46 protein-coding genes and 1 pseudogene (2 of these 47 running past the window's edge) are annotated in these 57671 nt (G+C 39.2%); 25 read left to right on the top strand and 22 right to left on the bottom strand.

Going from position 1 to position 57671, the window contains the following annotated elements:
- Both MTP24_RS18940 and MTP24_RS18935 read left to right on the top strand, forming a co-directional pair.
- Positions 1 to 297, top strand: partial view of an IS91 family transposase gene (locus MTP24_RS18940; RefSeq protein ID WP_243533907.1) — the 3' portion only. 792 nt of this gene lie to the left of the window's left edge; 297 of the gene's 1089 nt are visible here — the last part of the coding sequence; its start codon lies beyond the left edge, outside the window; it ends in the stop codon at positions 295 to 297.
- Positions 298 to 633: 336 nt separating this feature from the next.
- Complete coding sequence (locus MTP24_RS18935) at positions 634 to 1149, top strand: hypothetical protein (protein WP_243534139.1); 516 nt, start codon at positions 634 to 636, stop codon at positions 1147 to 1149.
- 32 nt (positions 1150 to 1181) lie between these two features.
- Here MTP24_RS18935 and MTP24_RS18930 read toward each other — a convergent pair whose 3' ends face one another.
- On the bottom strand, positions 1182 to 2444 hold the full coding sequence (locus MTP24_RS18930; protein ID WP_243531257.1) for an IS110 family transposase: 1263 nt from the start codon (positions 2442 to 2444) through the stop codon (positions 1182 to 1184).
- 641 nt (positions 2445 to 3085) lie between these two features.
- Complete coding sequence (locus MTP24_RS18925; RefSeq protein WP_138740772.1) at positions 3086 to 4240, bottom strand: IS110 family transposase; 1155 nt, start codon at positions 4238 to 4240, stop codon at positions 3086 to 3088.
- A 132-nt stretch (positions 4241 to 4372) separates the two neighbouring features.
- On the opposite strand from MTP24_RS18925, the gene MTP24_RS18920 reads away from it, so the two are divergent.
- Complete coding sequence (locus MTP24_RS18920; protein ID WP_243534137.1) at positions 4373 to 4711, top strand: hypothetical protein; 339 nt, start codon at positions 4373 to 4375, stop codon at positions 4709 to 4711.
- Positions 4712 to 5116: 405 nt separating this feature from the next.
- Here the strand turns inward: MTP24_RS18920 and MTP24_RS18915 are convergent, their stop codons facing one another.
- The gene (locus MTP24_RS18915; protein ID WP_138740772.1) at positions 5117 to 6271 is read right to left on the bottom strand and encodes an IS110 family transposase; all 1155 of its coding nucleotides are present in this window, start codon (positions 6269 to 6271) and stop codon (positions 5117 to 5119) included.
- Between the two features lie 664 nt (positions 6272 to 6935).
- On the opposite strand from MTP24_RS18915, the gene MTP24_RS18910 reads away from it, so the two are divergent.
- The 4 genes and pseudogenes from MTP24_RS18910 to MTP24_RS18895 form a co-directional block, all read left to right on the top strand.
- Positions 6936 to 7349 (top strand): helix-turn-helix transcriptional regulator, encoded by a 414-nt coding sequence (locus MTP24_RS18910; protein WP_243534135.1) that lies wholly within the window; start codon positions 6936 to 6938, stop codon positions 7347 to 7349.
- Between the two features lie 138 nt (positions 7350 to 7487).
- The gene (locus MTP24_RS18905; protein WP_243534133.1) at positions 7488 to 7907 is read left to right on the top strand and encodes a hypothetical protein; all 420 of its coding nucleotides are present in this window, start codon (positions 7488 to 7490) and stop codon (positions 7905 to 7907) included.
- The gene (locus MTP24_RS18900) at positions 7843 to 8376 is read left to right on the top strand and encodes a hypothetical protein (RefSeq protein WP_243534131.1); all 534 of its coding nucleotides are present in this window, start codon (positions 7843 to 7845) and stop codon (positions 8374 to 8376) included. Before MTP24_RS18905 ends, MTP24_RS18900 begins: the two co-directional genes overlap by 65 nt.
- Positions 8377 to 8926: 550 nt before the next feature.
- A pseudogene (locus tag MTP24_RS18895) lies at positions 8927 to 9070 on the top strand (transposase); the annotation flags it as partial.
- A gap of 89 nt (positions 9071 to 9159) precedes the next feature.
- On the opposite strand, the gene MTP24_RS18890 reads toward MTP24_RS18895, so the two are convergent.
- Together MTP24_RS18890 and MTP24_RS18885 are read right to left on the bottom strand one after the other, a co-directional pair.
- Positions 9160 to 9465, bottom strand: a complete 306-nt coding sequence (locus MTP24_RS18890; RefSeq protein WP_243534129.1) for an MGMT family protein — start codon at positions 9463 to 9465, stop codon at positions 9160 to 9162.
- Entirely contained in the window at positions 9455 to 10357 is a 903-nt protein-coding gene (locus MTP24_RS18885) for a LysR family transcriptional regulator (protein WP_008127847.1), read from the bottom strand. The genes MTP24_RS18890 and MTP24_RS18885 overlap by 11 nt, the downstream gene beginning before the upstream one ends.
- 122 nt (positions 10358 to 10479) lie before the next feature.
- Here MTP24_RS18885 and MTP24_RS18880 point away from each other — a divergent pair, with 122 nt between their 5' ends.
- Complete coding sequence (locus tag MTP24_RS18880) at positions 10480 to 11562, top strand: efflux RND transporter periplasmic adaptor subunit (protein WP_008127849.1); 1083 nt, start codon at positions 10480 to 10482, stop codon at positions 11560 to 11562.
- Between the two features lie 2 nt (positions 11563 to 11564).
- Positions 11565 to 14642 (top strand): efflux RND transporter permease subunit, encoded by a 3078-nt coding sequence (locus MTP24_RS18875; RefSeq protein ID WP_243534127.1) that lies wholly within the window; start codon positions 11565 to 11567, stop codon positions 14640 to 14642.
- Between the two features lie 92 nt (positions 14643 to 14734).
- On the opposite strand, the gene rluF is transcribed toward MTP24_RS18875, so the two are convergent.
- The 10 genes from rluF to MTP24_RS18825 form a co-directional block, all read right to left on the bottom strand.
- Positions 14735 to 15700: a 23S rRNA pseudouridine(2604) synthase RluF gene (gene rluF, locus MTP24_RS18870; RefSeq protein ID WP_033035542.1), complete on the bottom strand. Its 966-nt coding sequence runs from the start codon at positions 15698 to 15700 to the stop codon at positions 14735 to 14737.
- A 64-nt stretch (positions 15701 to 15764) separates the two neighbouring features.
- Positions 15765 to 16850, bottom strand: a complete 1086-nt coding sequence (locus MTP24_RS18865; RefSeq protein ID WP_243534125.1) for a DUF418 domain-containing protein — start codon at positions 16848 to 16850, stop codon at positions 15765 to 15767.
- Positions 16851 to 16865: 15 nt separating this feature from the next.
- Complete coding sequence (locus tag MTP24_RS18860) at positions 16866 to 18080, bottom strand: HDOD domain-containing protein (protein WP_039037475.1); 1215 nt, start codon at positions 18078 to 18080, stop codon at positions 16866 to 16868.
- A 92-nt stretch (positions 18081 to 18172) separates the two neighbouring features.
- Positions 18173 to 19708, bottom strand: a complete 1536-nt coding sequence (locus MTP24_RS18855; RefSeq protein ID WP_243534123.1) for a glycogen/starch synthase — start codon at positions 19706 to 19708, stop codon at positions 18173 to 18175.
- 70 nt (positions 19709 to 19778) lie between these two features.
- Positions 19779 to 21080 (bottom strand): glucose-1-phosphate adenylyltransferase, encoded by a 1302-nt coding sequence (gene glgC / locus MTP24_RS18850; protein WP_006791778.1) that lies wholly within the window; start codon positions 21078 to 21080, stop codon positions 19779 to 19781.
- 18 nt (positions 21081 to 21098) lie between these two features.
- Complete coding sequence (locus MTP24_RS18845; protein WP_243534121.1) at positions 21099 to 23630, bottom strand: glycogen/starch/alpha-glucan phosphorylase; 2532 nt, start codon at positions 23628 to 23630, stop codon at positions 21099 to 21101.
- Positions 23623 to 25686: a glycogen debranching protein GlgX gene (gene glgX, locus MTP24_RS18840; RefSeq protein ID WP_243534120.1), complete on the bottom strand. Its 2064-nt coding sequence runs from the start codon at positions 25684 to 25686 to the stop codon at positions 23623 to 23625. Before glgX ends, MTP24_RS18845 begins: the two co-directional genes overlap by 8 nt.
- Positions 25679 to 27916 (bottom strand): 1,4-alpha-glucan branching protein GlgB, encoded by a 2238-nt coding sequence (glgB, locus tag MTP24_RS18835; RefSeq protein WP_243534117.1) that lies wholly within the window; start codon positions 27914 to 27916, stop codon positions 25679 to 25681. The genes glgX and glgB overlap by 8 nt, the downstream gene beginning before the upstream one ends.
- On the bottom strand, positions 27917 to 29908 hold the full coding sequence (gene malQ / locus MTP24_RS18830) for a 4-alpha-glucanotransferase (RefSeq protein WP_243534115.1): 1992 nt from the start codon (positions 29906 to 29908) through the stop codon (positions 27917 to 27919).
- A 9-nt stretch (positions 29909 to 29917) separates the two neighbouring features.
- Positions 29918 to 30220, bottom strand: coding sequence for an isoamylase early set domain-containing protein (locus MTP24_RS18825; RefSeq protein WP_008127875.1), 303 nt, complete (start codon positions 30218 to 30220; stop codon positions 29918 to 29920).
- A gap of 388 nt (positions 30221 to 30608) precedes the next feature.
- Between MTP24_RS18825 and MTP24_RS18820 the strand changes: the two genes are divergently transcribed.
- A complete protein-coding gene (locus MTP24_RS18820) occupies positions 30609 to 31523 on the top strand; it encodes a hypothetical protein (protein WP_243534112.1) in 915 nt (304 codons plus the stop codon).
- 33 nt (positions 31524 to 31556) lie between these two features.
- Here the strand turns inward: MTP24_RS18820 and MTP24_RS18815 are convergent, their stop codons facing one another.
- On the bottom strand, positions 31557 to 31985 hold the full coding sequence (locus tag MTP24_RS18815; RefSeq protein WP_006791771.1) for an Lrp/AsnC family transcriptional regulator: 429 nt from the start codon (positions 31983 to 31985) through the stop codon (positions 31557 to 31559).
- Between the two features lie 182 nt (positions 31986 to 32167).
- Here MTP24_RS18815 and MTP24_RS18810 point away from each other — a divergent pair, with 182 nt between their 5' ends.
- From MTP24_RS18810 to MTP24_RS18795, 4 genes are read left to right on the top strand one after another with little or no spacing between them, the layout of a single operon-like run.
- Positions 32168 to 33373, top strand: coding sequence for an aspartate aminotransferase family protein (locus MTP24_RS18810; protein ID WP_243534110.1), 1206 nt, complete (start codon positions 32168 to 32170; stop codon positions 33371 to 33373).
- Positions 33374 to 33418: 45 nt separating this feature from the next.
- Positions 33419 to 34453 carry an arginine N-succinyltransferase gene (gene astA, locus MTP24_RS18805; protein WP_243534108.1) on the top strand — a complete coding sequence of 345 codons (1035 nt, stop codon included), beginning with the start codon at positions 33419 to 33421 and terminating at the stop codon, positions 34451 to 34453.
- 7 nt (positions 34454 to 34460) lie between these two features.
- Positions 34461 to 35927 (top strand): succinylglutamate-semialdehyde dehydrogenase, encoded by a 1467-nt coding sequence (gene astD / locus MTP24_RS18800; protein ID WP_243534106.1) that lies wholly within the window; start codon positions 34461 to 34463, stop codon positions 35925 to 35927.
- Positions 35928 to 35949: 22 nt separating this feature from the next.
- A complete protein-coding gene (locus MTP24_RS18795; protein ID WP_243534104.1) occupies positions 35950 to 36753 on the top strand; it encodes a DUF1338 domain-containing protein in 804 nt (267 codons plus the stop codon).
- 77 nt (positions 36754 to 36830) lie between these two features.
- Here MTP24_RS18795 and MTP24_RS18790 read toward each other — a convergent pair whose 3' ends face one another.
- A complete protein-coding gene (locus MTP24_RS18790; protein ID WP_243534102.1) occupies positions 36831 to 38111 on the bottom strand; it encodes a flavohemoglobin expression-modulating QEGLA motif protein in 1281 nt (426 codons plus the stop codon).
- A 145-nt stretch (positions 38112 to 38256) separates the two neighbouring features.
- On the opposite strand from MTP24_RS18790, the gene MTP24_RS18785 reads away from it, so the two are divergent.
- The 7 genes from MTP24_RS18785 (at position 38257) to MTP24_RS18755 (ending at position 45105) form a co-directional block, all read left to right on the top strand.
- Positions 38257 to 38514: a DUF3081 domain-containing protein gene (locus MTP24_RS18785; RefSeq protein ID WP_006791765.1), complete on the top strand. Its 258-nt coding sequence runs from the start codon at positions 38257 to 38259 to the stop codon at positions 38512 to 38514.
- Positions 38514 to 38819, top strand: a complete 306-nt coding sequence (locus MTP24_RS18780) for a hypothetical protein (RefSeq protein WP_243534100.1) — start codon at positions 38514 to 38516, stop codon at positions 38817 to 38819. Before MTP24_RS18785 ends, MTP24_RS18780 begins: the two co-directional genes overlap by 1 nt.
- Before the next feature lie 492 nt (positions 38820 to 39311).
- Positions 39312 to 39887 carry a transcriptional regulator BetI gene (betI, locus tag MTP24_RS18775; protein WP_008127893.1) on the top strand — a complete coding sequence of 192 codons (576 nt, stop codon included), beginning with the start codon at positions 39312 to 39314 and terminating at the stop codon, positions 39885 to 39887.
- 1 nt (position 39888) lies between these two features.
- Complete coding sequence (betB, locus tag MTP24_RS18770; protein WP_243534098.1) at positions 39889 to 41352, top strand: betaine-aldehyde dehydrogenase; 1464 nt, start codon at positions 39889 to 39891, stop codon at positions 41350 to 41352.
- An 11-nt stretch (positions 41353 to 41363) separates the two neighbouring features.
- Entirely contained in the window at positions 41364 to 43031 is a 1668-nt protein-coding gene (betA, locus tag MTP24_RS18765; protein ID WP_243534095.1) for a choline dehydrogenase, read from the top strand.
- 145 nt (positions 43032 to 43176) lie between these two features.
- Positions 43177 to 44394, top strand: a complete 1218-nt coding sequence (locus MTP24_RS18760) for a BCCT family transporter (protein WP_138739675.1) — start codon at positions 43177 to 43179, stop codon at positions 44392 to 44394.
- A gap of 9 nt (positions 44395 to 44403) precedes the next feature.
- On the top strand, positions 44404 to 45105 hold the full coding sequence (locus MTP24_RS18755) for a TorF family putative porin (protein WP_039037422.1): 702 nt from the start codon (positions 44404 to 44406) through the stop codon (positions 45103 to 45105).
- Positions 45106 to 45180: 75 nt separating this feature from the next.
- Here MTP24_RS18755 and MTP24_RS18750 read toward each other — a convergent pair whose 3' ends face one another.
- From MTP24_RS18750 to fdxA, 4 genes are all read right to left on the bottom strand, one after another.
- Positions 45181 to 47103 carry an EAL domain-containing protein gene (locus MTP24_RS18750; protein ID WP_008127901.1) on the bottom strand — a complete coding sequence of 641 codons (1923 nt, stop codon included), beginning with the start codon at positions 47101 to 47103 and terminating at the stop codon, positions 45181 to 45183.
- A gap of 93 nt (positions 47104 to 47196) precedes the next feature.
- Complete coding sequence (locus MTP24_RS18745) at positions 47197 to 49107, bottom strand: EAL domain-containing protein (protein WP_138739674.1); 1911 nt, start codon at positions 49105 to 49107, stop codon at positions 47197 to 47199.
- A 240-nt stretch (positions 49108 to 49347) separates the two neighbouring features.
- Entirely contained in the window at positions 49348 to 51591 is a 2244-nt protein-coding gene (locus MTP24_RS18740; RefSeq protein WP_243534093.1) for a carbohydrate binding family 9 domain-containing protein, read from the bottom strand.
- A gap of 146 nt (positions 51592 to 51737) precedes the next feature.
- The gene (gene fdxA, locus MTP24_RS18735; RefSeq protein ID WP_006791755.1) at positions 51738 to 52061 is read right to left on the bottom strand and encodes a ferredoxin FdxA; all 324 of its coding nucleotides are present in this window, start codon (positions 52059 to 52061) and stop codon (positions 51738 to 51740) included.
- A 192-nt stretch (positions 52062 to 52253) separates the two neighbouring features.
- Between fdxA and MTP24_RS18730 the strand changes: the two genes are divergently transcribed.
- Together MTP24_RS18730 and MTP24_RS18725 are read left to right on the top strand one after the other, a co-directional pair.
- Positions 52254 to 53861: an NAD(P)/FAD-dependent oxidoreductase gene (locus MTP24_RS18730; RefSeq protein ID WP_243534091.1), complete on the top strand. Its 1608-nt coding sequence runs from the start codon at positions 52254 to 52256 to the stop codon at positions 53859 to 53861.
- Positions 53862 to 53896: 35 nt separating this feature from the next.
- A complete protein-coding gene (locus MTP24_RS18725) occupies positions 53897 to 55417 on the top strand; it encodes an amidase family protein (protein WP_243534089.1) in 1521 nt (506 codons plus the stop codon).
- Positions 55418 to 55450: 33 nt separating this feature from the next.
- Here the strand turns inward: MTP24_RS18725 and MTP24_RS18720 are convergent, their stop codons facing one another.
- Positions 55451 to 56752, bottom strand: a complete 1302-nt coding sequence (locus MTP24_RS18720) for a DEAD/DEAH box helicase (RefSeq protein ID WP_006791752.1) — start codon at positions 56750 to 56752, stop codon at positions 55451 to 55453.
- A gap of 299 nt (positions 56753 to 57051) precedes the next feature.
- Here MTP24_RS18720 and MTP24_RS18715 point away from each other — a divergent pair, with 299 nt between their 5' ends.
- Complete coding sequence (locus MTP24_RS18715) at positions 57052 to 57513, top strand: DUF3015 family protein (RefSeq protein ID WP_243534087.1); 462 nt, start codon at positions 57052 to 57054, stop codon at positions 57511 to 57513.
- Between the two features lie 59 nt (positions 57514 to 57572).
- Positions 57573 to 57671 carry the beginning of a DUF4105 domain-containing protein gene (locus MTP24_RS18710; protein ID WP_243534085.1) on the top strand. 1722 nt of this gene lie beyond the right edge of the window, so only the first 99 of its 1821 coding nucleotides appear in the window; the start codon lies at positions 57573 to 57575; its stop codon lies beyond the right edge, outside the window.

Here is a 57671-nt window from a genome sequence, read left to right as displayed (position 1 = left end):
GATAAAGTAATGACACTGAGCTGTGATGAATTTTTACGGCGTTACTTACAACATGTATTGCCCAAAGGGTTTATGCGCATTCGTCACTATGGTTTTTTAGCTAATGCATGTCGCAAGCGAAAGTTAGCATTAATAAGGTCACAAGAATCACACATAGGTAAAGTGGAGAAGCTAAAGACAGAAAACGTAACACTGATACCGCATTGGCCTTGCCAGCATTGTAAGGTAGGTATCATGCGATTAATTGGCGTATTCAAGTTATATGAAACAACGACCAAAGTAGAGCGAACGAGTTAGCAGCTAGGTAGCTGCTTAAAATCAATTAGTTAACCTGCTTAACTGCTCAGGCTAGCGGCCTCTGTACGTGTAAAAAATATAATTGCTTATTAAGGCAAATTTAGGTGTAATGAATACATAATAAGCGCTGAGCAATGCAGGGAAAGCTTACATAACACTTTCCTAGCTGATTAAATCAGCTAGGAAAGTGAGAGCCTCCAAAAAGCAAATTCCCATAGCATAAACAACACCAACTCTGACACACCGAGCAGGTAGCGGCTCAGTCCAACAAGCGATTATGCAACACAAACAGCGTGTCGCATAAATACTAAAATGTTAGCAGTCTAAGGATAGAATTTGCGTAATCTTATATTTTTCTTTTTCATATTCCTCACAGGCTGTGCGCCACACACAGTTACTTTTATGAGCCCGAAGGGGATTAGCGGCGATGCTACTATAAATGGCTGTGGTCAAATCCCTTCGACCTTTCAATACGAAATGAAAGACTCTAAGTATAAAGTCGATCTACATTACAATTCTGTTTACTTAGTAGTCGAAGTTGTCGATGGAAGTAATGTTGAATGGCTGAACAATGAAATCACTGTACTGGTAAATAATGAAAGCCATATTTTGAAAGCTAAAAACTTAATCCGAGACGATCGTGTAAGAGATCCTTGTGGGGGCTTTACTGATACGTTTAACTGTAAAACCTATCGAAACTACTATTTAAATATAGAAATTGAAGCTCTCAAAGGCGCTACTCAAGTAAACATAGTTCCTCCAATACCAATGGTAAATAAAAAGGCTTTTGAGGTTTCAGAAATAGAATTTAAAGAAGTTACAAAAACACTAATGCAGGCAATCAACTGCTAACAACACGCCCTGAGGTGGACGACTAGTAAAATTTAGCTATTAATTGCAAATTTTAAAAGTGGTGAGCCTCTGCGTTTCAATGCTGCTAAATACGTCGATTCATCGTAGGGTGTATTCGTTTTCCAACACCTAAATACAATCCTTATCCATTTAAATGCCAGTGATCTAATAATGCTGTTATGCGGCTTACCCTTGGCTTTTTGTTGCTCATAATACGCTTTAGCCCAAAATGAATAACGAATAGAAAAGCCTGCCCATTCTACAAATGTTTGCCTTAAAAAAGTGGGGCAACTATAACGCCAATGCGTCCACATTTTTTGACCACTGCGCTCAATAACAGGCGCTATACCAGCGTACTTTTGAAGTTCTGCAGCATCATTGTAACGCGCACGATTACTCCCAAAAGCAACAAGTAAACGTGGGGCGAGTTGTGGACCTGCGCCGGGTAAGCTATCAAATATCTTTTTATCCTGCTGGGCTTTATAAGCCGATTTTATTGCTTTATCGAGCTTTTCAATGCCCTTTAATAACACTTTAAATTGCGTGATAAGCACTTCAACGAGCATTTGATTAGGTACAATTACTCCTTCGTCCAGAGTTAATGGCATCGCATTTTTAATACTGTCTAGTCGTGCATTATTAACCGTGCAATAGTGTGAATTATGACTCTCAAAAAAGTCGAGTAAGGTCTGTTTTCTTGCTTTTTTAACCGCAGTGAGTGATGGCCATTTCTGAATGAAGTCGCAGAATATATACGTGTCCTTTTCTTTAAACCATTCAAGTGCCTGCGGGTAATAATTCTTTAATGTCGCCGTTATTTTATTGGATAAATCGACACTGTCTTGCACTAAACTTCGGCGATATTCAACAAGCTGAGACAGCGTTCGCATAGCTGCTGACTCGGGCTCAATGACAGAGAGCTTATCCATGTGTAACTTAAGAATTTCAACTTGCAGAAAGGCATCTGATGGGTCATCTTTTGCGCCACTGGGCGTAAAAGCCTGGCGATATTTAGCAACAGCACAAGGATTAACGGTGAATAAAGTAAGGTGGTCGTATTTAGCTAATGCATAAATAAGCGGGCCTTTTTTAAGTTCGCAAACAATCGCTATTTTCTGGTCTGGATAACGCTGTTTAATATCCATAGCCCATTCATGCAACGCTTCAGGTCTGTGTTTAACAACGGTGTAATGATATTTATTAGTGCTTGTTGGATGCTCACAAATATCATGTTTTTTATCGGCCCAATCAATGCCAATGAGTGCAGCAAAATTATCAACGTTATATGCTTTCATTTTATAGCGCCTACGGTTAAAGTTAAGGACGGAATGTGCTTAAATCTCGTTTCTCGCAGGTCTTATAGATAGTCTTGGTCGGCAATCCCTGAGTATGCGTTTTGAAATCGAGGTGCTCTGTTGGCTCGAACGTCTTGTTAAAAACATTGGATGTTCGTCATTCAATATTCGTAACCAACAGAAGCATATTCCACTTAATATAATAGTCAGTTACTTTTAAATTAAGTGGCTTGGTCGAACTATAAGTTACTCAAAAGGACGCAAAACGCTTGGCTTGCGCTCCTTCGTCGCTAATTTTAGCCAAGCATTTGTGCGCCCATTAGTAAGGCGTTGGTATGACTCCCATTGTCAAATTAAACGCACTGATCCTTGCCTAACTTTTTAAGCCATAATTATTTTAGCTCGAATTAGAGCGAGTTAATACATAGGATGAAGCAAGTAATGTCGTCGGTTATCTTGCTGATATTCGTTGGTTATTACTATTTCTAGTAACAGAGCAGACCTTACTTATTTCGTCGTGGCACCTGTCTTCAGTCTATGTTCGTGGTTCAATGCAGCGTTAGCTGCATTGCCATCCTAACGCCGTCGGTGGTTGTGCCACACCCGATGCTTGATCCCATGCATTAACTCTAATTCTTTTATCATGCGGGTACTCTTGCCAATCTAAGTTTTTTATTCACTGGCGTAAGCACCACTTCTCTTGCAATAGCCCATATGTACGCAATCATTTCTCGGGCAATGGCGGTAACAACCAGATTGTAGTGTTTCCCTTTGGCTATCATTTTTTTATAGCGTTTGCAGAGCCTAATCTGTGCTTTCCACGCAATATCAATAATGTCCTTTGGTAAACCTTCTTGTCGTTTTTGCATATCTGTGGATATATTTGCTGCATAGCGATAAGTATGTGCACCTTCCACAAGAAGGCGCCTTGCTCGGCCGTTCCCGCATTTTGTGATGGCGCCAATATGGCGTTTGCCACCACTCGAGTGTTCACTGGGTACAAGACCGAGATAACTCATTAATTTGCGGGGATGGTCGAAACGCGATAAATCGCCAAGCTCAGCAACAACGCCAGTGGCGACCAACAAACGGACACCACGCATAGCTTGTATTGCTTTTACTACAGGATAATAACGCCACTGGTGAACGTGGTGTGTTAGTTCATTATCTAGCCGCTCAAGTCGGCTTATTCGTTCGGTAATTGTGTGTAAAAATTCTTGTAAGACGATGTGCTGAGCGGGGTGTGGCAACACAAGCTCAGTGAGCCAACGTAAATGTTTTTGTGACCAATTCGCAGTGCCTTTGTAATTAATATTATTGCGAAGCAGCAGCGCCTTTAATTGATATTTGGCATCTTTTAAATCCTTCATGGCTACTTCGCGTGCACGAGATAAATCACGTACAGCTTCATCTTCAGGCTCAGGAACATAGATAGGTGTTAAATCTTCAGACTTAAGTAATTTAGCAAGCTTAAGGGCATCACGTTTATCGGTTTTAATTTTCTCACCAGGTTTTTTAGGAATAAGAGAAGGTGCAACCACATAACAGCAATGGCCAAGGCTGGTAATTAATCGGTAAATCCAATAACCACATGGGCCAGCTTCATAAACAAAATGAAGTGTTGCGCCAGGGTATTTCGATTCGAACTGGCGAACAAGCTTTTGAACGGCCATTTTGGAAGACGAAACTCGGCCAAGATGAACAGGTTGCGCACCTCTATGTTCTTCAATATAGGCAACTTCATTGAATTCTTTATGTGTATCAAGACCGATAAAAAGTATGCTATGTTTATTCATGTTAGCCTCTGCTGTTTAGTTAATTGACAAACTAATTATGGCTCTGGCTTTGAATTAAGCTAACCCACGAAAAGCGGAGGCTAACACCGTGTGGGAGTCATTATGTCTAGTTTTACCTAGAGAAAAGTTGTCATGAAAAAGTCCATTGTAATATTTCTTGCATTTTCATTTGTGTCTTTAAGTGCTTTTGCTGAAACACTTAACGAAAAGGTTGCTAGAAATACAGCAAATTGCTTAGCTGGTCATGTTGCTACTAATAGCCCAATGTACCAATCAGGTGAAACATCAAAATACTTAGCGGTTCTTGAAAAAGCAGTTGGTAGTGAAAACACAGCTAAATATTTTGAAGATGCAGTAAAAAAGCTTAAATCTGCTGTTCGTATGCTTGGTTCTACCCCAGATGAAGAAGGAGCTTTCTTAATTAAAAAGTTCTGCCCCGCAGTAGATCAAATTATAAATCGTGGTGAGTAAAACTAACAAGTTGCTCAAGAAAGGACGCAAAAAGCTTGGCTGCGCTCATTCTTCGCTAATTATAGCCAAGCATTTTTCGCCTCTTAGCAAGGCGTTGGTATGACTCCCATTGTCAAATTAAACGCACTGATCCTTGCCTAACTTTTTAAGCCATAATTATTTTAGCTCGAATTAGAGCGAGTTAATACATAGGATGAAGCAAGTAATGTCGTCGGTTATCTTGCTGATATTCGTTGGTTATTACTATTTCTAGTAACAGAGCAGACCTTACTTATTTCGTCGTGGCACCTGTCTTCAGTCTATGTTCGTGGTTCAATGCAGCGTTAGCTGCATTGCCATCCTAACGCCGTCGGTGGTTGTGCCACACCCGATGCTTGATCCCATGCATTAACTCTAATTCTTTTATCATGCGGGTACTCTTGCCAATCTAAGTTTTTTATTCACTGGCGTAAGCACCACTTCTCTTGCAATAGCCCATATGTACGCAATCATTTCTCGGGCAATGGCGGTAACAACCAGATTGTAGTGTTTCCCTTTGGCTATCATTTTTTTATAGCGTTTGCAGAGCCTAATCTGTGCTTTCCACGCAATATCAATAATGTCCTTTGGTAAACCTTCTTGTCGTTTTTGCATATCTGTGGATATATTTGCTGCATAGCGATAAGTATGTGCACCTTCCACAAGAAGGCGCCTTGCTCGGCCGTTCCCGCATTTTGTGATGGCGCCAATATGGCGTTTGCCACCACTCGAGTGTTCACTGGGTACAAGACCGAGATAACTCATTAATTTGCGGGGATGGTCGAAACGCGATAAATCGCCAAGCTCAGCAACAACGCCAGTGGCGACCAACAAACGGACACCACGCATAGCTTGTATTGCTTTTACTACAGGATAATAACGCCACTGGTGAACGTGGTGTGTTAGTTCATTATCTAGCCGCTCAAGTCGGCTTATTCGTTCGGTAATTGTGTGTAAAAATTCTTGTAAGACGATGTGCTGAGCGGGGTGTGGCAACACAAGCTCAGTGAGCCAACGTAAATGTTTTTGTGACCAATTCGCAGTGCCTTTGTAATTAATATTATTGCGAAGCAGCAGCGCCTTTAATTGATATTTGGCATCTTTTAAATCCTTCATGGCTACTTCGCGTGCACGAGATAAATCACGTACAGCTTCATCTTCAGGCTCAGGAACATAGATAGGTGTTAAATCTTCAGACTTAAGTAATTTAGCAAGCTTAAGGGCATCACGTTTATCGGTTTTAATTTTCTCACCAGGTTTTTTAGGAATAAGAGAAGGTGCAACCACATAACAGCAATGGCCAAGGCTGGTAATTAATCGGTAAATCCAATAACCACATGGGCCAGCTTCATAAACAAAATGAAGTGTTGCGCCAGGGTATTTCGATTCGAACTGGCGAACAAGCTTTTGAACGGCCATTTTGGAAGACGAAACTCGGCCAAGATGAACAGGTTGCGCACCTCTATGTTCTTCAATATAGGCAACTTCATTGAATTCTTTATGTGTATCAAGACCGATAAAAAGTATGCTATGTTTATTCATGTTAGCCTCTGCTGTTTAGTTAATTGACAAACTAATTATGGCTCTGGCTTTGAATTAAGCTAACCCACGAAAAGCGGAGGCTAACACCGTGTGGGAGTCATTATGTCTAGATATTCAGGGAAGGTTCGAGTTTGTTTAATCTATTAAAATTTATAAGTATCGTTTTACAAGGCTTTTTACTCTTATCATTATTTAATTTTTTTTCAGGTTTATATTCCGCGTTTCTAAAATTATCTACAAACGATCCTAAATTAATAGCAGGTCATTTATCGACAGGCATCGTGTTTTCTCTTATACAAATAACTCCTGCTTTAATCGGTCTAATTATCAGTGTTTGGTTATTGAATAAAAATCATAGCTCCAAGTTGTTTGTTATTTACTGCAAATACTTCGCGTATCTGTGGCTTTTATTTATTCCTATTGGTACATTTTTAGGTATTAAGCAACTAAAAAGGTTAAAGAATACCTAACAAGGCGCTCAAGAGGGAAAATTTACAGTTGGCTGTTTTCACTCCGTTCAACATTTTAGCCAACAATATTTTTCCGCTTAAGTGGGTGTTATATCGCTGTAAACATCGCCTGTCGCCTCACTGTCGTGTGAATTTCGTAACCGACAATCGATTAAAACATGGATAGTTTCCTCTCACATTGGTAAGGAGCCCAAATGATAGTCAAACGTCTTAGAGAAAAACGAAACTGGTCACAAGAACAACTTGCCACGTTAAGCGGCTTGAGTACTAGAACTATTCAACGAATAGAAAGCGGAAACAAGGCCAGTATAGAATCTCTTAAAGCCCTTGCCTCTGTGTTTGAAATTGACATTTCTAAACTTCAAGAGGAAATTATCGTGATAGACAAAACATCTAAAGAATGGAACAAAGAGCCGTTATGGGTCAGGTTTTCGTTTTGGGGAGTAAAAGCAAGAAAGCAAATTATTATGTTAGAAATGATGACGGTGCTCTTGGGCCTATTAACTTGGTTCATAAAACCCGACGTTATCGCAACGCCAGCATTCTTTCTTCTAGCTTACATCTTTTCTAAGATGAAGCATTATATTGATACGAAGAAATATTGGTGAGTAGCGATATAACAACTCAATAAACTCACTCACTTCGTTCGCTGGGACGCATACACGCGGGGCGGCTTCGCCATTATGCCACACGTGCCTGCGCCCGTTATTGAAAAGTTATATATTTCAACATAGTCAGGAGTCAGCATGCCAGATTTGGCGGTTATAGGATCTGTTTTATCAAGCGTAAAAACTGCTGCAGATCTTGCGAAATTAATAAAGAATAGTGATATATCACTAAGTGAAGCTGAAACAAAGTTACAAATAGCAGAGCTTATAAGTGCACTAGCTGACGTAAAAATGGAATTAGCTGACGTACAGCAAGTTTTAATCGATAAAGATGAAGAAATAAAAAATGTTAAGAGTCAACTTGAAACAAAGCAGTCTCTAACATATGACGGTGTTTTATATCGTGCTGACGGTGATGATGTTCCATTTTGTCCTGTTTGTTTTGAAAAAGACAACTCTACTTTTCACCTTAGTTTTTACAAAGGTGATGAGTATGGTTATGACAAACATCATTGTCGGGTATGTGCGAATGAGTTTTACAAGAAAAGAAACATATAACGAGTCGCTTAAACGGGAAATGAACATCGTCGAAATTAATGCAATGATATTAGCCTTAGAATGTGGGGCTTTAAAAATAAATAACGTCACAGAGTGGGCGGATTCATTGATCTTAAAAGCCGATGAACCTGATATCCGATTATTTGATGTATCGGTTTCAAAAAATACTAATGATGCCGTGTTAGCGCTCCAAGAGTTTGGATTATCTACTGACTCGAAATTAGTCGCAAAACAGGCCTTTTCGATATTCGTAAAAGCATTAGAAAACAACACTACTACCTACGAGAAAGTATCACAGAAAATTTATGAGATGGCTTTTGAACCAAACATCTTCATTCCAGATGAACAAGCCGAAAATCAGATGATGAGTTTTTGGGACTCGCTAGATATTGCCAATGATGGTATTTACGGAAATCCCGTAGAGATAAAAATGGAGATGTTAGCTTTTTTGAAGCAGTATGAAAGCTAACAAGCAAATTAATCAAGACAAATAACAATTGGGTTTACTCCTGCTTCGCTTATTTTAATCAATTGTTATTTGGCATTAGCTATACAAGGAAAGTTTGGTGTTTGATCGGATCAAAAAAACAATGTCTAAAGGCATTTGGCACTCATTAGCAGTAATAATAGTAATGCTCATTGCTGGACCAGAAATTATAGTGGGCATGGAACTCATGGCAATGGTAGAGCTGCTTGGAGCTTCAACATTCGTTTTAATGTACGTTTCAGGGTTAAAATTGTTCTTTACAAAAGTTTTGCTTAAATATAAACATTTCGAGCGCCACTCATTTTTATTTATACCTTCGCTATCAAACCTAAAGCAAATGCCTTGTTTAGCTATACACGCAATACCAGAGAGAACATTTAGTATCTGCTTTGTCGGTTTCATCATTGTCTGCATGTCACACAATTACATACACATGCTTATCTGTGCACATTATAGCTAACACACTCTTTATAACGGAACTGCTCCTCACCCGTTTTTGTGGACACCTCATCATTACTTTGAGGAGGCTAATATGCTTAGATATACCCAATCTAAAAAGACATATTTTTACTCCGCTAATTTCAAAATCAAAGCAGTCAAACTTAGCTTACGAGACGATACCATATCAAAGGACGTTGCCGAGGCGCTAGGTATTCATCCTTTAATACTGAGTACTTAGCAAAAAAAATATCTAGGGTATTTTCCTGTGCCGAATGGCACTTAATTTATCGGACCTACACTGGCAATTAGCCGAAAGTGTTAACTTTACTGCCACCTACACTCACGCATATTTACTTTGTCGTTTTTAAAAAGTACACCTTCTGATAATAACTTTTGACGCTGTTCTTGGTACTTGTTACTGCCTACAGGGAACGCTATTTTACCTTGGCTGTTTACAACACGATGCCATGGAATAACCGAATCACTTGGCATTATTTTTAATAAACGCCCAACTAAACGTGAGTTTTGCGGAAATCCAGCCAACGCAGCGACTTGACCATAGCTTGCTACTTTTCCTGCTGGGATACCGGCTATTACGGTATAAATAAGGGTTTCTTTTTCAATATCCATTTTTATCAGCGTAGGCCTTACTTAGTTGTTTAAATTGCTCCCATACAGTGCGTGCCACAGGGCCATGATGAATAGCATGCTGCCTAAACGCTCTTATTTGTGCGCTAAATTTATGTTCGCGGTCTGTAATATGGATTTCTTGTAGTAAGCCTGCTTTTATTTCAGGTTTGCAATGCTCTAGGCTCATCATTGCCCATCCGGCCCCTGAAAGTAAAAACGATTTTAAAGTTGCTACATCGTCTATTTTCATCATTGCAGAACCTTTAGAGTAAGATAGCCTATCGCTGTCTATACTTAAATCGCTTTCAAACATAGCTAAACACGGATAGGTTTGTAATTGTGTGTATGTTAACTGTTGGGGTAATAGCCCTTTAGCACTTACTATACCAATGTCGAGCTTACCTATGGGCACGCTTTCTAAGTCACCTGTAGCATGAAATAAATCAAACCAGGGGCCAATACCTAACTCTGCTTGCCCACTATTAACTTGTTCTAATGATACAAACCGTTTGCCACTGGTAATACAAAACTCTGTGCTCGTAAACTGCCTAAAAGTATTACTTATGATCTTGTTATAACTTTGTTTATGGCAGAGCTGTTCGTAACAAATTTGATATTGGGGTTCATTTCCTAACGAAAGTTCTTCTGCGAGTTTGGCAAGCTCGTCATTTGCATGCAGTAACTGTTGTGCCTCACGATGAAAAATACGTCCTTTTTCAGTAAGCTGTAACCGGTACTTTGTTCTATCTAACAGCTCAAAGCCTATTTGTGCTTCTAAGTTTTTTATAGCCAACGTTAGCGCGGGCTGTGTTTTATGAAGCTTTTGCGCAGCGCCGCTCAAACTTGCGCTTTGCACTATGGCATCTAATATTACTAATTGATTCAGCTTCATATACCGCCTCAAAACATTATAAGTAAAACTTATTGAGTCTCTAAAATTTAATGAATTTTATTTTATATGTTTGCAGCGTATCCTGCACTTACTTATTTTGCCAATATTGCAACGGAGAAGACATGAAACTCTTTCGTCTATGTTTACTAACAACGACCCTACTTAGCTTAATTGCCTGTTCTGAGCCAGAACAACAAGTTAAAGAAGAGCCCATTCGCCCTGTTAAGCTGTTCAATATTGGCCATGACTCTCAAATTAATATTCGTAGTTTCCCAGCAGAAGTGGTTGCCAATCAAGGATCTTACCTTGCATTTAGGGTAAACGGAGAACTTATAGAGTTTCCGGTTCTTGCTGGTGAACACGTTGAAAAAGGCGATTTACTAGCCAAATTAGACCCTGAAGATTTTCAACTCCAGTTTGACGAACGTAAAGCACGTTACGAACTGGCAAAATCGCAACTGAGCCGAATTGAACAATTATTCGAGAAAAAAATTACCAGCCAATCTGAGCTCGACCAAGCAACCGCCAATATGCAAATTGCTGAGTCGGCATTTAAAATTGCTGAAACCAACCTAGAGTACAGTGAATTGCGAGCCCCTTTTGCGGGCACTGTTGCCAAAGTGTTTGTAAAGAATTTTGAAAATATTCAAGCTAAACAAAATATTTTGCGCCTAGAAACGCGTGATTTAATGGACGTAGAAATTCAGGTTCCTGAAAAAATAGTGGCACGATTCAAAAAAGGCACTGATTACCACCCTACTGTTAAATTTGATGGCTTTGAAGATAAAGAATACTCGCTCGATATTAAAGAATGGGACACCCAAGCCGACCCAGCAACACTCACTTATAAAGTGGTGTTTTCGTTACCCGTGCCTGATGACTTTAATTTACTAGCAGGTATGACTGGCCGCGTTTTAATTGATTTAAGTAAAGTAACACGTTCGCAGGTTGCTTACACAATACTCCCTATTGAATCGGTTTTTTCTGACCCTCAAGAAGCAATTAAAAATAATGCCTATGTTTGGCTTTATGATGAAAATACTGGCCAAGTCCATAAGCAAGCTGTTGAAGTTGGCCAATTACACCATGATGGTATAGAGGTACTTAGCGGTATTAAAGAGGGCCAAATTGTGGTGTCTGCGGGTGTTCACTCGATTGAAGAAGGCATGAAAGTTCGTCCATGGAATAAAGAGCGAGGCTTATAATTATGAGCTTTGCACAATTTTCTATAAAGAAAAAAGTAATTAGTTGGATGTTTGCCCTGCTACTTTTAATTGGTGGTAGCGTATCGTATTTTGATTTAGGCCAGTTAGAAGACCCTGAATTTACACTTAAACAGGCCATGGTTATTACCATGTACCCTGGCGCATCACCGCAGCAAGTCGAGGAAGAAGTTACTTTTCCACTCGAAAATGCAATTCAACAGTTACCCTATGTTGACCACGTGACTTCTATTTCATCCAACGGGAAGTCGCAAATTGCCGTGGAAATGAAGAGCACTTATCGAAAAGAGCAACTTCGCCAAATTTGGGATGAAATGCGTCGTAAAATAAACGATCTTTCTCCGTCTTTACCCAGTGGTGTTTACCCAAGTACAATTTTAGATGACTTTGGCGATGTATATGGTGTTTTATATTCTGTTGTAGGTGATGGCTATTCTTACGATGAACTAAAAGACTACACCGATTATTTAAAGCGTGAACTGGTATTAGTTAAAGGGGTAAGCAAGGTAACGATTGCAGGTGAGCAACAGCCGCAAGTAATGGTAGAAATATCTACCCGTAAATTAGCCCAACTTGGTATTGCACCTAGCCATATATTTGCTTTGTTACAATCTCAAAACACGGTGTCTAACGCAGGTAAGATTAGAGTGGGCGATGAGTCGATTCGTTTTCATCCTACCGGCGAATTTAAAGATGTTAAAGAACTTGAAACTCTGCTGATTTCTAAACCGGGTGCGAGCGAGCTTATTTATTTGGGTGATGTTGCCGAAGTATTTAGAGAGTACGCTGAAGTACCCACTAATGTAATTAGATACAACTCTGAGCAAGCGCTATTAATTGGCGTATCGTTTATGAATGGCGTTAATGTGGTTGATGTAGGTAAACGTATTGATGCTCACTTAGCTGAACTTGAGTACCAGCGCCCGCATGGTATTGACGTGAATGCTGTATACAACCAACCAAAAGAAGTAGAAACCTCGGTAGACGGTTTTATTGTTAGCCTGCTAGAAGCCATTGCGATAGTAATTGTGGTACTCCTTATTTTTATGGGCCTTAAAAGCGGCATTTTAATAGGCGGTATTTTATTACTAACAGTTTTAGGCACCTTTATTTTTATGAAGTTGTTTGCCATAGACTTACAACGTATATCGTTAGGTGCGCTTATTATAGCCCTTGGTATGCTGGTAGATAACGCCATAGTGGTTACCGAAGGAATTTTAATAAACCTAAAACGTGGCCAAACCAAACTTAAAGCCGCAGTTAACATTGTGGAGCAAACTAAATGGCCATTGTTAGGTGCAACTATTATTGGTATTACTGCGTTTGCGCCAATTGGTTTAAGCTCTGACGCAACCGGTGAGTTTGCGGGCAGCTTGTTTTGGGTGTTGTTTATATCGCTGTTACTTAGCTGGATAACCGCCATTACTTTAACTCCATTTTTTGCAAACCTTATGTTTTCAGAAAATGAATTTAAAAATGATAAAAACACCGAAGACGATTCAGATAACGACCCATACCAAGGGTTTATTTTTACAGGCTATAAAGCGCTATTAGATTTAGCAATGCACTATCGCAAGTCAACAATGATCCTCATGGTTGTATTACTGTGCAGTGCCGTAGTGGGTTTTGGTTCGGTTAAGCAGTCATTTTTCCCTGCCTCTAACACACCTATGTTTTACGTAGATTACTGGCAACAACAAGGTTCGGATATTCGTGCCACACTAGATGGCATAAAGAAGCTTGAAAACTATTTGCAAAAAGAAGAACTTGTAGAAGAAGTAACAAGTACAACTGGGCAAGGTGCGCCGCGCTTTATGCTTACTTATGCGCCTCAAAAGTCTTACTCGTCGTATGGACAACTTATTATAAGAGTAAAAGACCGTGAAGCAGTTGCGGTTGTTATGCAAAAAGTACGTGATTATTCTCAAAATACACCGTTATCAGCTCAACTAAAAATAAAGCCTATGGAAATTGGGCCTTCTACTGATGCAAAAATAGAAGCCCGTTTTACAGGCCCTGACCCTGTCGTTCTTAGAAAGCTCGCAGCTGAAGCTGAAAAGCTTATGGCTCAAGATGACGGCGCATTTAATATTCGTAATGATTGGCGTGCGCGAACCAAAATGATCCGCCCACAGTTTAACGAGCAAAAGGCACGACGCTTAGGCATAAGTAAATCAGATCTGGATGATGTGCTGCTTACAAGCTTGTCGGGTAAACAGGTGGGTGTATATCGTGATGGTACTCAATTACTGCCAATTATTGCGCGCTCTCCTGCTAATGAGCGTCTTAATGTAGATAGCGTTCATGATTTACAAATATACAGCCCTGTTTTAGGTGTATTTGTACCAGTAACTCAAGTGGTAGATGAGTTTATCGTTGAATGGGAAGACAGCCTAATCATGCGTCGCGATAGAAAGCGAACAATAACGGTAATGGCCGACCAAAATGTGCTAGGAGATGAAACAGCCGCTAAATTGTTTGCCCGAGTACGAGGCCCTATTGAATCTATAGAGCTACCTCATGGGTACTCATTAGAATGGGGCGGCGAATATGAATCTTCAAGCAAAGCTCAAAAAGCTATATTTGGGTCTTTGCCGCTTGGCTACTTAGCTATGTTTGCTATTACGGTTTTACTGTTTAACTCATTAAAGCAGCCTCTTGTAATTTGGGCCACAGTTCCACTGGCAATTATTGGTGTCAGTGCCGGTTTGTTAGCAATGAACGCACCGTTTAGTTTTATGGGCCTACTTGGGTTATTAAGCTTAAGTGGTATGCTCATTAAAAATGGCATTGTATTAGTCGACCAAATAAACCTTGAGCTAAAAGCGGGCAGCTCACCTTACCAAGCGGTTTTTGATTCTGGGGTGAGCCGTGTGCGGCCTGTAGCAATGGCTGCAATCACCACAATACTCGGTATGATCCCTTTGCTGTTTGATGTGTTCTTTCAATCTATGGCGGTCACAATTATGTTTGGTTTGGGCTTTGCGACCATACTTACATTAATAGTAGTGCCTGTTTTATATACTATGATTTTTAGAATTGAATACCAACCACATAAGTAACGACATATTAAGTACTTAACTAAATAAAAATGCCACAGCGTAAACTGTGGCATTTTTTATAACTTAAATAAATAAAGTGGTAATTGCTTAGCTTATTTTTTTAAACTTAGCTTAGTGCGTGCGCCTGCTTTATTGCTAGATGCACTATTTGCTTTCGCCGTTTTTGGTTTACCAACATAGGTTGTAGAGCGCTTTTGATATGGTGCATTAGTTCGATTATTTTTTTGCTCATCGCCTCGCTCTTTTTGCTTATTACGACGTGGGTTTTCACCCTGAAAGTCGCGCTTAGGTGATATAGCAGCATTTTTATCAACTTGCTTGTTAGTATCTAAAGAGTGCTCTTGGGTTTTGCCTGAGTCAGCAATTGAGTCGTTTATTTGCGCCATTTCAACATCGGATAAATGACGCCATTGACCCACTTTTAAGCCTTTTAATGTTACATTCATAATACGAGTGCGCTTTAAAGTCACCACTTCGTAACCTAAATACTCACACATTCGGCGAATTTGGCGATTTAACCCCTGAGTTAAAATGATCTTAAATTCTTTAGGGGCTGTTTGTGTAACCTTACACTTTTTAGTAACAGTATCTAAAATAGGAATGCCGTTGGCCATTTTAGATACAAATTGGCGATTAAGGGGCTTGTCTACGGTGACGACGTATTCTTTTTCGTGGTTATTACCCGCACGCAAAATTTTATTAACAATGTCGCCCTCGTTAGTTAAAAATATTAACCCTTCAGAAGGTCTATCTAGGCGCCCAATTGGAAATATACGATCAGGATAATTAACCGCTTTGACAATATTGCTTTGGATTTTACGTTCGGTTGTACACGTTATACCCACCGGTTTATTGTAGGCAATATAAACACGTTTAGGTGGTGTTTTTAATGGTTTTCCATCGACCAATACTACGTCGGTTGCTGCAACCTTCACGCCCATTTCTGGCGCATTACCATTAACTGACACACGACCTTGCTCAATATATTTATCGGCTTCACGGCGTGAACAAAAACCTGTTTCACTAATAAATTTATTTAAACGTTTTAATTCGGTCATATCACTTAATGGTATTAATTTTTTAGGGTCGCTAGTGTATACCCAAACCACCTAAAAATGCGAGTTATGCCGCCGATTTAATGTCGGTTAATTTGCGCCACAGCACTTCAAGCGGCCCTTGTTTAAAATAACGACTATAAAATAACGTAAATAATAACTGCACAACAACTAAGCTGGCAGCAACTAACCAGTAATCTATTCTATTAAAGCTAAGTATCCACTCTGGAAATAACACTCTATAAATAAGTAATTGCATGACGGTTTGGCTTATATACAGTGTGAATGCCATGCGACCCGCCTGCTGTATTAGTTTGCCAAACTGTGGGCTATTATTACAAAACTTAACAATTACATGAATATAAAGCCCAGCCATACACAGAGCAGCGAACATGTTAGAAATTTCTTGTAAACTCATACCCAAACCACCAGTAAGCGTTGATGTGCTTAGTCGTATACTACAAAATATAAGTACACCTAAGCCACACACCCACAACTGCTGATTTGATAGACCTTTGTTAAATATTCCCTCTTTATACGCGTAAATGCCAATTAGCATGATGCCAACGCACATCCACATCGTCATTAACGGTACTGTTACTAGCATAACGATATTTATAAAAAGATTTTCATTAAAGTAATCACTGTAATGAGGGCTAAATAACTCAATAAACTTGGCAGAGTCACGAAAGCTCTGATCGTCAGGAATAGTGAACAACACTAAAAACGTAACCACCGCCGAGAGCCCAGTAAACTCGAGCCCTCTTTGCAATAGCTTTGGGTTGTCGGTGTCTAAATATTTAATAATAAACCAGCCAGACACTCCATAAACAAACAAAATATCACCAGCCCAAAGTAAAAAACCATGTATTAGACCAAAAATTATGAGCCAATATAATCTACTTTTTATTTGCACAGATGATTTAAAACGCTGCCATTGAATATACAAACCTGCGCCAAAAAGTAAGCTAAACAGCGTTCTAAATCGGCCTTCTATAAACAGTATATTAAAATATTCAATGATGGTGTCGCTTACAGGGGGGGTAATTAAAGGCACATAACCAAATTCCATAAAACCAAAGGCATAGCCATTCATAAACACTAAGCCAAGCACGGCAATGCCGCGAATAAAGTCCATATTATAATTACGCATTAAAGCTGTTTTCCGTTAAATATTATTTTTATAGCTGTCGGCCCAGTCAACCGACTTCTGGTAAAGCTCTGGTAGTATATCACTTTGTATATTTAAAAATATAACAGCTTGTTCGAGTGCCCACCAGCTGCCGGTTTCGTATGCTTTAACAACTTTTAAAATGTAATACAGTGTGTTTTTTTCTTCGAGCAAGGCTGCTTTTATCTCATCCTGAAAAGGTAATTTTTCAACAAGCAAGCTCATTGGTTGATCTAATATAGCGTCAAGAAGCGAAAACAAGCCGGTTAAAAACGCCTCTCCTGACTGATGCTTGGCCACTTTTTTAGCAATCAATTCACAAAAGCGCGCTCGGACGACGCACACTTGCATTAGCTCTGCAGGCTTTTTACCAGCGGTGTGAGCGGTCACAATTAAACTAACAAACTTTTTTAACCGCTCCTGGCCCAAATAAACCAGCGCTTGCTTTAAGGAGGCTATTTTACTTTGTATGGGAAATACGCCGCTGTTAATTAAACGTAGTAATTTATAAGCCAGTGCGGCATCCAATTCAAACAACGCTGCTATTTTGGTTAAATCTGGATTGGGGCCCATTATTTCAGCATATATTGCAACGACTAACCCGTAGTTATAATCAATGTCGTTGTGCTTCATCATGGTGGGTTTTGCAAAAAAGTAACCTTGAAAGTAATCAAAGCCCATGCCAGCGGCAACTTCGTATTCTTCCTGAGTTTCTATTTTTTCTGCGAGTAACTTAATTTGTTTGTGATCTTTGAGCTTTTTTATAATAGGGTGAATATCGTTTAATGGGGTTATGGTTATATCAAATTTTATGAGTTTAACCAGCTTTAAAAAGCGATCCCATTGCGGTTTATATACAAAGTCATCAAGGGCTAAATTAAAATTACTATGAAAGAGCTCTCGGCATAACTCGTAATTTGTATCAGTGGGCTCTATGCTTTCAAGAAGCTCTATTACGACATCTTGGCACGGTAAAAAGGCACACAGGTCAAGCTCTAAAGATTCAGGCCCAATGTTGATGAGCGCTTTTTTACCAGAGGTGATATGGCGTGTGCCCAAATTAAGTTGATTTTCCATAATAAGCCGTGCAGTTGCCTGCCCTTCGGCTATATCAGGAAAAAAGTTTTTAGGACTGTCCCTAAAAAGTAGCTCGTAAGCAACTACTTTTTGACGCCGATTGAAAATTGCTTGCCTTGCAACAAATACAGACACTTTACCTACTTTATTTAATTCCATTAATACCAAGTTATTAATAGCGTAAATAATCTAAAATGTCACTGCGCTTAAGCTAAATTAAACAAACTTTATCGGTACAAGGTTGAAATGTAATCACTTGCAACCTGGGACCACGAAAAGCGTACTGCTTTAGCATTAGATTTTATTTGCTGCCATTTTTTGGGATGTTGTTTATAAAATGCTAGCGTTTCGGTTAAGCATGAAAGCAAAGTATGTGTTTGCTCACGTAATGTTGCACCATTAAAACTAAACCCATTTTTATTGTGTTTTACCGTATCTTTTAATCCGCCAACACTATGTACCAAACAAGGTTGGCCTGCGCGCATTGCCAGCATTTGGCTTATTCCGCAAGGCTCAAACGAACTAGGCATTAAAAATAAATCACCTAATTGATACATTAAATCACCTACTCTTTGCGCATAACCTTTTAAAAATAGTAAATTTTCGTTACGTGCCATAGCTTTTGTAAACAATGCTTCTAGCGCTTTATCGCCAGAGCCTAATATGATTAAACGCCCACCCTGTTCATTAATACTATTACATACTGCGTCTATCGCAAGTTCACCATTTAATGGCTGACATAATAACAATACTTTTTGTTCTGTGAGTCTACCTACGCTTGTAACAATTGGCCCATTATTGGGTGTCGCTTTAAATTGCTTTAATCGTTGGTGCGCAATGTAGTGAACGCTTTCAAGCTGTTCGCTGTTGCTCATCCAAGCAAATAAGCTTTTTTCTGCCTCGTTGTACAACTCGTCCATAACTGCATTTGCAACTTCCAATGCAGGGTATTCACAGCCATTCAAAATGCCGACCACTTTACCTTGATTGGCTGCATTTTGTAGGTCTTGTTCAAGCCCCTCACCACCAAAAAAGCCATCATTGTAATTACTGGGTTTAAGCACTTCTTGGCTGTAGGTAGGCGACACTAAATGAATTTTGTCTGCTAAATTAATGGCGCTTCGCATTGGGTTAAAACAATTTGCATACCTTGGATCGCACAAGTGTTGCCCGTTGTAACTTAATGATGGAAACCAAGCTTCTAAGCTCGATTCATCGTGCTTAAAAGGCCTTATTCCTTGTAGTGCTAAATTGTGCACTGTGTACGCTAAATGTATATCGTGTAAAGCACTGTAACGCGGCTCAAACTTGAGTAATACAGCAACGCATGCGCTATGCCAGTCATGTAAATGCAGCGTACTAGGGCGTTTAAGTAGCCCTTGCAATAATGCTTCGCAAAGAGCCGCATTAAATAGCGCAAACTTTGTTGCATCCGTTGCAAATGGCCTACCCGGTGCATCATTACAATAAACACTACCTGAATCACTAAACATTGGGTGGCTTATTACAATTTGAGTTATGTTATTTTTTGTTTGATCCACTTTAAACAAGGTCATTACATGAGATTGAGCATTAAACGCCACGGTTACTTCACCTATGTAATGCCTATTTAATGGCTCAAATCCATAATCTGGGATCACTACATCAACCGATACGCCATGCTTCGCAAGAGCCTTCGGGGCATCACGGACTACATCTGCTACACCGCCTACTTTAGCGCTAGGTAACGCATCGTTCTCTGCTGCAACCATTAATACATGCATTAATTTACTACTTCCTTTGTTTTAATAAGCTCACCCGCTTTAGGGCAAGCTTGTTTTGCCTAACTCTGTATTAAGCTAGTTTCTTATTTTCTTGTGTTTGACGCTCTAACTTTTTAGCAAGTTCACTAAGCATGTCGCGGGTAACAAGTACAATGCCTTTTTTTGATACCCTAAAACCATTTTCTTCATCTGTTTTACGGTCAAAACCTATTTCAAGCCCTGCAGGTATTTCACAACTTCTGTCTATTATTGCACGTTTAATTTTACAACCGCGGTTAATAATAGCACCCGGTAAAATAACCGATTGTTCAATTTCACAAAACGAGCGCACATGCACGTTAGAAAATAACAATGATTTTCTTACTGCCGAACCCGAAATAATACACCCTCCAGAAACTGTAGAGTCAAGGGCCATTCCTCGCCTGTCGTCATCATCAAATATAAATTTAGCTGGGGGTAATTGCTCTTGGTATGTCCAAATTGGCCACGCTGGGTCGTACAGATCAAGTTGAGGCTCAGGCATAACAAGCTCCATGTTAGCCTCCCAAAATGAGTCGAGTGTTCCTACATCGCGCCAATATGGCTGACCTTCCTGTTGAGGGTCTCTAAATGGGAATGCAAAAACGTTATGCTCTTCAATAATAGCGGGGATTATGTCATGCCCAAAATCACGTCCTGACCCTTCATTTTCAGCATCTTTCTTTAGTTGCTCAAATAAAAACTCAGTATTAAATATGTAGTTACCCATGGATGCTAAACATGTACCCGGCTTGCCTGGCACTGAGCTTGGCATAGCTGGCTTTTCATCAAAACGACAAACACGGCTTTCTTCATCTACTGTCATTACACCAAAGGTATCTGCAGCTTCTTCAACAGGTACTTCGATACAACACACGGTCATATCGGCCCCTTTTTGAACATGTTCAGCAAGCAATGCACCGTAATCCATACGATAAACGTGGTCGCCTGATAAAATCATTACATATTTAGGTAACTCATGACGAATAATATCCATATTTTGAAAAACAGCATCGGCGGTGCCGCAATACCATTCATCACCATGGCGTTGTGATGCAGGTAATATTTCAACCGATTCACCTAATTCCTTTTTAAAGTGCCCCCAAGCTCGATTTACGTGGCGAATAAGTGAGTGAGATTTATACTGTGTTGCTATACCCACACGCCTAACACCCGAGTTGATACAGTTAGACAAAGGAAAATCAATAATTCTGTGTTTACCACCAAAGTAAACGGCTGGTTTTGCACGCCAGTCGGTCAATTCGTGCAGGCGAGAACCACGACCACCAGCCAGTATTAACGCATACGTTTCTCTAGTTAGGCTACTTATGTAGCGATTTGCATAATTAGGCATACTATTCTCTCCATTTATCTAGCTTTTAGTGGCTTTACTGGTAGTTGTCGTTGAGTCAGTGTCACTAGTATTGAGTGGGGTTAAATGCCAAATGTCGTCACTGTATTGGCTTATGGTCCTATCACTTGAAAATATGCCACTGGCAGCGGTATTTAAAATACTCATTTGCGTCCAATAAGCTTGATCAGCATAGGCTTTATCTACTTGTTTTTGTGCAGATACGTAGCTTTCGAAATCATGTGCAACAAGCCATGGATCGTGTGGGCTCTTAATTGCATTAATTACATCGTCAAATAGGCAAGGTTCAAATAAATTAAAGTGCCCGCTTTCTAGCAAGTGCATAACATTGGCTAAGTCGCTATTTTGCTCAATTAAATGTGCGGGGTTATAACGCGACTTAATATCATCAATCTGATGTGCCTCTGCACCAAATAAGAAGAAATTATCGGCACCAACGGCATCTCTAATTTCGATATTGGCGCCATCTAACGTGCCAATAGTTAATGCACCATTCATCATGAACTTCATATTACCGGTGCCTGAAGCTTCTTTACCGGCAGTTGAAACTTGCTCAGACAAATCAGTAGCTGGACAAATAACTTCCATGGCTGTCACATTGTAATTAGGTAAAAAAGCCACGCGTAAATACGACGACGCGAGGGGATCTTTATTGATCACATCTGCCACATTATTGATTAGCTTAATTGTTTTTTTAGCCATGTAGTAACCCGGTGCAGCCTTACCACCTAGTAAAACACAACGAGGCACTAACCCTTGTGTATCACCACGGCGAATGCGGTCATATAAATGGATAACATGGAGTATATTTAGTAACTGACGCTTGTATTCATGAATCCGTTTAACTTGTACATCAAACATCATGGATACATCAAACTCTACACCACAGCGCTCTTTCACTAAATCAACTAAACGTTGTTTGTTTGTTACTTTGGCTTTTTGCCACTGTGCTTGAAATGATGTGTCATCATAAAAACGACGTAGCTGGTTTATTTGAGCAAAGTCACGTACCCAATCGGTGCCTATTTTCTCACTAATCAATTCACTCAATGTAGGGTTACAATGGGCAAGCCAACGGCGAGGTGTAACCCCATTGGTTTTGTTATTAAACTTGTTAGGCCAAAGTGTATAAAACTCTTTAAATAAACCCGCTTTTAATAGCTCTGTATGCAGTGCAGCAACACCATTAACTGAATAGCTGCCTACAATGGCTAAATAAGCCATGCGAATTTGCGGTTCGCCACCTTCCTCTATTAGCGATAGCTCTCGCTGTTTATCAACATCACCAGGCCAATGCTGTGCAACTTCGGCTAGAAAACGTGCGTTTATCTCAAATACTATTTCTAAAATACGGGGTAACAATTTTGAAAATAATGAAACTGACCATTTCTCTAACGCCTCTGGCAATAATGTATGGTTTGTGTAGGCCATTGTTTTTATTGTTATTTGCCATGCATCATCCCAGTCGAGCTCGTAATCATCAACTAACACTCGCATAAGCTCTGCCACTGCAATACTTGGATGAGTATCGTTTAATTGAAAAACATGGTAATCGGCAAAATCAGTAAAGCTTTCACCATGGTCACTCACCCACTGATCAACAATGTCTTGAATACTCGCTGATGATAAAAAGTATTGTTGGCGTAGTCGTAGCTCTTTACCATTTTCACTGCTGTCGTTAGGGTAAAGTACCATAGTGATTTGTTCGGCTAAGTTTTTTTGTGCAACGGCTTCTGAATAACTACCCGCGTTAAATTCAGTTAGGTTAAATTCGTCGGTCGCTTCTGATTTCCATAAGCGTAGCGTGTTTACAATATTGTTTTTATAACCAGGAATGGGCACATCGTAAGGCACAGCTAACACGTCATGGCTACTAACCCACTGGCGGTGTTCCCTACCTTGTTTATCAGTATAACTATTTACATAACCACCGAACTTAATGCGCTTAGAATGCTCGGGAGCACTTAGCTCCCAAGGGTGACCCTCACGAAGCCAATTATCGGGTTGCTCTATTTGATTACCATCATTAATTGATTGGTTGAACATTCCGTATTCGTATCTAATGCCGTAACCCACAACGGGTAAAGCTAAACTTGCACAACTATCTAAAAAACACGCAGCTAAGCGTCCTAAGCCACCATTACCAAGGCCTGCATCGTGCTCTGCGTCTTCAACTGTTTCAATTTCGGTACAATATTCTTGTAGTGCCGATGACACTTGATCCTCTAAATCAAGATTTAATACCGCATTTCCCAGAGCACGCCCCATTAAAAACTCAAGTGAAAGGTAACTGGTTTTTCTGCTTTTTTGCTGTTTGATTTTTTGATTCGTTTCCCGACACCGTGCCACTAAACGATCGCGGATCGTCAATGCTAATGCATGGTACAAATACAGCTGTGACTCACCGACTTTGTCTCGCCCTAGGGTGTAATAAAAATGGCGCGTTAAATCATCTTTTAAGGTGCTTTCGTCTATTACTGGGCCTTCTTGCCACCCCTTTACAACACATACTTGTTCAACTTGCTTAGCCATTAGCTACGTCCTCTAAGTTAGCACTAAAAACCCAACTACTTTGTGCAGAAATTTCAACGGGTGCATCTTGGTGAGTTGTTAAAGATGCATTATTTACACTTGATAAAACCATTTGCCACTGCGCATTAATAGGTGATGGAGGCAACTGACAACTGACTGATTTTTTATTAGCATTGTATACAATAAGTAATGCGTGTTTATTTTGCTTATCAAGTAAGCTGTACATTAAGAATTGTCTGGACTCTTCATGCCAATGCGAATCTGTCATAGTGTCACCTGTTTCGATAAACCATTTAACAGTAAAGCGCTCGTCTATATCGTCTAAAAATACACTATGTTTAAACGCACTATGTGCACGTCTAATTTTAAGGGCATCGTCTATAAAACGCGTTAAAGAATGATTAAGTTGTGAGTCTTTCCATGCAAGCCAACTCGTGCGATTATTTTGACAATAAGCATTGTTATTACCCCCTTGAGAATGTGCCATTTCGCTGCCAGCAGCAATCATAGGCACGCCTTTAGAAAGGATTAATGTGAGTAAAAAGTTTTTTTGCTGTTGTAATCTTAGTGTGGCTATTTTTTCATCATTGCTAAATCCTTCAGCCCCGCAGTTAAATGAGTGATTTGCACTGTGGCCATCTCTGTTATTCTCGCCATTAGCTTCATTGTGTTTATGCTCGTAACTCACTAAATCTGCAAGCGTAAATCCATCATGGCTGGTTATAAAATTAATACTATTTAATGGGCCTCGATGGCTATGCTCAAATATATCAAACGAGCCATGTAAGCGTTTAGCCACGTTGGCTATAATCCCTTCATCGCCTTTCCAAAAACGACGAATTACATCTCGATATTGGTCATTCCACTCTCGCCAAGGTGGAGGAAAAGCCCCTAGTTGATACCCACCAGGGCCAATATCCCATGGCTCACTAATTAATTTTACCTTGTTTAAAACAGGGTCTTGAGCAATAGTTTGTAAAAAAGTATGCGCTGAACTAAACCCAGCCTTTGAGCGGCCCAGTATTGTTGCTAAATCAAATCTAAAACCATCGACACCCATTACTTCAACCCAATATCGCAGGCTATCGAGTACGAGCTGCAAGGTTTTTGGGTGATCTATATTAATGGTATTGCCACACCCCGTATCATTTATGTATACATTAGGTTGTGCTTCTGCTGTGCGGTAATAAGCAAGGTTGTCTAAGCCGCGCAATGACAATATGGGGCCATCATTACCCGCTTCAGCTGTATGGTTGTAAACAACATCTAAAATAACTTCAATATCTGCAGCATGAAGCTCCTTAACCATCTGTTTAAACTCGTTAATATCGTCGTTTACCAAATAGTCTTTGTGAGGAGTGAAAAAGTTAAGCGTGTTGTATCCCCAATAATTTTGTAGGCCTTTGCCTGTTAAAAATTGCTCGCTAATAAAGGCATGCACAGGGAGTAACTCTATTGCTGTTACACCAAAACTTTTTATATGGTCAATAAAATGCGGGTGACTCAATCCTAAAAATTTGCCTTGCAGCGCCTTAGGTATTTTAGGATGACGACACGTAGTCCCTTTTACATGACACTCATAAATGACTGTTTTAGACCATCTGTGATTCGGTTTTTGATGTTCATACGAATCAATTGATGACACTTTTGATTTTGGTATATCAATGGCATTGTTAACGGTACTTTTGGTGCCTATTGGCATTTGTCCATAATGGCGTTCACTCCATGTAAACTCACCAAATAAATCTTTTGCGTAAGGGTCAATTAATAATTTATGTTCATTAAATAGCGAGCCAGTATCAGGATTATATTCGCCCTCAACCCTGAACCCATAAAGTGCCCCAGTATTAAGCGGTGCAATATGGATACTCCAAATACCACCTTCATTTATATTCATAGCCACTTTTAGTATTTCAGAGTGGCCACTTTTATCAAATAAACACACATACGCTTGTGTCGCTTTTGGCGCGTACAATGAAAAATTAACACCATTTAAATGCAAGCTCGAGCCAAGAGGCTCAACAAGGCCGTGAGTTACTTCAAATTGATTACTCATCTTGTACCTTTTGCAAATAAATTGTTGTTAAGCCACCCATAGCAATAGTGATGCTTTGGTTAAAACCATGTTGAGGATTGTCGTTAGTGACAACAGTATTTGATTGGTTTTGCGATACTTTAATACCCGAGCCAAAAAATTCGCTTTCATCCGTATTTATTATTACTTTATAAACGCCTTTGCTCGGAACGCCTAAGGTATATTCTTGATATGAAATTGGCGTAAAGTTGGCAATCACCACTACAAAGTCCTGGGCATTTTTAGCATAACGTACAAAGCTTAAAATGCTTTGCTCGTTATTATTGTTGTCAATCCAATCAAATCCTGCGGCACTTGAGTCAAGTTCATACAGCGCGGGTTGATTTTTATAAACCTCATTTAACGTTTTTACTGTCTGCTTTATACCTTTATGGCTTTCATGTTGTAATAAATGCCAATCAATAGAATGATCATGCCCCCACTCAGCACGTTGAGCTATTTCCCCCCCCATAAATAACAACTTTTTACCTGGGTGTGCCCACATAAATGCATAATAAGCACGTAAATTTGCGAATTTTTGCCAATCATCGCCCGGCATCTTTTCAATTAGCGCGCCTTTCCCATGAACAACTTCATCGTGACTCAGCGGTAAAATAAAGTTTTCACTAAATGCATATACCATCGAAAACGTGATTTCGTGATGGTGATGTTGCTTATAAAGTGGATCGCGTTGCATATACAACAAGCTATCGTTCATCCACCCCATATTCCATTTATAGCCAAAGCCTAGGCCATTATGCTCAACACTCTGCGTAACACCTGGCCAAGCAGTCGACTCTTCTGCCACCATCATAATGCCAGGGTTGTTTTTATAACTGCGTAAATTAACCTGTTTGAGGCATTCAATTGCACCGAGGTTTTCGCGACCGCCATAGCAATTAGGTATCCACTCACCTTCTTTACGGCTGTAATCTAAGTACAACATTGACGCAACGGCATCTACTCTTAAACCATCTAAGCCAAATTGATGAAGCCAATACATTGCATTAGAAATCAAAAAGCTCTTAACTTCTGGACGGTCATAATTATAAATATAAGTATTCCAATCTGGATGAAAGCCTTGGCGCATATCGGCATGTTCGTACAAGTGTGTACCATCAAATCGGTGTAAACCATGGGGATCACTTGGGAAATGCCCAGGAACCCAATCAAGTAAAATCCCTACATTATATTTATGGCATTGCTCTACAAAATATTTAAAGCTGTTGTAATCGCCAAAACGACTGGTTGGAGCAAACAGCCCAACAGGCTGATAGCCCCATGAACCGTCAAACGGATATTCACTTATGGGCATAAGCTGTAAGTGGGTAAAGTTCATTTCAAGCGCGTAGCTTACGAGTTTGTCGGCAAGTTCGGTATAACTTAAATAACGATTACCTTCACCTCGCTGCCACGACGCTAAGTGCACCTCATAAATACTGATTGGTGCGTCTATATGATTGCGCTTTTGCCTATTGCTTATTGCTTGTTCACTTAACGCTATTGCCTCTGGTTTGTATTGAAGAACACTCGCGGTACCAGGAGCCTGTTGCATTTTAAAAGCGTAAGGGTCTGCTTTTTCTATTACCTCACCACTTTGCGCTGTAATGGAAAATTTGTAGCACATGTCTGCTTTAAGCTCGGGAATGAATAACTCCCACACACCACTGGCAGGGTGAAAACGCATAAAATGTCGATTCGCTTGCCAAAAATTAAACTCACCAACAATTGAAACGCTGGCTGCATTAGGTGCCCACAAGCAAAAACGAACACCATCTACATCTTGCTGGTTGGTAAAGTGCGCGCCAAAGTGCAAGTATGCATGCTCTAAACTGCCCTCGTTAAATAAGTACATGGCATCTGTATCAAGCTCACTGTTAAAACTATATTCATCAAAAAACGTAGTCGAAGTGTCGCTATATTTGGCTGTACATAAATAAGGCGAGGTAGGCAACTGACTTACACGGGCAATAAATAAATCACTGTGCTTATATCTTTGCGTTTCGACTATTTGATTGTCAATTGACAAAGAAACATGGTGGGCATCAGGTAAATATACACGCACTTCTATATTTGATTCACTTACTTTATGTGCACCTAAAAAGCTAAATGGGTCTTTAAATCGCCCTATGTTAAGTGCATTAACTTGGGCATCGTAGTCAGCGCTTTGAGATTTAGGTAATGCCGAACTATTTGAAGCTGTACTGCTCATTTAACCTTTCCTTATTGAATCGATTGCAGCTAAAAGCCTGGCGTTGTTTGCAAAAATTTCTTCACATGTATGTGTTAATACACGTCGCCAATTTGGATATTCTTTGTCTGTACCAGGAATATTCACCGGATATTGCTGTTCATCTAAATCATCTATTTGTAGTGCAAACAATCGAGAATCTGAGCCAGCTAAACACTGGCTAAGCGCACGATAAACCGACTTAGCATCGCTGTGTATTGTTAATGTAAGATTAGCTGTAGCATTGATAAAACGAAGCAATCGCGTTTTTTCATCGATTCTCTGGTTGGTAATTTGCGTTGATTGTTCGTCGTCAATTAAGTGATATTGTTGTTTTATAACTATGTCATCGTGCTGCCACCAGCCTGTAAAGGGCGGTACATCATGATTTGCAATCATCAATAAGCACTGAGGGGGTAATTTGTGTAACGGTAAAAAATCACCATCGTTTTGCTTTTCAAAATAAAATAAACTGTTTGAAAAAATGCCACTACTTGATAATGCATGCTTTACTTCTGGTGGAACAATGCCTAAATCTTCACCTATAACTATGCTTTGATTAATATGCGACTCTATTTTCAAAATAGCCAGCAAATGTTCAAAGGGGTAATAAATATAGCAACCATCTCGCTGACCATTATTTTCAAAACACCACCACAAGCGGCGAATAGCCATAACATGGTCGATTCTTAGCCCGCCTACATTCTGCATATTTTCACGAATTAACGAACGGTAAAATGAGTAGTTATTGTGTGCTAAACTTTGCGGGTTTAAAGCCGGTAACCCCCAATCTTGCCCGCCCTCAGCCCAAGGATCAGGCGGTGCACCCACACTGGCATTATAGGCAAATAATGACTGTTGTGATTTGAACTCAACACCATCGCCAGCGCACCCAACAGCTAAATCATTAATCAGACCTATTGCCATACCCCCTTTCTTGGACCGCTCTTGACATAAACCAAGTTGAAAATGCGCTTGCCATTGTAGGTAATAATCAAAAAGAGGGGTTTGTGAATCTATTATTTGTAAGGTGGGCTGATGTTTATCGCAAAAAGTATTGAATGCATCACGACGAAGCTTACTGGCTGTTAATTCAAAATGGTTGTACAGTGCTTTAAATAATTTATATTTAACGCAACTAACATCCTCGTAATTAATAAACTGTCCGCTTTTATTTAAAAGAGAAGTCGCCTCATCACTTTGCATAATTTTTGCTAATTCAGCATTGTTTTTACTGTCTTCGCACAAATCAACAGAAATGTATAAAGGGTTTAGTAACGCTCGACTATTAGGGCTGTATGGGCTTGCACGCTCAGGCATGTCGCAAAACAACAAATGCAGAGGATTGAGCAATATGTAATCCATATTGTGCTCACAGCACAAGTCAACTAGCGTGAGTAAATCTGAAAAGTCGCCAATTCCCAATCTTTCATTATTTTTAAGCGTATATAACTGAACCGACACCCCCGTTTTTTTTGTATCTTCAACTTGAAAAACACGCTCGGGCACAGACCAGATCTCAGTACTTGCGTGCTGTTCACCTACTGTAATGTCTGCGTGGTAATACCCTATTGGTATTGAAGGTAAAGGCAGTGCAATTTCAATATAACGGACGCCATTAAAGTGGTATTCACCTGTAATTATTAAATCATAAAGGTTAGTAAATTCACACTTTATTCCCAGTTGTTCAACACTTACTGATGCAGTTTGGCTAAGTTGTCTGTCATCTATTTTCACTTTTAAATAAAAGTCTGTTTGCTCAATTAAACTTACATTGGGCAAGAGCTGCATCCAAGGCTCTACATCGAGCTTGTAATTTAATTGAGCTATTTTGTTATAGTTGTTGGTATCAACACCACAACATTGCAGGGCACGCTTACGTGTATCTTCACTGAAAAATATCTGCTCGCCTGTGTATTTAGTAAACTCATAACCAATACCGTGTAAGTAAAACAACTGCGAAAGTTCGTTCATTTACAGGCCTTAATTAATACGTTGGGTATTAACAATACTATTTTCAGTTCCAAAACTGTTAGCCTCATAAGCGTCTGCTTTATGATCGTTATCCCAAAATTCGCCATTTATTAAATACCGAAAGTGGTATTGTTGATCAAGAGGAAGGCGTTGTTTGCATTTAAACACACCTTGTTTTTTATTAAGCTTCATTGGCACGGGCTGCCAGCTGTTAAACTCGCCAATTAAGCAGACCTCTTGCGCATCTGGGTGAGCAAATTCAAAGGTGATTTCCGCTTCATCTTTTGTTTTAAAAAATCGTTTGTGCAACATAGTAGGCTCCAACTAAACAGTAAAAGGTATTTAATTATTGCCACAGGGCCTATTTTTAAGCTGGCGATGTGGGAATGTATTCAGTCAAACTTTAAGCTAACTGTAGTAAAGCAAAATTTTGTTTACGCTTTATTACAGTGCAACAAGTCTTTTTTATCGCACTTTATTAGTGCGTAAAACATAAAATATAGATATTAAGAATGGCATATTTAGTACACAGCAATTTTCAAACCAATTAGAGCGATTTTAACTATTTAATACTTACCTTTATTACACTGATGACTTGGTTTGAAGTAAAAAGAGAGCTTACTCAATAAACTGCTTTTGTTACGTATTCACATCAGTGATAATACACATCAATTTAACGCTCTGAAATATCGTAAATTTCATGTTGAAAAAAAGCATTTTATTAACTACGGCATTCATTTTTTTAGTTGTCGCAGTGTTTATTATTTCCTCAATCTACACCTTATATAGTAAAAAGGAAATTTCATTCGACCCTAAACTCAAAGAAATATCAGGCATTGAATTTGATAAGCGCGATCGCTTGTGGGCAATTAATGATGGGGGTGACGATCCAAAGCTTTACCGCTTAAATAAAGATGGGTCGATTGCGCAAGAAATTTTAGTTTCTAATGCTAAAAACATTGATTGGGAAGACATGACTCAAAATAAATTTGGTCATTTCTTTTTAGGTGATTTTGGTAACAATAAAAATGATAGGCGTTGGCTGACTATTTATAAAATAGAGAATCCAATTGATATTAAAACCGATACAACAAATGCCGAAATAATAAAGTTTACGTACCCTGAAATGGATGGCAATCCAATAAAACCAAGTAATCGTAATTTTGATCTAGAAGCGTTTGTAGCCTTGGGTCGCCACCTTTATTTATTCACTAAAAACCGCACAGAACCTTTTGATGGCATTACAAATTTATACAAAGTAGGCGACCACGCTGCTAACTTTAAAGCCCAATTAATAGGATCTTTTAAAACCTGTACAACAATGGAAAAACTGTGCTGGATAACCTCTGCAGCGTTAAGCCCAGATCGTAAAAAACTCGTACTACTCGACTCTACCAGTATTTGGTTATTTGAGAACTTTAAAGGTGATCAGTTTTTCTCTGGTGATGTGTCTAAAATAGATTTAGGCATCGTTACGCAAAAAGAAGCCATCACTTTTTATGACGATAATACAATTGTATTCACCGACGAGGAGTTTAAAGGAATTGGTGGTAATGCCTACTTTATAAAACTTGATAAAGCAAAAAAAGTGGTTGTTAAACGCGCTCTCCCATAGTGCAATAAAACATAAATTTACATAGGAAGTACATCAACGTTTAAACTTGGTTTCTAAAATAACCGAAGAAGTTGTGCGTTCCACACCATCTAAATTACCAATATCATCGAGTAAATGGCTGAGTTTTTCTAAGTTTTGTGCTTGTACAACTGCAATTAAGTCAAACTCACCACTTATAGCATAAAGCTGTGATATCGCATCAATTTGCTTTAGCTCAATATTCGTCTTAGTAGTAAGCTTTTGAATCACCTTTATTGACACATGTGCCGATACCATTTTACTTAAAAAAGCATCGCCGTAATCAACGCTATAGCCTTTAATAACACCCGTTTCTTCTAGTTTAAGCATCCTACTTTGCACTGTAGAACGCGATAAATTAAGAATTCTAGCTAAATCAGAAATACTCGCTCTAGCGTTGGTTTTAAGGACAGAAAGTAACTTTTCATCTTGTGGAGTTATCATATTGCTTATTGATTTCGTTATTTTGACTTTTATTGTAATCAATTTTCACAAAATAGCACTGCAAATTTAACCTATAACCTTCGATAATGACCACTAATAACAAAAATTACCTAGCTCAGAAAACGCTAACGTTTTTATTTTGCTAATCTTTATTCAATATTCACAATTTTTAGGTGTACATAATGCAAGTAACAAGAGACTTATTTAATGATGTAATGGTGCCAAACTACAACCCTTCTGCTGTTATTCCAGTGCGAGGCGAAGGCTCACGTGTATGGGATCAAAATGACAATGAGTTTATTGATTTTGCAGGTGGTATTGCCGTTAATTGTTTAGGCCACTGTCACCCGGCGCTTGTTAATGCACTTAAAGAGCAAGGTGAGAAAATTTGGCACTTATCAAATGTAATGACTAACGAGCCTGCCCTGCGTTTAGCACAAAAAATGGTTGAAGCGACATTTGCTGATAAAGTGTATTTTGCAAACTCAGGCGCAGAAGCTAACGAAGCGGCTCTGAAGCTTGCTCGTCGCTTCGCACTTGATAAGTTTGGCGCAGAAAAATCACAAATAATCGCCTTTAACAAAGGGTTTCACGGTCGTACATTTTTTACTGTAACGGTGGGCGGACAAGCTGCTTACTCTGATGGCTTTGGCCCTAAACCTGGTGACATTATGCATTGTGATTACAACGACATTGCAGCATTTGAAGCACTTATCAGTGATAAAACATGTGCCGTGATGATGGAGCCACTTCAAGGTGAAGGCGGTATTATTTCACCTACCGACGAATTTGCTAAAAAAGTACGCGAATTATGTACTAAACATAATGCACTACTAATTTTTGATGAAGTACAAACAGGCGTTGGCCGCACTGGCGATTTATACGCTTACGAAGGCTTAGGTGTAGTACCCGATATTTTAACGACTGCTAAAGCGTTAGGTGGTGGTTTTCCTATAGGTGCTATGATCACACGCACTGCTATTGCAGAGCATTTAAAAATAGGTACGCACGGCTCTACGTACGGTGGCAACCCACTTGCCTGTGCAGTAGCAGAAGCTGCCTTTGATACCGTAAATACACCTGATGTACTAAACGGCGTTAAAGAGCGCGAACAGTTATTCCGTGATGGCTTAAACGCAATAAACGAAAAATACAACGTATTTAGCGAAGTACGTGGTAAAGGTTTACTAATTGGTGCGGTATTAAACGATAAATTTGAAGGCCGCGCACGCGACTTTTTAGTTGCCAGTGCTAACAATGGTTTAATGAACCTTGTTGCGGGCATGAATGTCATTCGTTTTACCCCTTCTTTAGTTATTCCATTTGAAGACATTAAAGAAGGCCTAGCTCGCTTTGAAAAAGCAGTAAGCGACGTAGTAAACGGCTAATTTAATTAAGCGCGCCTCACGGCGCGCTGTTGGAGCAAGTAATAAATGCAAGTATTACGTCCTATTACCACTGCAGATTTTGCCGCACTTAAGCAAATTGCAATCGAGTCAGGCCATGGGTTTACATCACTTCCGGTGGACGATGAGCAATTAAAAGAAAAAATAGACCGCGCCGAAAAAAGCTTTGCTAAAAATATCAATCAGCCGTTAGATGAAAGCTACCTATTTGTTTTAGAAGACAGTGAAACAGCTGAGGTCATTGGCACAACCGCCATAGAAGCCGCGGTTGGCTTATCGGTGCCGCTGTACCATTACCATTTAGGTAAAACAGTACACCACTCGCCTACACTTAATGTTTATAACACCGTAGATATTTTAAGCATGTGTAACGATTACACCGGATGCTCTGAAATATGTACTTTGTTTTTGCGCGAAAACAGCCGCAAAGGTTTAACCGGTCGATTTTTATCACGTTCACGCTTTTTATTTATGGCGCAACACAGCGAGCGTTTTGCCGATACCGTGATTGCTGAAATGCGCGGCGTAAGCGACGAAGATGGTCACTCACCGTTTTGGCAGTGGTTGCAAGAGCACTTTTTTAGTATTGAGTTTCCTCAGGCTGATCACTTAGTGGGACTTGGCGATAAAGTGTTTATTAGTGAATTAATGCCTAAATACCCTATTTACGTCAACTTACTCAGTAAAAAAGCCCAAGCAGTTATTGGCCATGTGCATGACAAAACTAAACCGGCGCTCAAACTGCTCGAAAAAGAAGGTTTTGAGCATCGTGGCTATGTTGATTTGTTTGATGCAGGGCCAACGGTAGAAGCTAAGCTTGGTAATATTCGCAGTGTTCGTGAGTCTCAAGTATGCCCTATAACAATTGGCGAGCTGGAGCATATTAGCCTGCACAGCTCAGATACTTTAGCCGTTTGCAATCAAGGTGTAAGTGGGTTTAGAGCAACCTTTACCCAGCACGCCCACTATAACCACGCTAAGCACACATTAGTAATAAGCCAAGAAGTGGCTGATGCCCTTAATCTATCCCAAGGAGATGCAGCGCGTTTTTTCCGCCTGTAAAACAAATATGAACACACACCTTATAAATAACCAATGGCATACAGGCCAAGGCCCCGCTTTTAACTCTGTTAACCCAAGTAACGGCGAAGTTGTCTGGCAAGGTAATGGCGCAAATGCCGAGCAAGTAGATTCTGCAATTAATGCAGCTAGAGCCGCACAAATACAGTGGGCCGATACGCCAATTGAATCGCGTATAAACATACTTGAAAACTTTGTAGCACAACTAAAAGAGCACAGCGAAGAATTTGCAGCCATTATAGCGCGCGAAACCGGCAAGCCTCTTTGGGAAACACGAACAGAAGTAGGCGCTATGACAGGTAAAGTAGCCATTTCTATCAAAGCCTATAATGAACGCACCGGCACAACAGAAAACCCAATGCCGGGTGCTAAAGCCTTTATACGCCATAAACCACACGGTGTTGTAGCTATATTTGGTCCTTACAACTTCCCTGGGCATTTACCTAATGGCCATATCGTACCGGCTATTTTAGCGGGTAACACCGTGGTATTTAAACCGTCTGAGCTAACCCCTCACGTTGCTGAATTTACTTTATCACTTTGGTTAAAAGCAGGCTTACCAGCAGGTGTGATTAACCTAGTGCAAGGTGAAGTAGAAACAGGTAAAGCACTTGCTTCACATAAAGACATAGACGGCTTATTTTTTACCGGCAGCTCAAACACCGGCCATTTATTACATAAACAGTTTGCAGGCCACCCAGGTAAAATATTAGCACTTGAAATGGGCGGTAATAACCCATTAATAGTTAAAGATGTAGCCGATGTAAACGCTGCAGTGCACGATATTATTCAGTCTGGCTTTATTACTTCTGGCCAGCGCTGTACTTGTGCCCGCCGCGTGTTTATTGAGAATTCAACCAATGGCGATGCCATTTTAGAAAAACTAATTAGCGCGACTAAAAATATTGTTGTTGACGACAGTTTTGCAACTGACCAGCCATTTATGGGTGCAATGATAAGCGAAAGAGCAGCCCTTGGTATGGTTGCTGCGCAAAAAGAATTAGTTGAAAGCGGCGGCGAAATACTCGTTGAGCTTAAGCAGCTAAAAGCAGGCACCGGCTTTGTAAGCCCAGGTATTATTGATGTTACACATATCGCTAACATGGCCGATGAAGAACACTTTGGCCCGCTTATAAAAGTTTACCGCTACAACAACTTTAACAGCGCAATAGCAGAGGCTAATAACACCAGCTTTGGTTTATCAGCAGGCTTACTTGGCGATAACGAAGATGATTACAGCCACTTTTTAAAGCGTATTCGTGCTGGCATTGTAAATTGGAACCGCCCTATTACGGGTGCATCTAGTGCTGCACCGTTTGGTGGTATTGGTGCAAGTGGTAATCACCGTGCTAGCGCTTATTATGCTGCAGATTACTGCGCTTACCCTGTTGCGTCGGTTGAATCAGAAAAAGTGAATTTACCGCAAACTTTAGCACCTGGCTTAGTAATAGAATAATACCCATTTTTAAGGATTTAACATGCATACTAACGTAAATACATTATTTGAAAACCTATGGGATAACTATTTAGCCGTTACTCCATCGGCAGATAAAATTCATGACCTTTTAGGTTCAACCCAAAAAGACGACATAATTAACGACCATATTGCGCTACGTACGTTCAATATTGAAAAAGTAGGCCTTGAAAAACTAGCAGCACACTTTTTAGCGTTAGGTTACACAGAGTGCGGCGAATACCACTTTGAAGCTAAAAAGCTATACGCTAAACACTACGAACACAGCGATCCTCAGCAACCTAAAGTATTTATCTCTGAGTTATTAGTAGAAAAGTGCTCGCCAGAGTTACAAGCTATTGTTACCGATATGGTAAATCAAATTGATGAAAGTGCTGTAACGGCTGATAACTTTTTATATTCAGGTACACATTGGCAAGTAAGCGGTGAAACCTACAAGCAGTTATTAGCAGAAAGCGAATATGCTGCGTGGATGTCGGCATGGGGCTACCGTGCAAACCACTTTACTGTAAATATTAATATGCTTGCCAAGTTTGATAACATTCACGATGTTAACCAAGCGCTTAAAGATGCAGGCTTTGCGCTTAATACATCAGGCGGCGAAGTAAAAGGCTCACCAGAAGTGCTATTAGAGCAATCATCAACGCTTGCTGATGATTACGCCGTTACCTTTAGCGATGGCGAGCTACGCATCCCTAGTTGTTTTTATGAATTTGCCATTCGATACCCGAAAGCCGATGGCGAACTTTACACGGGGTTTGTTGCAGCGTCTGCAGATAAAATATTTGAAAGCACTAACGCACGCTAATTTGATGAAAACAAAAAAAAGCCCTTACGGGCTTTTTTTATGCTCACGAACTTAAGCATGCAGATAAAATACCTACATCATAAAAACAAGGGTTTATAGTCGTTTTCTAGTTGTTCAAAAGATAAGTCACCAATAAAGCGCCCAAAACTCAACCATGTTGCTAGTCCGCGTAAATCTTTAAAATGCGGGGGAACAAACTTAGGGCTTTCAATCACACCTAAATCATGAAGCTGGGAAATTAATCTAAAATCATCAATAGACAACTTACCGACTAATAACAACGGTAACTGATCGATTCGCCCTAACTGAATTGCCACACGTATTAAGTTATACACTAAAACAAAGCCTTTTATGTAGGCAATGTCTTTAGTAAACGGTAATCCTGTTGCTGTGCTGCCTCTAAATACACGCTGAGCCAACGTATAACTATCGTCTTTAGATATTCCTTGAGCTACGTAATCTCTATATATGTCTACAAACTCAGCCCCATCTATCACCTTGGTAACCGCTTGAATACGGTTAACTAATTTTGATAAGCGCCTAGGGGTAGATTTTAAAGTAATAATTTCAGTTAATACTGCTAAGCCCTCTTGTGTTACTGTTGAGCTTGGTGTGCCCTTACTTAAACAGGTTAAATAAGGTTGGGCTAAACCATTTTGAGTCGTGCCCACATGAATCCACCCTTCATGTACTTCTAATATATCTAATTCACGTTGTGAAAATTTAACATCTTGGTTTAGCTTTATATTGTTAGCACCTGCTGCTGCGTCGCTTACAATCCCATCGCTCAACATAACCTCTACATTTATACCTGGCATACTACTATTAACTTGCTCTGATAAAATTCGCACCGCGTCGCTAGCATCTATATTTTTAGGATCATCGGGTAAAATGTCGGCCATTAATAAATTTTGCAGTGGTTGCTCTAGCATATTCGCAAGCTCGGAGAGTGAAGGCTCACACGCATGGAATAAATCTTTAGGATGACCAAAAAGCTCAACTGATAAATCATGAAATTCAGGAGTACCTCGGTACTCCAACATACTTAATACCGTTTTATATTCGCCACACATTTTACCCATATATTGAGAAATGGGGTTTAACTGACCTAACTGGTTAATAATGTTTCGGTGTAATGTTGAAAACGCTTGACGCAACTCGCTAGGCACAAAGCCTAAATCGCGCTGTTGGTAGTATGCACGATCTATTAGAGGGTTTTTTTGACACTTTTGCCTAAAAAATTCCTCTTTGATCTGTTTATCCCAATTTATTGCATCAAGAATTCGAATAGGTGTTTGAAGTGCAATTAGTTGGTCTGATAACTCACGAGTTTTAAGCAGTAACGCCTTGTCTATCATGGTGAAAGCTCAATAAAAAATGAACCATGAGCATAATTTATAAACAGTAAATCGCCAAGTATTATCAATCAATTTTATCTGTTGTTTTAAGCTGATCGACCCTCATATCTAATACGTATTGAATCTTAAATTAAAGGTGTGATATATGAAAAATGAACTCGACAATAAACAAATACTTGCCGTGTACGAGCGAATACAAAAACGCGGAGAAACGAACGATGAAGGTAAGCATTATCAAGGTGTTACTGCATTTTCAGATATAGATGGATACACAATTTATTTACAAGGTAGTGGCGTACTATTACGCTTTGGGTTTCATAATACTTATCATCTTGATTACGAGCACGATAAACATAAAGATGATTTCTTAAAAAAATTACACAATATTGCTAACGAGGAATAATGTATCCAAGAAAAGTAAGAAAGCGCAGCGACAGCAAGCTCAATACTGCCTTTATTAATCAGGTAATAGCTGCGCTTAAATCAGATCCATCTAAACTCGCCGTCATTCAAAAAAACCTTGAACAATACAGAAGCCAACGCCATTTAAAACGGGGGTTTTTACTCGCAATAGAACGCTTTGACTGGGTATTTGAGGCAAGTGATGATGTTAATTTTATTTGTGAACAAATATTATCTGACGACTATATTGGAAATCGCCTAAGACGTTACCCCCTTCTATTCAAAGGCGTGATTAGCGAACAATAATAGCTATTATTTATACTAAGTAACATCTACACAAGCCAGATAAAAAGCCTCAGGTAATTTCCAAATTAGCGTGGTTAATATTATTTAGCCAGAGCTAGTTCCCTTTCTGTGCCCATAGTAATACTAACCTTCCTTAAGTTATTAGTGCACTAAGTAATTGTTGTGTTTGTGCTCACTTGGATTAAAAAAATACTATTAGTACTCTAATTATTACCACTCAAATAAATTTATTCATCTTTTATTTGATAACAAGGAGTAAAGATATAATTACACTCTTAAGTATTTCCAAAGCAACATCTAAACCACTGTTTTAAATAGTAATTAACCATCTATTTCATCTATTTGCTTAAGCACTTCTCCTGTTGGTTTTATTAATAATTCATCTACATTTTAGTATCTGACTATTTACTTCACCCTTGAATTGTTAGAGCTATTACCTTAAGCTTATCTTTATTGAACGTTCAATTAATAAAAATTATGCCTAAAGTTGGAATGGAACCTGTCAGGCGTCAACAGTTAATTGACGCAACAATTGAGTCAGTGGCGATGCGTGGATTACAAGCAACCACTATTAACAGCATCAGTAAAAATGCAGGTTTATCGTCAGGCATTATTAGTCATTACTTTGGTGGTAAGCAGGGTTTAATAGAAGCAACTGTTCGTTATTTGCTTTCTAATCTTAAAAAAGACCTTATTGAAAAAGTGTGCAACAACACCAGCGCTACACAGCGCCTTATGTTTATTGTTGAAGCTAACTTTGCGCTTGTACAACAGCGCAGTGATACAACCAAAACTTGGTTGAGCTTTTGGGCGCAATCAATGCACGATGACGAACTCCACCGACTGCAAAATGTAAACAGTAAACGCTTGCAAAGTAATTTAGCATTCTCATTTAAGCAATTAATGCCTATTGAGCAAGCAAAACAAGCTGCTGAACTTAGCGCCGCTATGATTGATGGCCTATGGTTGAGAGCAGTATTGAGTAAATCAGACAAAAACCAGTTTAAACACAGTGAAACTCTAGCAAAAAGCTATGTAAATTCACTCATCAAGCAATATGGAGCCTAGCGTGAGCACACCAGTCTATCAAAATTTTATTAATGGCCATTTTCTTGCTAACCAAAGCGGTGAAACTTTTGATGTAACTAACCCTGCAACAGGTGAAGTTATTTACAGTGTCGAAGTTGCCGATGAATTTGTTCAAAACGCAGCCATTGAAAGTGCAAAGCAAGGTTTTGCACAGTGGTCTAAAATGACACCTATTGAACGCAGCCGTATTTTATTAAACGCTGTGGCAATACTTCGCGAACGTAACGATGAGCTTGCCTTAATAGAAGTGCTTGATACCGGTAAGCCAATGCAAGAAGCAAACTGTGTTGATATAGAAACCGGCGCCGATGTAATTGAATACTTTGCAGGCCTAGCCCCTGCGCAAGTAGGCCAACAACAAATGGTAGGCGAAGACTTTTACTATACACGTAAAGAGCCATTAGGGATTTGTGCCGGTATTGGTGCGTGGAACTACCCGCTACAAATAGCATGTTGGAAATCAGGCCCAGCCCTTGCTGCTGGCAACGCATTTATATTTAAACCATCTGAAGAAACGCCACTAGGCGCTATTAAACTTGCCGAAATTTTTGTAGAAGCGGGCGTACCTGCTGGCGTATTTAATGTAGTACAAGGTGCGGGTGATGTAGGCCAATGGCTAACTGCACATAGTGAGATTGACAAAGTGTCGTTCACTGGCGAAGTAGGCACAGGTAAAAAAGTAGTCGCAAGTGCTTCAGGCACATTAAAAGACGTAACCATGGAGCTTGGCGGTAAGTCGCCGCTTGTTGTGTTTGATGATGCAAATATAGAGCAAGCAGTCAGCGCTGCCATGCTAGGTAACTTTTATACCCAAGGCGAAATTTGCACTAACTGTACACGTATTTACGTTCATAAAAATATATATCAGCAATTTATTGATGAGCTTAAAACGCGAACAGAGAAAAATATTATTGCGGGCGACCCGCAAGATTTAAACACTAACTTTGGTGCGCTTATCTCTAAAAAGCATCAAGACTTAGTAATGAGTTATGTCAATAAAGGGATTGAAGAAGGCGCAACACTGCTTACCGGTGGTTCAACGCTTTCACCTGAATCAGCGCCTGATGGTTACTTTGTTGCACCTACTGTGTTCATTGATTGCAACGATGAAATGACGATTGTTAAAGAAGAAATATTCGGCCCAGTAATGAGCGTACTCGTTTTTGAAGACGAAGACGATGTAATTGCACGGGCTAATGGTACTCACCTAGGCCTAGCTGCAGGCGTGTTTACTAGCGATATTAAACGCGCACACCGCGTAATTCATCAATTAGAAGCCGGTATTTGTTGGATTAATGCCTATGGTAACTCACCTGCTGAAATGCCTGTTGGTGGTTATAAGCAATCTGGTATTGGCCGTGAAAATGGCATAGAAACACTTGATCATTACACGCAAACCAAGTCTATTTATGTTGGTATGGCCGACATAGAAAGCCCATTTTAAGGCGCCCTTTTATGAGTAATCATTACGACTATATTATTGTTGGTGCGGGATCTGCGGGTTGTGTTTTAGCTAACCGATTATCTGAAGATTCAAGCAACAAAGTGTTACTACTAGAAACCGGTGGCAGTGATAAAAGTATTTTTATAAAAATGCCAACGGCGCTGTCTATTCCTATGAATACCGACAAGTACGCATGGCAATTTCATACTCAACCAGAACCGTATTTAGATAACCGAAAAATGCATTGCCCTCGCGGTAAGGTACTTGGGGGCTCGTCGTCGATTAATGGCATGGTGTATGTACGCGGCCACGCTAAAGACTTTGATGAGTGGCAGCAACACGGTGCCAATGGTTGGGATTACCAATCGTGTTTACCGTATTTTCAAAAAGCGGAAAGCTTTTACCTTGGAGAAAACACATACCGAGGTGGCAAAGGCCCACTTGGCGTTAATAACGGTAACGAAATGCAAAACCCTTTGTACACCACGTTTATAAAAGCAGGTGTAGAAGCCGGTTACGCTAGTACAGACGATTATAACGCGTCACAGCAAGAAGGCTTTGGCCAAATGCACATGACCGTTAAAAACGGTGTACGCAGCTCGGCTTCTCGTGAATATTTAGACCCTGTAAAATCACGTAGTAATTTAACAGTCATTACTGGCGCACTTGCTCAAAAAGTTATTCTAGACGGTAAAAAAGCCACAGGCATTGAGTACAAAGTAAACGATAATGTTCAAACAGCACATGCAGCAAAAGAGGTTGTTTTAAGTGCAGGCCCTATTGGCTCTCCGCATATATTACAGCTATCTGGTATTGGCGATAAAGACATCCTTGAAAAAGCAGGCGTTGAAGTTAAACACCACTTACCGGGTGTGGGTCAAAATTTACAGGACCATCTTGAATTTTACTTTCAATACAAATGTAAGCAGCCAATTACACTAAACGGAAAATTGGGTCTTATTTCCAAGGGCATGATCGGCGCTAAATGGTTACTTACTCGAAAAGGTTTAGGCGCTACTAACCACTTTGAGTCATGTGCATTTATCCGCTCAAAGCCTGGAGTTGAATGGCCTGATATTCAGTATCACTTTTTACCAGCGGCTATGCGATACGATGGGCGTAGTGCATTTGCAGGTCATGGTTTTCAAGTTCACGTAGGTCATAACAAACCAAAAAGCCGTGGCAGCGTTACTATTCAATCAGCTAACCCTGAGCAACCGCCACAAATTTTGTTTAATTACTTACAGCACAAAGACGACATTGAAGGCTTTAGAGCCTGTGTGCGTTTGACTCGCGACATTATTGAGCAAAGTGCCTTTGATGATTACCGTGATGAAGAAATTCAACCAGGTAAACACATTCAAACCGACGAAGAAATAGATGCCTTTGTACGCCAAGCCGTAGAAAGTGCTTACCACCCTTCTTGCTCATGCAAAATGGGTGAAGACGAAATGGCCGTAGTTAATTCAAATACCCAAGTACATGGTATTGAAGGCTTACGTGTTGTTGACTCTTCTATTTTTCCAACGGTTCCTAACGGAAACCTTAATGCGCCTACGATTATGGTTGCAGAAAAAGCGGCTGACATCATTTTAGGAAATGTGGCATTACAAAAAGCAAATGCTGATGTTGCTATGACTCAAAATTGGCAAGAAACACAGCGTGAAGCAAAAATTTAATCAGCTACTTATAGGGTTAGCCTCGTCAGACTAACCCTATAAGCCTTGCAGTGGCGAACAACATAAATTGGTTATGTTGTAATAATGCAAGATTGAACAATAAAAAACGGAGTGCTTATGAATAACTCACTATTGGAGGGTAGCAATGACCATTTGGCTTAATGCTGGTATTATTTTTACCCTACTTGCAATTACAATCATTTTATTAAAATGGGGTAATGTACGTGTTGTTGGTGTTACACCAGTTAAAACACTTACTTTTATAGCAATACTCTTTACCTCAGGCCTTGATGTTGGCCTTATAATGTTTCCTTTAACTGAGTTTGCAGGTTATGCAGACATAAAAGCAAGCCCAGAATACGCGTTTGCAAATCCACTGGCCATTGAGTTTGGTTACTGGGGCTTTTTAATCTGGGGATTTTACTTTCTTACGTGCTTTTATTTCTGTGTAATAGAACCTAAAGTTAAATTTTTCGAAATTCCTTGGGTTAAATTTATCAATAATGTAGTAATTATTGGTACGTGTGCTTTTACCGCATACCTTTTACTTTCAAACCTTCCGTGGTATTTACCTGAAATTGGTGATGGTTCAAGTGTCGTTTCTGAGTTTTACTTAATTGTATTTGCAGCAATTTGTTTTGCGGTATATTCAAGTACAGATATTAAGTACGTACGATTTTTAAGTATTTCTACAACTTGGTTATTCATAGCACTAATTGGGTTTATGTGGGCAGGTGCCTTTGTATTGGGTGACAGTCAAATGTCAGCATTCACAGATAACTTAGCCTCTATCGGCACATACTTTGCCAACATAAATGAATTTGTTTTACCGCTTAACGATTACCATGAATTTTACCTATTTTGGTGGTTTGCTTGGAGTATTATGATTGGACAGTTTACTTCTCGTTTTGTTGGCGGGTTAAAAACTTTCCAAGTACTTGGCGCTATGTTGATTTTCCCTTCAATACCAATCGCAATTTGGTTCAGCGTACTTTACCACTATCATGAAGCGGGAATTCCAACGCAAGGCATTAAAAACTTTGCAATGGTATTTGTAGGTATTGTGTTTGTTATTAATTCACTTGATTCGTTAGTTCGTTTATACACAGATAATTTAAACATCACTGTAAAACGCTTTGGTAAAGCGAAGTATATGATTGGAAACATACTTGCGCTTTCATTATTAACATTATTGTTCAAGCTAGAGTTTTTACAAATACAGTGGGTAGGTGCATTGGTGATTGCCTTGTTTTTCCTATGTGCTGGCTTCATTGGCTATAGCAAATTTAAAACCGTTAATAGTATTGATAGCTCACCAAAAGCAAACAAGATTGACTACACTAAAATTGAGACACAAAGTTAGGGATTTATAATGAACAACAAACTAAAACAACTTGCAGTAGCATTGCCACTAGCACTTTTATCAACAACGGCAGCTGCAGACTGGTCAACAACTATCACAGCAGCATCAGATTACACTTTTAATGGTGTTAGCCAAACAGATAACGACCCTGCCTTACAAGCAAGTTTAGATTATGCTTTTGATAATGGCGTGTATGCCGGTGTATGGGCATCAAACGTTGACTTTGGTGACGATACTGATTTTGAACTAGATGGCTATGTTGGTCGATATGTACAATTAAACGACAAGTTTAGCGTTGACTACGGTATTGCATACTATACATACCAAGGTAATAACAGTGATGGAAATTACCCAGAGGTTTATACTAAATTTGGTTACGCAAGTGACTACGGCCAAACAGAGCTTAACTTTTGGTACAGCTGGGATTATTTTGGAACAAGTGCGGGCCATGTAGTTTCAATGATTGCTCATACTTATGAACTTGCACCAAATCATGCAATACGTGCAAGTTTTGATATCTCTAATTCACTTGACGGTGAAAAATGGGCTTGGGATGTAAACCAAAAGAAATCGTATAATCACTACCGTCTTGCTTATCAAACAAGTTACGAAGGTTTTGGTATTGAAGTAGCAGCTGAAAATACTAGCCTTGACTACGATTACGCCGATGAGCGCATCGTGTTAGCAATTTCAAGAACATTTGATTTATAAAGATTAATTAATTTTAACTCTGTACATAAAGTTAGCGAACCACAACCCAGGTTCGTTAAACTGAAAAAAGCCTCTTTATGAGGCTTTTTTATTGTTTAAATATTCAATTAATGCGCTTGATGTCAGCGGTCTTGAAAAGTAATACCCTTGCAAATGCGTTACGCCAAGTTGAGTAAGCTTTTTGCACTGCAAAGGTGTTTCAACCCCTTCAGCAATAACATTAAAATTAAGCGAACTTGCCATTTGCACTACTGCGTTAACAATGCTTAAGCCTCTTTCATCCTCATCTTGAACAAAACTTTTATCTACTTTTACAATATCTACACCAACATCAAGCATACTTGATAAAGAAGAGTAACCGGTTCCAAAATCATCTATTGAAATTCTAACACCCAACTCTTGTAATGATTTAACCACATACAAAAATGTATGCTTATCGTTTGCAAATACAGATTCAGTAACTTCTAAATGAAGCTTATGAGCAGGAAAATTTAAATCCGCCAAAATGCTTTTAACCTTACTGGCAAACTCTATCTCCTTAAGCTGCATTACAGATACATTAATACTGACTGATAAATCTGGAGTTAATTTTTGAAAAGTAAGTGCTTGTTGGCATGCCGTTTCGAGTACCCAAAAACCTATTTTTGAAATTAACCCATACTGCTCAGCAATAGGTATAAACTCGTCAGGAGGAATGTTTTCTCCTTTCAATTGCCAACGTATAAGCGCCTCAATCGCATAAATATCATGTGTTTTAGAGTCAATAATGGGCTGGTATACTAACGAAAAACAATTGTTGATGAGCGCTGTTAAAAGCTCTTCGCTAAGCAGGCGCTTTCTTTCTAATTCTGAACGAAGCGACTCGCTAAAAAAACTTATTTGCCCACGATTCATTCTCTTTTGATGATACATTGCCATATCGGCATTTAAAATTAAGGCATCCAGATCTCTACCATGCTCTGGGTAAAGTGCAATACCTATGGTTGCCCCTACCCGTGCACCGTGCTCTGTTTCTGGATGATCCTGCGTAATTGCATCAATAATTTCTTTAGCAAAATCGTATGTATTTTCTTTGCATACAAAATCACTTAAAATTAAAAACTCATCGCCACCCCAGCGGCACTTTTGCTGATTATGAGCACACACGTCAGAAATACGTTTCGCTGTTCTTCTTAAAACATTATCGCCTACCTTGTGACCCATCACGTCATTTATATTCTTAAACCCATCTAGGTCTATAAAAAATAGCGCAAAAGGTGGGTCTGGATAATGCTTAATTCTCTTTTTTGCATCATTTAAAAATGCATTTCGATTTAATAATTGAGTTAGCGAATCAGAGTTTGATAAATGCATTATTTCTTTAGTACGCGCATCAACTCTTAGCTCCATTCTTTCTAGCAAATCGCTGTTTTGATTTTTTAAATGTATTGCCTGTTGTGTAAATGCAGATGCTTTATTTAGAGTTAACAAGGTAATTGAGCCATAGCCAATACCCAAAAAGCCGAGTACATTTTCGTAATAGTCTTCAGACATTATTAGCACTAAAGCGTAGGGAAATAACAGAATAAAAGCATAAGCAAAACAGGTCAGCTTATGTGCTGACAAAACATTGGCAGAGCCACCACCAAGAGCGGATAATATAATTATGATACTTGTGGCTTCTAGGGGGGCAAAAGAAGTGTGAAAATACAAGGCATAACTGCACCATATAATGGCAGTTATAATAACCCCTGTTGAAAACTTTAGTAGGTCTAATTGGGTAGCCGTTTTGTTTGTTTTTAAAAATAGACGAATATCTAAAAAACGGATCCCCAAAGCAAGCAGCATAATAAGCCACCAAACTAGCTTGTCGTTATAGCTTAACAATCCGCCTTTATTAAAACTAAAAGCAATACATGCGCTGGCAAATAAAGAGACGAGTAAACCTGAATAAGCGTTCTCGTAAAGCAATCTAACGGTATCATTAAGGTTTTCTTTGATTAGGGAGCTTCGATGCATATTATCTAAGCCTTTACATTCGTTTTTATTATTAGTTTAACTAAAGCTATGCCTTAATTAAAAAATTGTCCAGTAAACGCCCTAGCAACACATTTATTTAGAAATTTCCCAGGCGCTAGAGCCAGATGCAGATAAATTAGCGTTATTATTACGTAACACTTTATTTCCTACATTAATTGACGACTCAGGTCGACTGACTAAATAACCTTGAACTGAGCTCACACCTAATTTTTTCACAAGCTCAAACTGGGCGATTTCTTCAACGCCTTCTGCGACAATTTTAAGCCCCAATCTTTGCCCAAGCTCACTAATTGTATTGAGTATATCGTTATATTTTTTGCTTTTGTTAGCTTGTGTAATAAACGAGCGATCTATTTTTATAACATCGATGGGTAAATCTGCTAGCGTACTTAAAGAGCTAAACCCGGTACCAAAATCGTCTATAGCAATAGTTACACCGTCTTCTCTTAGCTTGCTCAACTCATCAATAATTCTAGAGCTTGCCTGAATAAAGGTAGACTCTGTTACTTCAAGCATTAAAGACGTTGCCGGTAACCCCGTACTTTTGAGGATTTTTGTGATCCAATCGTATATATCACGATGTTTTAACTGAATACCGGAAATATTTACTGATATTTTTACTTTACGCATACCCGCATTGTGCCAAGCAGCCATTTGTCTGCATGACTCAAGCATAATCCAATCACCTAACTCTAATATTAAATTTGATTCTTCAGCAATAGGAATAAATTCAGCGGGAGAGATCATACCTTCAACGGGGTGATTCCATCGAGTGAGCGCTTCAAAATAGTCAATCATGCAATCTTCTACGTGCACAATTGGCTGAAAAGACAAATAAAAGTCTTTGCATGCAATGGCTAAACGAAGCTCTTCAAGTAAGTAATGATAGCGACGCATTTTATTACCCATTTCTGGAGAATAAACTTTAAAAATACCTTTACCATCACTTTTAGCACGATACATTGCTACATCAGCTAGTTGTAATAGTGCTTGTGGTGTAGATGCGCTTTCTGGATAAGTAGCAATACCAATGCTTGCGCTAATTTTTACAATCTTATTGCCAAGCACAAAGTCTTTTTCAAGCTCACTAAGTACTTGCTTGGCTATGTCGACTACTTTGTCACTTTCGTCCAACGATTCAATAAATATAGAGAATTCATCACCGCCTAAACGCGATAAATTTTGTTCTAACTGGTTTGCAGAATTGATATTACTCAACTTATGGTGACGCAACACATTAGCTAATCGCGTGGCAACTTGCACCAATATTTCGTCGCCAAAACTATGACCAAATGAATCATTTACTTGCTTAAACCCATCTAAATCTATAAACAACAATGCACAAGTAAGTTCTTTTTGACCGGTTTGATTTATGTGCCTACCAATATGCTCTATGTAGGCATGTCTATCGATGAGTTGTGTTAATTTATCTTGGCATATACTTGTTTGTGTTTGTTTCACATAATTCACTACATGCAAATTTAAGGTCGTGATAGATTTGCTTAAGTTACTAATACCATTAGGGTTTTGAGCAGGTTCAATATCTAAGTTAAACAACTCTAAAAGTTTATTAGCCTGCTGATTAAGTTGGCTTAGCTTATGTTTGTGATTTTGTTTCCTGCTTTGTTTTTTTATGTAGACAGCAAGCAAAAGTATACAAGAGAAGAAAATAATAATGTTTTTAGGCGACGTTAACACCATCAAGATGAGTGCGTTTGAATCAGCCGCAATAAAATGTTGATCCGTTGTTTTAACAAGAAGTAATGTTTGAGAAGCACTGTCAATTGTATAATGACCGCTTAAAACAGGATTATACCAAGGGGCAATATCTAAACTGGTGCTGCTTATATCAAATTTTTTAACACTAAAATTAGACTGAAACAGATTGGTACGGCTTATTTGGCTCGTTAATTCAGCATTTAGGTAAAAGCAAAATAACAAAGTGACTAAGGAAATTAATCCAACATGCTTTAATTTGTTCATGAAAAATTCCCTAACAATACTAATCCTTAATAACTAAATGCTCATTATATCCCCTATTTTTGTTTGTAAGCAATTATTAATGACTTGTATGCTATTTTTTGTTCATTTTAATATAGCTAAGTTATTGATTATTCGTTAAGGCAATTATTTTTAGCGCAAAGTCAGACCATGTATTTGATAGATTGCTCACAAACAGCTTATATGTGTATTTTGTTTATGAGCTTAAATCTATCTATTCTTTTAAAGCTGCCATGCATAACTTACTTTTGTAAAAAAGGTGCGTTGGTCGCGCTCAATATTTTCTAGTGTGTCATCCTGATACCCTCTATCTGAGTAACCTAGGTAAAATAACGTTTGTGCGTTAATCTTATACGAATAAACAAGTTGGCTGCCATAGTCTTTGTTTGTCTGGCTTACTTGATAAAAATAAGCGTCTTTGTTTCTGTCTATATCTTCAACCTGTAAAATCAGCTTTAACATTGATCTCATGTTAAATTTATAATGCAGTCTAAAATCGACTAAATTAGCTGTGTAAACGCGGTCATCTCGTGGGTTATCTAACTTACTATAACTGTGTCTTATATCCACTTGCCAATGATCGTTTATATCCCAAACTGCTTGCGTTTGTGTATTAATTACATCGCCAAGCTCTAAATTTGTATAGTCAATACGGCTTGCATATTCTAAGTAAAACGATAAGTTCAAGTCTTTTGTCGGTTTAAGCGAAGTGTAAAGATAACCTATATTCTGATTGTAAAATTCATCGTAATAACTTTCTTTACGATGGATAAAACCAATATTAAATAAAGACTGCTTTTGCCCCTTAAAACTTAAAAAGCCTTCGTATTCTTCCTCAAGCAAGTCACCACTTTGCGACCAGGTTTTATCCCAATCAGCTTCATAAGACCATGAAGTAATTAAATCTAACTCATCTCGATACCACGTTTGACCGCCACCAATTAGCACTTTTTCATAATCGACTTTTTCTTGGTATCCTAAATCGGTGCGATAATCCTCACCAATATTTTCATAAGATGTGTAAAATTTATAGTCTCGCTTGTCACGCGTTAACTCAATTGCGTATGCCTGATCAGATTGCGTTTTGGATAGTCCATAGTTATCAACCAAAAAGTCAGAATTTTGTGTATCAGCTGACGAAACCTGATAAAGCAATGTATCTGACTGATTAAACCAATAACTGCCATCAACTGATAGTACCGTATTACGATAATTATCGCTTTGTCGGTGTGTACTTGAAACGCCCAACGTTCCTTGATCACCTAAGTCATATTGATAACGGCCTACTGCTGCCTGTGTTTTTTCATTTAATGAAGCAAAACCAGAGCCTTGATTTGAAGGAAGTAGAATATTACTGTTTTCATCATCAGCTAACATAAGTGCATAGCTATGCCCATCCGTTTTACCGGTTAACTTAGCGCCTAAAGTTGGCTCTGCAATGGTTCGGGTGTATAAAAGCTCAAATAAGCTACTTTTAAAATATGAGGCACCATCTAAAAAGAAAGGTCTTTTTTCTGCATAATAAATTGAGTAGGTTGTATTCACATCAAGCTCTAGTGAATCAGTCTCTACTTGCGAAAAATCAGGATTAATAGTCGCATTTAATACCGCGTCTTTTGTTATTCCCCAGCGTAAATCTAAACCGGCTTCAGTATCTATGTTACCGTTCTCCCAGTCACCGGGAAGTTGCGCTTTATCATCGTGACGAAGCGCTGTAAGCGTTGGGGTAAGTTGTACATTTTTACTTGATTCAATTTCACTTAAGCCCGTTAACTTATCAAACTGGCAAAGGCTACATTTGACATCGCGGTCGAACCCCATGTTAGATATTTGATAGAGCACGTCCCGTGGGTAGTTTCTCATTAACAAAAACCCCCATGTTAAGTCTTTTTTATCTTCTGGAAAACGCAATGCTTTAAAAGGAATACGCATTTCAACTACATAACCTTCATCGGTAATTTTTCCTGCACTATCCCAAATTGCATTCCACGACGGATCAGACTGCCAACCATCGGTATCGCTCATGCGTAAATCGCCTTGTGCACCTAACGGATTAACAAAAAACTCATAGCCTGAGCGCTCATCATTAAAGGTGTCTATTACAAGTATTACAGTATCATCTTGCCAAAGGGTATCTCGGTCACGAAGTGAAGCACGTATTTGATCTGGGTCAGGGTCGTAAGCAATAAAACCAACATACAAATTTGTGCCATCTTCGTACATGTAGGCATCGGTTTTTACCGGAGGCGCGCCTCTTTCATTAGGCTCATCTTGAACGAGTAAAGGAACGTAGGTCGCTTTTTGCCACTGCGCTTCATCAAGTACGCCATCAACACTAATATTTTGATTGATTCGTGCCAGCGATATCTGCTCTTTTTCAGCAAATACACTGAAGCTATTAAATAGAAGAAAAAAGGATAAAAGTAAAAGCGTGAGTGGTTTTTTTATAATTATAAAGTACTGCATAAACATCCATTTAGAACAACTTTACCCAATATGAGTAATTTCTAAGCCGGAGTGTAATTTAAGCGAGTACATTTGTTAATACCTTGCAAACAAAATTTCTCTGAATATTAACTAATTAATAATAAAGGGTTATTTTAATTGGACGGTTAGGTGTCGAGTAGCTTTAGCTTATTCTCAACTCCATTCCATGTGTCTGCATCATCTGGGGCAGATTTGACTTGGGTAATGCGCGGCCAAATTAAGGCAAGCTCTGCATTAAGTTCAGTGAACTCTTTTTGAGAGTCGGGTAACTCATCTTCTTGATAAATTGCTTCAGCTGGGCATTCCGGTACGCATAATCCACAATCAATACAATCAATTGGGCTAATTGCTAAAAAATTAGGGCCTTCAAAAAATGCATCGGCAGGACACACTGATACGCAATCGGTGTACTTACATTTTATGCAATTTTCAGTAACTACAAACGCCATAAATTTTTTGTACCATAAAGCTAATTTAATAGTGCGCGATCATACCCTTTCACCTCAAAAATACAATAAATAACTGCCATAATTAGCCAATTTAACGTAGTATATGCGCCCTTAATGTAAAGCCAATTCGCGCCCTACACTTTCTTATTGTGAGCGGATATACAACCGCTAAGACACCAAATAGAGATATTAATGATACGTTTAACTGAAATAAAATTGCCACTTGATCATGATGAAAATGCCATTGGCCAAGCCATTATCAACAAACTAAAAATACAACCAGAACAATTACACAGTTATAACGTATTTAAACGTGGCTACGACGCGCGAAAAAAAACAGCCATATTACTCATTTACACCCTTGATATAGAAGTTGATAACGAAGCTGAGCTTTTAGCTGCATTTGCAAAAGATCAACATGTTAAAACAGCGCCCGACACATCCTATAAATTTGTAGCTCAAGCAAATAAAAACATCACTGAGCGCCCTGTTGTTATAGGTTTTGGCCCCTGTGGTTTATTTGCAGGCTTAGTGCTTGCACAAATGGGGTTTAATCCAATTATTGTTGAGCGTGGAAAAGAAGTACGAGAGCGTACCAAAGACACCTTTGGCTTTTGGCGTAAAAAAGCACTAAACACCGAATCAAATGTGCAGTTTGGTGAAGGCGGCGCGGGTACATTCTCAGATGGCAAATTATATAGCCAAGTAAAAGACCCAAAGCATTATGGCCGTAAAGTTATTACCGAATTTGTTGAAGCAGGCGCACCTGAAGAAATTTTGTATGTAAGTAAGCCTCACATTGGTACGTTTAAACTTGTGACAATGATTGAAAAAATGCGCGCTCGTATTATAGAGTTAGGTGGTGAAATTCGCTTTAGTACCCGTGTAGATGATATTCACTTAGATGACGGTCAAGTAACAGGCTTAACCCTTTCTAACGGTGAACACCTTGAAACACGTCACGTTGTTCTTGCCGTTGGGCACAGCGCACGCGATACCTTTAAAATGATTCACGATAAAGGCATTTATGTAGAAGCCAAGCCCTTTTCAGTTGGTTTTAGAATAGAACACAAGCAATCAATGATTGACGAGTGTCGCTTTGGACCAAATGCTGGCAACCCAATTTTAGGCTCTGCCGACTACAAGCTCGTGCATCATTGTAATAACGGACGCACTGTATATAGCTTTTGCATGTGCCCTGGTGGCACTGTCGTTGCGGCAACATCTGAAGAAGGCCGAGTTGTTACAAATGGTATGAGCCAATATTCACGTAGTGAGCGCAATGCAAATAGTGCTATTGTTGTGGGTATTTCACCTGAAAAAGATTTCCCTGGCCATCCTTTAGCGGGTATTGAGTTGCAGCGCAAATTAGAGGAGCAGGCTTACAAGCTAGGCGGCGAAAACTATGATGCACCAGCGCAACTTATTGGCGACTTTTTAAAGGGCAAATCTTCAGCTGATTTAGGCGATGTTAAACCCTCTTACACACCAGGAATTAAGTTAACTGACTTAGGTAACGTATTGCCTGCGTTTGCTATTGAAGCATTACGTGAGGCTATTCCTGCTTTTAATAAGCAAATACGTGGGTTTTCTACTAATGATGGATTACTAACGGGTGTTGAAACGCGCACGTCATCACCCATTAGTATAAAACGTGATAGAAGCTTTCAGAGCATTAACACCAAAGGACTCTACCCTGCAGGTGAAGGCGCAGGCTACGCTGGCGGTATATTATCAGCGGGTATTGATGGCATTAAAGCTGCCGAAGCTGTTGCGCTTTCAATGCTTGAAAACGCTTAAACGCGCTATTTAGTTAATTGTCGTAAAGCCTCACATTGTGGGGCTTTTTTGTGTTAAAAGTAACCAAAAAATTATTAGGATTATTAACCTGGGTCGTTGCTTTTAATATTTCAGCTCACGAGTTAAAAACAATAGATGAGATCCACTCGGCGTATAAAAATAATAAAATTACCGCTCAACAACTTACTCAAGGCTATATTAAACGAATTAATCAGCTTAACCCTCAATTTAATGCCGTCATTAATATTGAACCTACGGCTGTTACGCAAGCAAAAAAAATTGATGGACTTAGTGCTCAAGGGCTGTGGGCTGGGCCTCTTCATGGAATACCCGTACTTTTAAAAGATAACATAGAAACCACTGGATCATTACCAACAACAGCTGGCTCTTTAGCTCTTAAAAATAATATAACTAATAACGATGCATTTGTTGTTAAGCAGTTAAGAAATGCGGGCGCTATTATTTTAGGCAAAACCAATTTAAGTGAGTGGGCAAATTTTAGATCGTCTTACTCATCGTCTGGATGGAGTGCAGTTGGCGGGCAAACACACAATGCGCATGATACAACCCGTAATCCCTGTGGTTCGAGCTCTGGATCAGCGGTTGCCATCGCACTTAACTTTGCCCCAGTAGCCCTTGGAACAGAAACCGATGGCTCTATTACCTGCCCCGCTTCTGTAAATGGTGTTTATGCTATAAAACCAAGCATGGGCCAAGTATCGCGCTCTGGTGTAGTGCCACTTTCTAGTAGCCAAGACAGTGTTGGTCCAATGGCACACTCATTAAAAGATGCCCGTCTTGTATTATCTGTGTTACAAGGACGCGATCCGCTTGATACTTCAACGCATAGCTTTGAATTGCAAACACTGCCTAAAATTACAAAGTCATCATTAGTTATTGGTGCGTTGCCCAGTGATAAGTTTACAGTGGAGACTCAGCGTTTATACAAAAAACAGCTCTCAGCGCTCAAACAGGCAGGTCATACAGTAGTCAATATTGATATATCTGATGATTTAGCTACGCTTTTTGTCGATGAATATTACATATTACTTTATGATTTTAATAAAGAAATAAACCAGTACTTAGCAAATACTCCTGACCAAGTGAAGGTAAAAAGTTTAAGTGCACTGATTGATTTTAATAAACAAAACAAAGCAGCTGAAATGCTTCATTTTGGGCAAGATATTTTAATACAAGCCAATGCTATCGACTTAACACAAACAGACAAATACCAAAAAACTAAACACCGTTACCGCACACTGGCCACAGCTGCAATTACTAATTTATACAAAAATAATAATGTGGATGTTGTCATTGCCCCAACAACATCACCTGCATGGAAAACAGACTTAGTAAATGGTGATAACTTTAAAGGCAGTAGTAGTTCTTTATCAGCAATTGCCGGCACAACTCATATAACTCTTCCTGTTGGTCAAGTCAGTGGACTACCTGTTGGGTTATCTATTATTGCAAATAAAAACCAGCCACAGGCGGCCTATCAGCATGCTCAAATAATCGACGCAGTATTTATTTCACCCATAAAAAAACCTGAGTAAAAACTCAGGTTTTATTAATTCTTATATGAGTTGTTATTTTTTAAGTGACAACTTTGCACCTTTTAAGCTTTTACGCACATTAGATATACGCGAACGGTTTACCGCGCGAGCTTCGCCCGTTGCTTGCCCTGATAACTTATTAGAACGAGTACGGCGTAAGTGAGCCGGCTTTTTACCTATTTTATCAATAAGCACTTCGCGGTTACTCACTTCATAGCCTTCAAGGTAAACACGCTTAATTTTTTGACCAATTAATGCTTCGATTTCAAATAATGTATTTTCTTCTTCACGGCTTACAAACGATATTGCTTGGCCTTGATTACCAGCACGGCCTGTACGGCCAATACGGTGAACGTAATCTTCAGCAAGCCATGGTAAGTCAATATTAATTACACGCGGTAATCCATCAATATCAATACCACGCGCAGCAACTTCAGTGGCCACTAACACACGTACCTTACCTTCTTTAAACTCACGTAAAGCACGGCGTCGGTTACCTTGTGACTTATCGCCATGGCAAACGGTTGCAGGAATGCCATCGAGATTTAATTCTTTAACTAGCTCATCCGCTGTGTCTTTCATATTTACAAACACAAGTACTTGCTGCCAGTTCTTTTTACCAATCAGCTCAGAAAGAAGTTCTTGTTTGCGGCGCTCTTCCACTGGGTATACAACGTGCTGTACAGTAGATGCGGTACTGTTAGTTTGGTCAACACGCACAATTTCAGGTTGCTTAAGTACCTTAGAAGCAAATTGTTTAATAGCTGCAGGGAATGTAGCCGAAAATAATAAAATTTGACGGTCATCAGCACAGCTTTTAATCACAGTTTGCATATCTGTGATAAAGCCCATATCAAGCATACGGTCGGCTTCATCAAGTACTAGGTGCTTTACATTGGCCAAGCTTAAGTTACCTAGGCGAATGTGATCTAATAAACGACCCGGAGTTGCGACTACAATATCAACGCCTGCTTTTAATGCGTTTTCTTGGCCTGCGGTATTTACTCCACCAAATAAACTCACTACTTTTAGTGAGGTATGCTTTGCATATTCTTTACAGTTATTGGCTATTTGCTCTGCTAATTCTCGTGTTGGTGCTAAAACCAAAGCAGTAGGTGCATTGGTTGTACTTAAGTCTGATTCAATTAATTTTTGGATAACAGGTAAAGCAAACGCGGCAGTTTTACCGGTACCAGTTTGTGCACTGGCTAAAACGTCTTTACCTTTACGAACAGCTGGAATTGCTGCGCGTTGAATGGGCGTAAGAGTGTGATAGTTGAGTTCGTCTAATGCCTGGATGATTTCAGGTGCGAAACTAAAAGATTTAAAATTCATGCTGTATAACCTACGGCCACATTATCAAGGGTCGCAAATTATACAGTAAAAATGAGCCAACAGTTAGTTTTAAACAATATTACTATTTAAATATTTTGTTTTATTAAAGTACCTTACCTGTAACCCAAGAGTTTCTTTCACAAAGTAGCCGCAATCTCACTTCTCGCAAAAATATTTACCTCATAAAAATTTACAAAATATACTTATTATTAATTTTTTTAAACGTGTTATTGCTCTACAGCTTTCTTATGTATAGAATTCAAGCCCCATTTAAGGGACATTTAAATAAGGATTTAATAATGATAAAAAGATGTTTAACTGCAGCAGTATTAGCAAGTGCTTTCGTAGTAACCCCAGCGCAAGCAAATGTTAACCCATGGCAACAATGTGGTATCGGTGCAATGGTTTTTCCTGATAATGGTACAGCCGCTGCTATCTCAAACATTATTTGGGATTTAGGAACAACAGCTGTTTCTTCAAATGTTTCATCTGTAGAAAGCTGTAAAGGTGCAAACGTTAAAACTGCACAATTTATTCAACAAACATTCCCAATCTTAGAGCAAGAAATTGCACAAGGTGAAGGCGAGTACATCTCAGCAATGCTTAATGTACGTGGTTGTGACAGCGCAGCTCACACGCAAATGATCTCAACAATACGTAATGATTTTGCTCAAACATCTGTAAACGATGCTCAGGCTCTTTACACACTTGTTGAAAGCAACATTGCTAGCCAGTTCTCAGCTAACTGTTCTGCAATATAATATATAAAAGGGCTAATTTAGCCCTTTTAGCTCTTCTACCCCAAGCCCGTTGGGTATTTATGAAAATTCATTCTTCAATAATTTTTATTTTTTTTATTGCTTCGTTTAATATTCAAGCATCAACAACATTAAAACAATTATCACAACATCCCACATGG

This window comes from Pseudoalteromonas sp. APM04 (genome assembly GCF_022809815.1).
Classification (GTDB): domain Bacteria; phylum Pseudomonadota; class Gammaproteobacteria; order Enterobacterales; family Alteromonadaceae; genus Pseudoalteromonas; species Pseudoalteromonas marina.
Note: the sequence above shows the minus strand (reverse complement) of the source record. Positions and strands in the feature narration are given on the sequence as shown.

Coding starts and splice junctions, on each gene's coding strand:
- MTP24_RS18930 (WP_243531257.1), bottom strand. CDS start 2,444: ATGAAAGCATATAACGTTGATAATTTTGCTGCACTCATTGGCATTGAT.
- MTP24_RS18925 (WP_138740772.1), bottom strand. CDS start 4,240: ATGAATAAACATAGCATACTTTTTATCGGTCTTGATACACATAAAGAA.
- MTP24_RS18920 (WP_243534137.1), top strand. CDS start 4,373: ATGAAAAAGTCCATTGTAATATTTCTTGCATTTTCATTTGTGTCTTTA.
- MTP24_RS18915 (WP_138740772.1), bottom strand. CDS start 6,271: ATGAATAAACATAGCATACTTTTTATCGGTCTTGATACACATAAAGAA.
- MTP24_RS18910 (WP_243534135.1), top strand. CDS start 6,936: ATGATAGTCAAACGTCTTAGAGAAAAACGAAACTGGTCACAAGAACAA.
- MTP24_RS18905 (WP_243534133.1), top strand. CDS start 7,488: ATGCCAGATTTGGCGGTTATAGGATCTGTTTTATCAAGCGTAAAAACT.
- MTP24_RS18900 (WP_243534131.1), top strand. CDS start 7,843: ATGGTTATGACAAACATCATTGTCGGGTATGTGCGAATGAGTTTTACA.
- MTP24_RS18890 (WP_243534129.1), bottom strand. CDS start 9,465: ATGGATATTGAAAAAGAAACCCTTATTTATACCGTAATAGCCGGTATC.
- MTP24_RS18885 (WP_008127847.1), bottom strand. CDS start 10,357: ATGAAGCTGAATCAATTAGTAATATTAGATGCCATAGTGCAAAGCGCA.
- MTP24_RS18880 (WP_008127849.1), top strand. CDS start 10,480: ATGAAACTCTTTCGTCTATGTTTACTAACAACGACCCTACTTAGCTTA.
- MTP24_RS18875 (WP_243534127.1), top strand. CDS start 11,565: ATGAGCTTTGCACAATTTTCTATAAAGAAAAAAGTAATTAGTTGGATG.
- rluF (WP_033035542.1), bottom strand. CDS start 15,700: ATGACCGAATTAAAACGTTTAAATAAATTTATTAGTGAAACAGGTTTT.
- MTP24_RS18865 (WP_243534125.1), bottom strand. CDS start 16,850: ATGCGTAATTATAATATGGACTTTATTCGCGGCATTGCCGTGCTTGGC.
- MTP24_RS18855 (WP_243534123.1), bottom strand. CDS start 19,708: ATGCATGTATTAATGGTTGCAGCAGAGAACGATGCGTTACCTAGCGCT.
- glgC (WP_006791778.1), bottom strand. CDS start 21,080: ATGCCTAATTATGCAAATCGCTACATAAGTAGCCTAACTAGAGAAACG.
- MTP24_RS18845 (WP_243534121.1), bottom strand. CDS start 23,630: ATGGCTAAGCAAGTTGAACAAGTATGTGTTGTAAAGGGGTGGCAAGAA.
- glgX (WP_243534120.1), bottom strand. CDS start 25,686: ATGAGTAATCAATTTGAAGTAACTCACGGCCTTGTTGAGCCTCTTGGC.
- glgB (WP_243534117.1), bottom strand. CDS start 27,916: ATGAGCAGTACAGCTTCAAATAGTTCGGCATTACCTAAATCTCAAAGC.
- malQ (WP_243534115.1), bottom strand. CDS start 29,908: ATGAACGAACTTTCGCAGTTGTTTTACTTACACGGTATTGGTTATGAG.
- MTP24_RS18825 (WP_008127875.1), bottom strand. CDS start 30,220: ATGTTGCACAAACGATTTTTTAAAACAAAAGATGAAGCGGAAATCACC.
- MTP24_RS18820 (WP_243534112.1), top strand. CDS start 30,609: ATGTTGAAAAAAAGCATTTTATTAACTACGGCATTCATTTTTTTAGTT.
- MTP24_RS18815 (WP_006791771.1), bottom strand. CDS start 31,985: ATGATAACTCCACAAGATGAAAAGTTACTTTCTGTCCTTAAAACCAAC.
- MTP24_RS18810 (WP_243534110.1), top strand. CDS start 32,168: ATGCAAGTAACAAGAGACTTATTTAATGATGTAATGGTGCCAAACTAC.
- astA (WP_243534108.1), top strand. CDS start 33,419: ATGCAAGTATTACGTCCTATTACCACTGCAGATTTTGCCGCACTTAAG.
- astD (WP_243534106.1), top strand. CDS start 34,461: ATGAACACACACCTTATAAATAACCAATGGCATACAGGCCAAGGCCCC.
- MTP24_RS18795 (WP_243534104.1), top strand. CDS start 35,950: ATGCATACTAACGTAAATACATTATTTGAAAACCTATGGGATAACTAT.
- MTP24_RS18790 (WP_243534102.1), bottom strand. CDS start 38,111: ATGATAGACAAGGCGTTACTGCTTAAAACTCGTGAGTTATCAGACCAA.
- MTP24_RS18785 (WP_006791765.1), top strand. CDS start 38,257: ATGAAAAATGAACTCGACAATAAACAAATACTTGCCGTGTACGAGCGA.
- MTP24_RS18780 (WP_243534100.1), top strand. CDS start 38,514: ATGTATCCAAGAAAAGTAAGAAAGCGCAGCGACAGCAAGCTCAATACT.
- betI (WP_008127893.1), top strand. CDS start 39,312: ATGGAACCTGTCAGGCGTCAACAGTTAATTGACGCAACAATTGAGTCA.
- betA (WP_243534095.1), top strand. CDS start 41,364: ATGAGTAATCATTACGACTATATTATTGTTGGTGCGGGATCTGCGGGT.
- MTP24_RS18760 (WP_138739675.1), top strand. CDS start 43,177: ATGACCATTTGGCTTAATGCTGGTATTATTTTTACCCTACTTGCAATT.
- MTP24_RS18755 (WP_039037422.1), top strand. CDS start 44,404: ATGAACAACAAACTAAAACAACTTGCAGTAGCATTGCCACTAGCACTT.
- MTP24_RS18750 (WP_008127901.1), bottom strand. CDS start 47,103: ATGCATCGAAGCTCCCTAATCAAAGAAAACCTTAATGATACCGTTAGA.
- MTP24_RS18745 (WP_138739674.1), bottom strand. CDS start 49,107: ATGAACAAATTAAAGCATGTTGGATTAATTTCCTTAGTCACTTTGTTA.
- MTP24_RS18740 (WP_243534093.1), bottom strand. CDS start 51,591: ATGCAGTACTTTATAATTATAAAAAAACCACTCACGCTTTTACTTTTA.
- fdxA (WP_006791755.1), bottom strand. CDS start 52,061: ATGGCGTTTGTAGTTACTGAAAATTGCATAAAATGTAAGTACACCGAT.
- MTP24_RS18730 (WP_243534091.1), top strand. CDS start 52,254: ATGATACGTTTAACTGAAATAAAATTGCCACTTGATCATGATGAAAAT.
- MTP24_RS18720 (WP_006791752.1), bottom strand. CDS start 56,752: ATGAATTTTAAATCTTTTAGTTTCGCACCTGAAATCATCCAGGCATTA.
- MTP24_RS18715 (WP_243534087.1), top strand. CDS start 57,052: ATGATAAAAAGATGTTTAACTGCAGCAGTATTAGCAAGTGCTTTCGTA.